55 protein-coding genes and 2 tRNA genes (1 of these 57 cut by a window edge) are annotated in these 57,671 nt (G+C 40.7%); 34 read left to right on the top strand and 23 right to left on the bottom strand.

Features of this window, described 5'->3' with window-relative positions; all coding sequences use genetic code 11:
• Positions 1–82: 82 nt before the first annotated feature.
• Complete coding sequence (locus J4N25_RS06840) at positions 83–1,417, bottom strand: ATP-binding protein (protein ID WP_207421394.1); 1,335 nt, start codon at positions 1,415–1,417, stop codon at positions 83–85.
• A gap of 185 nt (positions 1,418–1,602) precedes the next feature.
• On the opposite strand from J4N25_RS06840, the gene J4N25_RS06835 reads away from it, so the two are divergent.
• The gene (locus J4N25_RS06835; protein ID WP_242695789.1) at positions 1,603–2,175 is read left to right on the top strand and encodes a TMEM175 family protein; all 573 of its coding nucleotides are present in this window, start codon (positions 1,603–1,605) and stop codon (positions 2,173–2,175) included.
• Here J4N25_RS06835 and J4N25_RS06830 read toward each other — a convergent pair.
• Positions 2,172–4,403 (bottom strand): response regulator, encoded by a 2,232-nt coding sequence (locus tag J4N25_RS06830; protein ID WP_207421393.1) that lies wholly within the window; start codon positions 4,401–4,403, stop codon positions 2,172–2,174. The two genes, J4N25_RS06835 and J4N25_RS06830, sit on opposite strands and share 4 nt — an antisense overlap.
• Before the next feature lie 327 nt (positions 4,404–4,730).
• Between J4N25_RS06830 and J4N25_RS06825 the strand changes: the two genes are divergently transcribed.
• On the top strand, positions 4,731–5,312 hold the full coding sequence (locus J4N25_RS06825; protein ID WP_207421392.1) for an HPP family protein: 582 nt from the start codon (positions 4,731–4,733) through the stop codon (positions 5,310–5,312).
• 33 nt (positions 5,313–5,345) lie between these two features.
• A complete protein-coding gene (locus tag J4N25_RS06820) occupies positions 5,346–6,035 on the top strand; it encodes a Crp/Fnr family transcriptional regulator (RefSeq protein ID WP_207421391.1) in 690 nt (229 codons plus the stop codon).
• Positions 6,036–6,141: 106 nt separating this feature from the next.
• Here the strand turns inward: J4N25_RS06820 and J4N25_RS06815 are convergent, their stop codons facing one another.
• The 5 genes from J4N25_RS06815 to J4N25_RS06795 all read right to left on the bottom strand — a co-directional run bounded on the left by J4N25_RS06815 (position 6,142) and on the right by J4N25_RS06795 (position 9,787).
• Positions 6,142–6,381 (bottom strand): hypothetical protein, encoded by a 240-nt coding sequence (locus tag J4N25_RS06815; protein WP_207421390.1) that lies wholly within the window; start codon positions 6,379–6,381, stop codon positions 6,142–6,144.
• Between the two features lie 87 nt (positions 6,382–6,468).
• Positions 6,469–7,299 (bottom strand): NmrA family NAD(P)-binding protein, encoded by an 831-nt coding sequence (locus J4N25_RS06810; RefSeq protein ID WP_207421389.1) that lies wholly within the window; start codon positions 7,297–7,299, stop codon positions 6,469–6,471.
• Between the two features lie 84 nt (positions 7,300–7,383).
• Positions 7,384–8,166: a helix-turn-helix transcriptional regulator gene (locus J4N25_RS06805; protein ID WP_207421388.1), complete on the bottom strand. Its 783-nt coding sequence runs from the start codon at positions 8,164–8,166 to the stop codon at positions 7,384–7,386.
• 64 nt (positions 8,167–8,230) lie between these two features.
• Positions 8,231–8,728 (bottom strand): GNAT family N-acetyltransferase, encoded by a 498-nt coding sequence (locus tag J4N25_RS06800; protein ID WP_207421387.1) that lies wholly within the window; start codon positions 8,726–8,728, stop codon positions 8,231–8,233.
• 60 nt (positions 8,729–8,788) lie between these two features.
• A complete protein-coding gene (locus tag J4N25_RS06795; RefSeq protein ID WP_207421386.1) occupies positions 8,789–9,787 on the bottom strand; it encodes a helix-turn-helix transcriptional regulator in 999 nt (332 codons plus the stop codon).
• Between J4N25_RS06795 and J4N25_RS06790 the strand changes: the two genes are divergently transcribed.
• The 4 genes from J4N25_RS06790 (at position 9,786) to J4N25_RS06775 (ending at position 15,442) form a co-directional block, all read left to right on the top strand.
• A complete protein-coding gene (locus tag J4N25_RS06790) occupies positions 9,786–12,263 on the top strand; it encodes a TonB-dependent receptor (protein ID WP_207421385.1) in 2,478 nt (825 codons plus the stop codon). The two genes, J4N25_RS06795 and J4N25_RS06790, sit on opposite strands and share 2 nt — an antisense overlap.
• A gap of 3 nt (positions 12,264–12,266) precedes the next feature.
• The gene (locus J4N25_RS06785) at positions 12,267–13,676 is read left to right on the top strand and encodes a DUF4374 domain-containing protein (protein ID WP_207421384.1); all 1,410 of its coding nucleotides are present in this window, start codon (positions 12,267–12,269) and stop codon (positions 13,674–13,676) included.
• Positions 13,677–13,847: 171 nt separating this feature from the next.
• Positions 13,848–14,240: an SRPBCC domain-containing protein gene (locus J4N25_RS06780; RefSeq protein ID WP_207421383.1), complete on the top strand. Its 393-nt coding sequence runs from the start codon at positions 13,848–13,850 to the stop codon at positions 14,238–14,240.
• A gap of 419 nt (positions 14,241–14,659) precedes the next feature.
• Positions 14,660–15,442 carry a nucleotidyltransferase domain-containing protein gene (locus J4N25_RS06775; protein WP_207421382.1) on the top strand — a complete coding sequence of 261 codons (783 nt, stop codon included), beginning with the start codon at positions 14,660–14,662 and terminating at the stop codon, positions 15,440–15,442.
• Positions 15,443–15,466: 24 nt separating this feature from the next.
• Here J4N25_RS06775 and J4N25_RS06770 read toward each other — a convergent pair whose 3' ends face one another.
• The 3 genes from J4N25_RS06770 to J4N25_RS06760 are packed head-to-tail and all read right to left on the bottom strand — an operon-like array spanning position 15,467 to position 17,022.
• The gene (locus J4N25_RS06770; RefSeq protein WP_207421381.1) at positions 15,467–16,066 is read right to left on the bottom strand and encodes a sugar O-acetyltransferase; all 600 of its coding nucleotides are present in this window, start codon (positions 16,064–16,066) and stop codon (positions 15,467–15,469) included.
• A 58-nt stretch (positions 16,067–16,124) separates the two neighbouring features.
• The gene (locus tag J4N25_RS06765) at positions 16,125–16,697 is read right to left on the bottom strand and encodes a Crp/Fnr family transcriptional regulator (protein WP_207421380.1); all 573 of its coding nucleotides are present in this window, start codon (positions 16,695–16,697) and stop codon (positions 16,125–16,127) included.
• 1 nt (position 16,698) lies between these two features.
• Positions 16,699–17,022, bottom strand: coding sequence for a winged helix-turn-helix transcriptional regulator (locus J4N25_RS06760; protein ID WP_207421379.1), 324 nt, complete (start codon positions 17,020–17,022; stop codon positions 16,699–16,701).
• Between the two features lie 90 nt (positions 17,023–17,112).
• Here J4N25_RS06760 and J4N25_RS06755 point away from each other — a divergent pair, with 90 nt between their 5' ends.
• Positions 17,113–17,886 (top strand): MBL fold metallo-hydrolase, encoded by a 774-nt coding sequence (locus J4N25_RS06755; RefSeq protein WP_207421378.1) that lies wholly within the window; start codon positions 17,113–17,115, stop codon positions 17,884–17,886.
• On the top strand, positions 17,876–18,574 hold the full coding sequence (gene lipB / locus J4N25_RS06750; protein WP_207421377.1) for a lipoyl(octanoyl) transferase LipB: 699 nt from the start codon (positions 17,876–17,878) through the stop codon (positions 18,572–18,574). Before J4N25_RS06755 ends, lipB begins: the two co-directional genes overlap by 11 nt.
• A 66-nt stretch (positions 18,575–18,640) precedes the next feature.
• Here the strand turns inward: lipB and J4N25_RS27100 are convergent, their stop codons facing one another.
• Positions 18,641–18,757, bottom strand: coding sequence for a chemotaxis protein CheB (locus J4N25_RS27100; RefSeq protein ID WP_369410838.1), 117 nt, complete (start codon positions 18,755–18,757; stop codon positions 18,641–18,643).
• 85 nt (positions 18,758–18,842) lie between these two features.
• Positions 18,843–19,070, bottom strand: a complete 228-nt coding sequence (locus tag J4N25_RS06740; protein ID WP_207421376.1) for a DUF6965 family protein — start codon at positions 19,068–19,070, stop codon at positions 18,843–18,845.
• Between the two features lie 885 nt (positions 19,071–19,955).
• On the opposite strand from J4N25_RS06740, the gene J4N25_RS06735 reads away from it, so the two are divergent.
• Positions 19,956–23,165: a TonB-dependent receptor gene (locus tag J4N25_RS06735; RefSeq protein ID WP_207421375.1), complete on the top strand. Its 3,210-nt coding sequence runs from the start codon at positions 19,956–19,958 to the stop codon at positions 23,163–23,165.
• A 759-nt stretch (positions 23,166–23,924) separates the two neighbouring features.
• On the opposite strand, the gene J4N25_RS06730 is transcribed toward J4N25_RS06735, so the two are convergent.
• Positions 23,925–23,999 (bottom strand) — tRNA-Val (locus tag J4N25_RS06730).
• A 46-nt stretch (positions 24,000–24,045) separates the two neighbouring features.
• Positions 24,046–24,119, bottom strand: a tRNA-Ala gene (locus J4N25_RS06725).
• A gap of 125 nt (positions 24,120–24,244) precedes the next feature.
• Between J4N25_RS06725 and J4N25_RS06720 the strand changes: the two genes are divergently transcribed.
• Positions 24,245–24,712 carry a hypothetical protein gene (locus J4N25_RS06720; protein WP_207421374.1) on the top strand — a complete coding sequence of 156 codons (468 nt, stop codon included), beginning with the start codon at positions 24,245–24,247 and terminating at the stop codon, positions 24,710–24,712.
• A 29-nt stretch (positions 24,713–24,741) separates the two neighbouring features.
• Here J4N25_RS06720 and J4N25_RS06715 read toward each other — a convergent pair whose 3' ends face one another.
• Positions 24,742–25,602 (bottom strand): helix-turn-helix domain-containing protein, encoded by an 861-nt coding sequence (locus tag J4N25_RS06715; RefSeq protein WP_207421373.1) that lies wholly within the window; start codon positions 25,600–25,602, stop codon positions 24,742–24,744.
• 84 nt (positions 25,603–25,686) lie between these two features.
• Between J4N25_RS06715 and J4N25_RS06710 the strand changes: the two genes are divergently transcribed.
• The 15 genes from J4N25_RS06710 (at position 25,687) to J4N25_RS06640 (ending at position 40,739) form a co-directional block, all read left to right on the top strand.
• Positions 25,687–26,622: an NADP-dependent oxidoreductase gene (locus tag J4N25_RS06710; RefSeq protein WP_207421372.1), complete on the top strand. Its 936-nt coding sequence runs from the start codon at positions 25,687–25,689 to the stop codon at positions 26,620–26,622.
• Positions 26,623–26,925: 303 nt separating this feature from the next.
• Positions 26,926–27,237 carry a hypothetical protein gene (locus J4N25_RS06705; RefSeq protein ID WP_207421371.1) on the top strand — a complete coding sequence of 104 codons (312 nt, stop codon included), beginning with the start codon at positions 26,926–26,928 and terminating at the stop codon, positions 27,235–27,237.
• 5 nt (positions 27,238–27,242) lie between these two features.
• The gene (locus tag J4N25_RS06700) at positions 27,243–27,494 is read left to right on the top strand and encodes a hypothetical protein (protein ID WP_207421370.1); all 252 of its coding nucleotides are present in this window, start codon (positions 27,243–27,245) and stop codon (positions 27,492–27,494) included.
• Positions 27,495–27,680: 186 nt separating this feature from the next.
• Positions 27,681–27,899, top strand: a complete 219-nt coding sequence (locus J4N25_RS06695; protein WP_207421369.1) for a DUF4287 domain-containing protein — start codon at positions 27,681–27,683, stop codon at positions 27,897–27,899.
• Between the two features lie 37 nt (positions 27,900–27,936).
• Positions 27,937–28,347, top strand: a complete 411-nt coding sequence (locus tag J4N25_RS06690) for a hypothetical protein (protein ID WP_207421368.1) — start codon at positions 27,937–27,939, stop codon at positions 28,345–28,347.
• Positions 28,348–28,880: 533 nt separating this feature from the next.
• Positions 28,881–29,429: a sigma-70 family RNA polymerase sigma factor gene (locus J4N25_RS06685; RefSeq protein WP_207421367.1), complete on the top strand. Its 549-nt coding sequence runs from the start codon at positions 28,881–28,883 to the stop codon at positions 29,427–29,429.
• A 97-nt stretch (positions 29,430–29,526) separates the two neighbouring features.
• Positions 29,527–30,543 (top strand): FecR family protein, encoded by a 1,017-nt coding sequence (locus J4N25_RS06680; protein ID WP_207421366.1) that lies wholly within the window; start codon positions 29,527–29,529, stop codon positions 30,541–30,543.
• Between the two features lie 106 nt (positions 30,544–30,649).
• Positions 30,650–33,709 carry a TonB-dependent receptor gene (locus tag J4N25_RS06675; RefSeq protein WP_207421365.1) on the top strand — a complete coding sequence of 1,020 codons (3,060 nt, stop codon included), beginning with the start codon at positions 30,650–30,652 and terminating at the stop codon, positions 33,707–33,709.
• 7 nt (positions 33,710–33,716) lie between these two features.
• Complete coding sequence (locus J4N25_RS06670) at positions 33,717–35,000, top strand: purple acid phosphatase family protein (RefSeq protein ID WP_207421364.1); 1,284 nt, start codon at positions 33,717–33,719, stop codon at positions 34,998–35,000.
• A 144-nt stretch (positions 35,001–35,144) separates the two neighbouring features.
• Positions 35,145–35,687 carry a hypothetical protein gene (locus J4N25_RS06665; RefSeq protein WP_207421363.1) on the top strand — a complete coding sequence of 181 codons (543 nt, stop codon included), beginning with the start codon at positions 35,145–35,147 and terminating at the stop codon, positions 35,685–35,687.
• 105 nt (positions 35,688–35,792) lie between these two features.
• On the top strand, positions 35,793–36,335 hold the full coding sequence (locus J4N25_RS06660; RefSeq protein ID WP_207421362.1) for a lysozyme inhibitor LprI family protein: 543 nt from the start codon (positions 35,793–35,795) through the stop codon (positions 36,333–36,335).
• Between the two features lie 320 nt (positions 36,336–36,655).
• Positions 36,656–38,323 carry a polysaccharide lyase gene (locus J4N25_RS06655; protein ID WP_207421361.1) on the top strand — a complete coding sequence of 556 codons (1,668 nt, stop codon included), beginning with the start codon at positions 36,656–36,658 and terminating at the stop codon, positions 38,321–38,323.
• A gap of 376 nt (positions 38,324–38,699) precedes the next feature.
• Positions 38,700–38,852, top strand: a complete 153-nt coding sequence (locus tag J4N25_RS06650; RefSeq protein ID WP_207421360.1) for a hypothetical protein — start codon at positions 38,700–38,702, stop codon at positions 38,850–38,852.
• 167 nt (positions 38,853–39,019) lie between these two features.
• Entirely contained in the window at positions 39,020–39,436 is a 417-nt protein-coding gene (locus J4N25_RS06645; RefSeq protein ID WP_207421359.1) for a VOC family protein, read from the top strand.
• Positions 39,437–39,788: 352 nt separating this feature from the next.
• Complete coding sequence (locus J4N25_RS06640) at positions 39,789–40,739, top strand: hypothetical protein (RefSeq protein WP_207421358.1); 951 nt, start codon at positions 39,789–39,791, stop codon at positions 40,737–40,739.
• A 127-nt stretch (positions 40,740–40,866) separates the two neighbouring features.
• On the opposite strand, the gene J4N25_RS06635 is transcribed toward J4N25_RS06640, so the two are convergent.
• Positions 40,867–41,100, bottom strand: a complete 234-nt coding sequence (locus J4N25_RS06635; RefSeq protein WP_207421357.1) for a putative antibiotic biosynthesis monooxygenase — start codon at positions 41,098–41,100, stop codon at positions 40,867–40,869.
• 321 nt (positions 41,101–41,421) lie between these two features.
• On the opposite strand from J4N25_RS06635, the gene J4N25_RS06630 reads away from it, so the two are divergent.
• Together J4N25_RS06630 and J4N25_RS06625 are read left to right on the top strand one after the other, a co-directional pair.
• Positions 41,422–43,455 (top strand): TonB-dependent receptor plug domain-containing protein, encoded by a 2,034-nt coding sequence (locus tag J4N25_RS06630; protein WP_207421356.1) that lies wholly within the window; start codon positions 41,422–41,424, stop codon positions 43,453–43,455.
• 358 nt (positions 43,456–43,813) lie between these two features.
• Positions 43,814–45,385 (top strand): carboxylesterase/lipase family protein, encoded by a 1,572-nt coding sequence (locus tag J4N25_RS06625; RefSeq protein ID WP_207421355.1) that lies wholly within the window; start codon positions 43,814–43,816, stop codon positions 45,383–45,385.
• On the opposite strand, the gene J4N25_RS06620 is transcribed toward J4N25_RS06625, so the two are convergent.
• Entirely contained in the window at positions 45,367–45,537 is a 171-nt protein-coding gene (locus J4N25_RS06620; RefSeq protein ID WP_207421354.1) for a hypothetical protein, read from the bottom strand. The two genes, J4N25_RS06625 and J4N25_RS06620, sit on opposite strands and share 19 nt — an antisense overlap.
• A gap of 194 nt (positions 45,538–45,731) precedes the next feature.
• Between J4N25_RS06620 and J4N25_RS06615 the strand changes: the two genes are divergently transcribed.
• The 3 genes from J4N25_RS06615 to J4N25_RS06605 all read left to right on the top strand — a co-directional run bounded on the left by J4N25_RS06615 (position 45,732) and on the right by J4N25_RS06605 (position 48,851).
• A complete protein-coding gene (locus tag J4N25_RS06615; protein ID WP_207421353.1) occupies positions 45,732–47,561 on the top strand; it encodes an ABC transporter ATP-binding protein in 1,830 nt (609 codons plus the stop codon).
• Between the two features lie 132 nt (positions 47,562–47,693).
• Complete coding sequence (locus J4N25_RS06610; protein ID WP_207421352.1) at positions 47,694–48,386, top strand: helix-turn-helix transcriptional regulator; 693 nt, start codon at positions 47,694–47,696, stop codon at positions 48,384–48,386.
• Positions 48,387–48,458: 72 nt separating this feature from the next.
• Positions 48,459–48,851 (top strand): RidA family protein, encoded by a 393-nt coding sequence (locus J4N25_RS06605; protein WP_207421351.1) that lies wholly within the window; start codon positions 48,459–48,461, stop codon positions 48,849–48,851.
• 214 nt (positions 48,852–49,065) lie between these two features.
• On the opposite strand, the gene J4N25_RS06600 is transcribed toward J4N25_RS06605, so the two are convergent.
• From J4N25_RS06600 to J4N25_RS06590, 3 genes are all read right to left on the bottom strand, one after another.
• Positions 49,066–49,689 (bottom strand): hypothetical protein, encoded by a 624-nt coding sequence (locus J4N25_RS06600; RefSeq protein ID WP_207421350.1) that lies wholly within the window; start codon positions 49,687–49,689, stop codon positions 49,066–49,068.
• 7 nt (positions 49,690–49,696) lie between these two features.
• Entirely contained in the window at positions 49,697–52,054 is a 2,358-nt protein-coding gene (locus tag J4N25_RS06595; RefSeq protein WP_207421349.1) for a TonB-dependent receptor, read from the bottom strand.
• Between the two features lie 603 nt (positions 52,055–52,657).
• Complete coding sequence (locus J4N25_RS06590; RefSeq protein WP_207421348.1) at positions 52,658–53,056, bottom strand: YybH family protein; 399 nt, start codon at positions 53,054–53,056, stop codon at positions 52,658–52,660.
• A 204-nt stretch (positions 53,057–53,260) separates the two neighbouring features.
• Between J4N25_RS06590 and J4N25_RS06585 the strand changes: the two genes are divergently transcribed.
• Positions 53,261–53,506 carry a hypothetical protein gene (locus J4N25_RS06585; RefSeq protein ID WP_207421347.1) on the top strand — a complete coding sequence of 82 codons (246 nt, stop codon included), beginning with the start codon at positions 53,261–53,263 and terminating at the stop codon, positions 53,504–53,506.
• A 14-nt stretch (positions 53,507–53,520) separates the two neighbouring features.
• Positions 53,521–53,790 (top strand): hypothetical protein, encoded by a 270-nt coding sequence (locus J4N25_RS06580; RefSeq protein ID WP_207421346.1) that lies wholly within the window; start codon positions 53,521–53,523, stop codon positions 53,788–53,790.
• Here the strand turns inward: J4N25_RS06580 and J4N25_RS06575 are convergent.
• Together J4N25_RS06575 and J4N25_RS06570 are read right to left on the bottom strand one after the other, a co-directional pair.
• Positions 53,787–54,614: a PAS domain-containing protein gene (locus J4N25_RS06575; RefSeq protein ID WP_207421345.1), complete on the bottom strand. Its 828-nt coding sequence runs from the start codon at positions 54,612–54,614 to the stop codon at positions 53,787–53,789. The two genes, J4N25_RS06580 and J4N25_RS06575, sit on opposite strands and share 4 nt — an antisense overlap.
• A 119-nt stretch (positions 54,615–54,733) precedes the next feature.
• Positions 54,734–55,969: a hypothetical protein gene (locus tag J4N25_RS06570; protein WP_207421344.1), complete on the bottom strand. Its 1,236-nt coding sequence runs from the start codon at positions 55,967–55,969 to the stop codon at positions 54,734–54,736.
• A 212-nt stretch (positions 55,970–56,181) separates the two neighbouring features.
• On the opposite strand from J4N25_RS06570, the gene J4N25_RS06565 reads away from it, so the two are divergent.
• Positions 56,182–57,225 (top strand): aldo/keto reductase, encoded by a 1,044-nt coding sequence (locus J4N25_RS06565; RefSeq protein ID WP_207421343.1) that lies wholly within the window; start codon positions 56,182–56,184, stop codon positions 57,223–57,225.
• 90 nt (positions 57,226–57,315) lie between these two features.
• Here J4N25_RS06565 and J4N25_RS06560 read toward each other — a convergent pair whose 3' ends face one another.
• On the bottom strand, positions 57,316–57,671 hold the end of the coding sequence (locus tag J4N25_RS06560) for a PepSY-associated TM helix domain-containing protein (RefSeq protein WP_207421342.1). It continues 901 nt past the right edge of the window; only the last 356 of its 1,257 coding nucleotides appear in the window; the start codon falls outside the window, past its right edge; the stop codon is at positions 57,316–57,318.

Below are 57,671 nucleotides of genomic sequence, written 5' to 3'. Positions count from 1 at the left end.
CCATAGACGACAATTATACGTATTTAACGTAAGGATTGGTTTTCAAATGCGTCTAGATTTATCATTTTTTGTTCCTTTTTCGCTAGGCCAGCTCCAACTTAAACCAAAATTCGGATCCTTCATTCGGCTTACTGGAGAAGCCAAATTCGCCATTGTGCATTTTTATAATTTGGGAAGAAAGGAACAAACCAATGCCTGTGCCTTCCACTTTGTCATTTTCCTTCACTCTGTAATATTTTGTGAAGATTTTGTCCTGGTACTTTTCCGGTATCCCAACACCAAAGTCTTTAACTCTGAAATGCGCCTGGCTGTTTGTCACATCAAGGAATACCTCAATTTTATTCGCATTTGGAGAGTATTTAATTGCGTTAGTGATGTAATTTGTAATAACTTGTCCTAGTTTTTCCTGATCGCCCTTCACCCTAATTTCCGGGGCTACAGCAGTATAAAAAATATGGCTGCTATGGACGGTGGAGAGGGACGAAAGAAGTTCAGAGGCAAGGGCGGTTAAATTCAGTTCGGTAAAAACACTTTTATCCTTGGAATTTTCGATCGATGTGAGGTCAAGGTAGTTTTTAACGATGTTAGTGAGCTTATAAACTTGGGCATCTATACTTTGAAGCTCCTTCGTGTTTCGTCCATCCTTTTCTGCTTTTTTTATTAACAATTGGACATAACCACGGATAATGCTTAGAGGACTCTTGAATTCGTGAGCAGCAAAGTTTATAAAATCATTCTTTTGCTGTTCCGCTGCCTTTTTATCATTGATATTTCGAAAGTTGCAGAAAATCGCATTTACAGAAGGTTCGAAAAGGAGATTGGTTAAACTGCCTTCTACCCAAACCCATGAATCGTTCTTATGCTTATGCCGGTAACAAAAGTCAAAGGTTGAGCCGGGCAGTTTTTTAAAATCCTCAACTTCATTTTTCAATAGTTTCAAGTCATCTGGATGGATCAATGTCCATGGGTTGATCTCAAGATACTGCTCAGGGGTAAAACCCAGGATATCATGGACAGAGTTGGACGCAAAAACAAACTTCGAATTTCCGTCACTCATCAGGATACCATCCGACGCCCTCTTTAACGCAAGTTCATACCGTTTCTGGTTAACGGTGTCGGTTTTCTGTCTTAATTTAAAATTGTTAATAATATAGATAATGACACCGCTGGTAATGGCAAAAAGAAGAACTTCGAAGGCGTTTATGGTTTTAATAGCAAAGCTATTATAAGGTTCCTGCAGGAAATACCAGTTTAAAATAATACTGAGTGCGAGAACGGACAATGAATACTGAAAGCTGTAATAGCAGGCTGTGAAAACAATTACCAAAATAAAAGGAGTATTGAAAGAGTTGAAGAGATATTCTTTCATCAGAACTATCTGCAACACCATTGTTAGTGCCAGTAGTAAAAATGGCATCCCTTTTATAAATAAACCCCGAAACGTTTTATAGATTTTCAAACAGCGCAGGAACTTTAAAAATTACCTCGGTAAATTTAAGAAAAATTAATATCCTAAGTTAAGAGCATTTCTTATCCTCTGATAATGCGAAGCTTTCGCCCCGCTCATACTTTTGCTGGTATAGAAAACAAAGAATATTTGCTATGATCACTAAAACACGCCTTGAAGCTTTCAGCGATGGAGTAATTGCAATTATCATTACGATAATGGTACTTGAAATAAAGATTCCCCATATAGATACCATAGATGCCCTGAAGCCTCTTATCCCTGTCTTTATCAGCTACGTGCTCAGCTTCCTTTATGTCGGAATTTACTGGACAAATCATCACCATTTAATCCATACTGCTCAATCGGTAAATGGAAAGATACTTTGGGCAAATTTGAATTTGCTGTTCTGGATCTCACTTATTCCCTTCGTTACCGGATGGATGGGAGAAAACCATTTTTCTAAGTGGCCAGTAGTTTTTTACGGCATTATTCTGGTTCTCAACTCCCTTTCCTACAAGATCCTTGCACAAGTGTTGATCAGGCACCACGGAAATGAATCAGTATTAAGTAAAACTATTGGAAAGGACCTAAAGGGATGGGGATCAATAGCAGCATATGCCCTGGCAATTGGGGTTTCTTTTATAAGTTCATGGTTAGGTTTGGTACTTTACTTTCTGGTAGCCGCAGTTTGGCTAATTCCTGATAGAAGAATTGAAACTGCAGGTTAAGCATTGCGGGAAGCAAGAAGTTTCGATGCTCTATTCTGCAACACTTCAATCAGTTCTGCGGTATTAATTGGTTTGGAGATATAGTTATTCATTCCAGCCTCAAAGCAAGCCTCCTTGTCTCCAGGCATAGCATTAGCTGTCATGGCTACTATTTCAGGCTGAGCAGATGACCCTGAGCGAATGCTCCGGGTTGCCTCCAAGCCATCCATGTCTGGCATTTGAACGTCCATCAACACCAGATCATAAGTTTTTTTCTGTACGGCGGCAACGGCTTCAACTCCATTATTTGCCAGGTCTATTTCATATCCTAATTTGTTCAGAACCCTGGTAGCAAGCTTCTGATTAATCAAGTTATCTTCCGCAAGAAGAATGGTAAGGGGATATAGCTTGGCAAAATCTTCTGATAGTGCATGTGCCGAAACCTTCTTCATTGACACAGGCTTCGGTTCAGCCGAACTTAATTCATCATAGAGAATTTTGAACAGGCTTTTCTCCTTAACAGGTTTCGTTATTTGCTTGGAAAAAAGTTGAGGGTACTTTGAAAATGCTTCATTCCCCATTCTTGCCATCAGAAGAATAGGTATCGAGGGTAATATCTTCTTTATCTCCATTGCCAGTTCAATACCATTCATTTCTGGCATTAATTTATCGGTAATGATCAGACTAATATCTCTACGCTCCAGAAGTATTTCCAGCGCCTGCTTTCCAGATGGAGCATCTAGCACTGCTAATCCCCACCGCTTTAACCAGGTTTTAACAGTATTACGGCTAAGGTCGTTATCATCCACCAACAGCACTTTCTCATTGTACCACTTTAATGGCTCATTTGAAATTTCTCCATCTGGTCTGCTTTCAAACGTGAGAGAGAATGAGAAAGCAGAACCTTTTCCCAGCTTGCTTTTCACCTCAATATTTCCGCCCATTAGGTTAACAAGCTTCTGACAAATAACCAGACCCAAGCCTGTTCCTCCATATTTTCTAGTCGTAGAAGAGTCGATCTGAGAAAAAGGCTTGAAAAGCCTTTCGAGCTTCTCTTCAGGAATTCCGATGCCTGAGTCACTAACTACGAATTCAATTTCTGTCTCTCTTTCAGTGCATCTTCTGCAATTTAGCTTCGCAAATACTTCACCGCTCGAAGTGAACTTAAGTGCATTATTGATCAAATTGATCAAAACCTGGGATAGTCGGTGACTATCTCCAAGAACAACAGTGGGAATCTGCGGGTCAATATCGTATACAAGATCAATTTTTTGGCTTCCCGCTTTCTCAGAAAAAATATCGATTACGTTTTCTACGCATTGTCTGATATCGAATTCCTGTCGTTCCATTTCCAGATTTCCCGACTCGATCTTCGAGTAATCCAAAATGTCATTAATTAAATCAAGTAGCGACTGCCCACTAGTTTTTATGATGTCAAGATATTCTTTTTGTTCTGCATTAATTGGTGTGGATGCCAGAAGTCCCGCCATTCCGATCACTCCGTTCATTGGCGTACGGATTTCATGACTCATGGTAGCAAGAAAGGAACTTTTTGCCTGATTAGCTACCACTGCTTCCTGCTTAGCCTGTTCAGATTCATCCAAAGCCTTCAGTGTAAGTACCTGTTGTCTCTCAATTTCAGCTAACATCAATTGGTTTTTTCTCAAATACTTCTCATTAATCCTCGAGTTAAGAACAACGATCACGAACAACGCAATGATTGCAACGCCGGTAGTCAGAACTCCCCCTATACCTTCTCTTAAAAAGCTATTGTTAACTCCAATGGACAACGATTCAAGAAACGGATAGCTAAACGCAATGCAGCTATTAATCAGGAGCGTTATTATAATCCAGCCTCTCTCTTTAAACCCGAAAACAAGTAGCGGGAAAACCAACATACTTAACTGTAACTGGTAAAGACCAGGAATAAGATCTTCTCCGGGATTCAGGAGCGAAGCATGGTATAAGGTAAGGAAAACCGGCACATTGATCGACAGGATAAACCTCGATAGGTTAATATATTTAAAATAATTTAACGCAAAACTCAAGAACAATGCTATAAATACACCGACGGAATAAATCGTTAAGGAAGGAAAATAGAGACAGTTAACGATAAAGTAAGGAATATTAAGGAATATCGTTATTAATGAAGTTTCATTTGTTAACCTTAACTTCTGCTGCAACCATTCTTCTTGTTCTTTCTCAACTCCAAGCTGACATAATAATTTAAATCCAGAAACAAGCTTCATCCAATTTTCAATTGCTTTAAAGGTAATATACGATTTAACCCTACCTATGTTTCAGTTTATCGAGGGTTAAAGCCCGCAATTCAATAAATGTACCATTAATGCTAAAACAAGTTCTTTAAGTATAAGCTGTTGCTGCCCACCCAATCATAATTCATATCAATTTAAGTTAGCATTTGTCTAGTATTTTTGATTTTTGAACATTGCTTTTTACAGGTATTTTGAGTGGTTTGTTGTGATCTTGGCTGATAAAAGTTGTTTATGCAATCTTTTATTCTTTTTTTTGCAATCCTTTATGCTAACGCTAATTAAGCCTTTATAGAGATATAGATGAAGAAGAAAATAAGACGACACGTGCGAGCTGCTAAATACATCATATATAAAGAAACACTTGTTGACTTAAGAGAGCATTTCTGGACCTTTCTTGGAGCTTTTTCAGGTATCGGCCTAATAGGGCTCATACATCAGCAATATTTAGGCTCGCTGGATAACCTTTTCCTCATTGGTTCTTTTGGAGCCTCCTCTGTGCTCATTTACGGAATAATTAACAGTCCGCTAGCGCAACCAAGAAACCTTCTTGGCGGCCATCTTATTTCTGCTTTTATTGGAGTAACTATTTGTAAAATTTTTCCTTATTCAGGCTGGTTCGCTCCAGCGCTGGCCGTGTCGTTAGCAATCGTTGCTATGCAGATCACTAAAACACTGCACCCACCAGGAGGAGCTACAGCGCTAATCGCAACAATAGGAACGGAAAAGATCAAGTCTCTTGGCTATTTATATGTTCTAAGTCCCGTTTTCACTGGAGCACTTATATTGTTAATGGTAGCCATTTTTGTCAATAACAGAACTAGACACCGGAGCTATCCGCATAATAAAAATTGGTATAAGGTGTGGCGTAGGTATGTAAGATAGCCATGTCATATTGTATATTTGGCTACACAAGCCATGAAGGAATGTAAAAATAAATGCGACTTGAAGAGTTGCTTTCTGTGTCAGCTGGTGCTTCCCGACTGGTTGCCGGCAATCGAAGCTCGTAAGCGGAATATCGAGCTTAAGAAGGGCCAGCAAGTATTTAAAGAAGGTGATCCGGTGATAGGAATCTATTTTGTAAATAAAGGTACGATCAAAGTCCATAAGCGCTGGGATAGCGAGAAAGAGCTTATCATACGCTTTTCTAAGCCTGGCGACGTTATTGGGTACCTGGGATTAGGTCTTGATCCAACATATCCGGTCACCACAACCGCTTTGCAGCCTTCCGTTGTTTGCTTCCTGGATCTTCAGTTCCTTGAAAATACCCTAAATGTCAATTCCAAGTTTACTGTAGCGCTGGTCCGTCTTATGGCAACCGATCTTCAGGAATCCCATAAAAGCATGAGGGATCTTGCTCATATGTCTGTTAAAGCCCGTATCGCCAAAGCCTTTATCAGCATGAAGAACCAATTTGGCCTTCGTACTGACGGTTCAATCAATCTCGATATAAATAAACAGGATATTGCTGCTTATGCTGGAGCTTCTTACGAAACCTTCTTCAAGGTCGTCACCGAACTAAGCAGTAATAAAATAGTAGAGTTTTACGGAAAGAGCTTTACTATTCAGAATGAAGCCTTGCTGTTGGAAATTATTGCCCGGGGATAAAGAATGCCTGCTCAGGAAAACTGAATTAAAGTTTAAACGCTCGTTTCAATAACGTAGGTTATTATGAAGGTGAATTGATCTATGTATTTGAAGAATAATCGAATTCTTAATGTTGATAGTTATCAATTTCGTCTCCCAGGCGCTCCGAATCCTGTAACGTGAAGTTCCCAGTAAGGCATTCCCAAGTATCTTCAAATGTCTTGTGAATTACCCCCAAGGTCTCTGATTCTGTCAGGATCTTAAAAACACGTTCTCCTTCTACCTCAGTTGGTTGTACCAAGTAGTTCTTTCTATCCCTGCCTTCCAGTTCTGCCCAGATGGTAAATGTTTCTTCTCTAGAGATCATTATTAAACAACCTCCAACCAGCTTATTTGTTGTAAAACGTTTTCTGTATTACATGTTCAAAGAAGCCGGCGGGAGGAGGAGTGGGGGTTATGCAGTCACTGTATTAATCCATGTTTCTGAAGCGGCAGTTAGCATCGCAAATTCTCTGAAAGTTCGGGCTTTTCGTCCTAATATTCTTTCAAGATCCGTCGTAAGAGATTCGTTCCGGCCATCCAATACTTCTCTGAATAAGTAGTCTATCAACCATACTAGTTCTTTCGGTAATCCCTGCTGCTCCATGGCAGAGGTATAATGGCTTAGAGGGACTTCCGTAAAAGCGATCTCTCTCCCCAATTGCTCGGAAATAATTGTAGTACATTGTTCAAAAGAAAGCAACTCGGGACCTGTAATTGAATAAATTTTATTTTGATGACTATCGTTTAAAAGACATTCTACTACTACATCAGCAATATCATCAGCATCTATAAAAGGTTCCAGGGCTTTGACTTCCGGGACGATCAACTCACCCTTCAAGATTCCTTCGTTAAAAAAGCTCTCACTGAAATTTTGCATAAACCAGCTGGCACGTACAATGCTATAGTCAATGCCCGACTGGATCACCTCCTGCTCACACAATTCAGCTTCTTTTTCACCTCTTCCCGATAGCAGCACAAGTTTTTGAACTCCTGCCTTCCGTACTTCCGCAGTAAAGTTGGCTAGGATTTGGCGAGCTCCTGGCACCGCCAGATCTGGCTGAAAAGTGACGTATACTTTCTTGACGTTCTCAAGCGCTTTTGCCCATGTTGTTGAATCATCCCAGTCAAAGGGGATTTCAGCTTGTCTTGAACCTGAGCGTACATCCAGATCTAGTTTTTCTAATCTCTCTTTAACTCGCCTTCCGGTCTTACCTGTGGCGCCTAATACCAGTAGTTTGCTCATAAGCTTTTCGTTTTAATTTTAATTCAAAACTAGGCGGAGGAAGGCAGGCCAAATAGAATAAACCCGACAAAGGTTATTTATTTTTCAGATGCTTTTCTTTTTATGCCACGAAGGCTTCGTACCAGCATACCTTTTAAAATCGCGAATGAAGTGCGACTGGTCGGCAAAACCGTTTTCATAAACTAACTCTGTCAGCTTATTTATTCCTGGATCAAACATGTCATTCAAGGAGGCCTGGAATTGGATTATTTTAGCGAATTGTTTAGGACTTACCCCTACATATTCCTTAAAAAGCCTTTGCAAACTTCTTTCACTAAACTTAAGTTGTTCAGCTAAACGCGTTACGGTTATACCACCTTTGCTTGAGATAATAATTTCAGAAGCAAGTTTGATTTTTTGGTGAGGAGTAAAGGAACGATTTGCAACCTGAGTTTCAAGATAAGAGGAAAGGAGAGCTATTTGTTGTTCAGTGCCTTCCGTATCAGCAAGTTGACGCTTTAGAGCTACGTCATCTTGCTTCTCCCCCGCCAGAAAATTGTAGCAATCGTCATTTAGCTCTCGCGGGTTTACATCGAAGATCATTTTTACTGCAAAGGGCAAAAGCTCAACCAGGACTACTTTATAAGGAGCGTGGAATTTGATTATAATTGGTTTAATCGTTTGTCCGTAAAGAAACAATTCGGTTAGAGGCTTAGCACGAGGTAACAGGATCGGAGCAGATTTTGAATTGTGATACAGGATGCCAGGAAAACCATCAGCGTAAAAAGGGATAGAATCTACTCTGTCGGGAACAGAATTTTCTATTACCAGAATATCTTTCACATAAGCCTGTAAAGCATCAGGTACGGTAAAGTGTGTAGTTTCCATTGGTAATGTCTTTCCAGCTGCAAGTTAATTATTCTTTTAATTGCTGGTACCTTCTCAAAAAGCCTTAACCTATTACTTTCGACATTCTAAAGTTAGATATCATTACACCTCTGATAGGGAAGGTTTGTTCGGTATCTATTTTAAAGCCTTTCAGTTCAAAAAACGGTTTGGCTGTTTTACTAATATCAGCAGTCAGTCTTTTTGTTCCCATAGCAAGCGCTTGCTGTTCAATTATTGAATAAAGGAAGGAAGCAACTCCCTGTCTTTGGAAATCCTTGTGGACATAGAACATGTCAATATAAACTCCCTTATCAAGTGAAGCAAAGCCAGCAACCAAGTTGTTGTCCATAGCCAGGATCACAAATTGCTCTTCAAACACTCTGTTCCATCTTTCATTATTTTCTACCCCTTTTGCCCATGCTAATCTTTGCTCTTCGCTATATTCATTCTTGCAAACGTCCTTTATTGTATCGACATATAGCTCTTGTAGCAAAGGCATGTCCTCTATAGTGCCGCGTTTTGTAGAGAATCTGGAACGAGAATTTGGTGAAGTAATCTGCATATTAAAATTTGTGGATATTGTAATTTGGAACTGTGACGTTTGCTAAAGGAGCTGCCCTTGTTACGGCCGGGAGCTTTTTGTGCTATGGCTAGGATTCTTTGTATTCCTTAACATATTAGGCAGATACCCGAAATATCTTTTAAAGGCGCTGCTAAAGTGCGTCGCATACTTGTAGCCCGTTTTTTCGGCAAGGTCAGCGATTGTAATATTCTGCTCCAGAAGTATAGATCTGGCGAGCTCCATTTTATGTTGGGTAAGGTAACCATAAACTGTTACGCCAAACGCTACTTTAAAATTGCGTTTCAAATTAAATTCGTTAGTTCCTACCATATGAGCCAGCTGACGAAGTGTATACTGGGTAGTAATATTTTCAGTAATAATTCTTTTCACCTCCTGCATTTTGATCATTTCTTCATCTTTAAGCTCGTCAAAGTTCTCAGACAGCTGCTCCACTTGTGATGATTGAAGCATAAGTAATTCAAGTACTTTCGATTCTAGGAATAACCGTTCACAATAACCTGTATGAGTGGACGATTTTAAGGTATTAAGTATAGAAATAATCTCGGGACTTATATACAGGTGTTGAGCAGAAAATAAAGCAATTTCTTTCTTTTCAAGGCCATTAATCAAGTTTAGTAATCCTCGATGGTCTTGTGGAAGGTACCCCGACAAAAAATCAAAATTAATGCTCAAACAAATGATATCCCGTTCTCCCTTTTCCGCTTGCCATTGTAGTTCTCGGCTCTTCAGTATAAGGTTATGCTGGTTGTTATTAATTAGCAATACTGCTTTTTTCGAGACAGGAACAAAACCCTTTAAAGTACCTTTTAAAACAAAGATCATCTGTAAGGAACCCCTTTCAGATTCGCCTTCTGGTCCAATTGGGTTGGAAAAACCAGGGGTAATGTTTTTCTGAAAGCTAAATACTTCATTTGAATTTACTCCCTGTTGCGTTAATATTTCTCCCTTTGGCGTCATATCTGAAATATATCTTTGCGCCAAAGTTAATGTTATTAAGACTATTTCTAAAGAAGAAGCAAGGAATTCACTATTTTTCATGAGAAACACTTTACTTACCTTTTTCATTCTCTTTGTTAGCTCTGTTGTTTCGGCGCAAACCGGTAGTCTTTCAGGCCGGGTTAGCGATTCAGAAGGCAAGGTTGTGGTAGGTGCTACAGTACAAATTAAGCCAATAAATATTTCCGTTGCCACAAACGAAGAGGGTGCCTATCATTTTAAGAACGTTCCATTCGGTAATTACACCCTGAAGATAAGCTCAATAGAAACGAAACTTTATACAGTAGATATAAAGGTTAGTAGGCCGTCAACTACGCATAATGCAACGGTTACCAGTGCTTCGGCAAGAAGCCTAAAGGAAGTGAGTATTACCCATAAAACTGAGAAAAGAAAGCTTGAAACATCAGGATTTGCTGTTGGAGTGATCGAAACAAAGGAAGCTTCGCTAAGGAATTTGACAACAAATGAGCTTCTTGACAGGTCAGTAGGAGTTAGGGTAAGGCAAAACGGAGGTGAAGGGTCGCCTATTGAATATAACCTCAATGGAATGTCTGGTAGCACCATCGGTTTATTTATCGATGGTATTGAGATATCGACCTACGGATCTTCCTTCAATCTTAATAATATTCCTCCGTCCATGATAGAGCGCATCGAGGTTTATAAGGGAGTATTACCAGCTCATTTAAGCGGAAATTATATTGGCGGAGCTATTAACGTTATCATGAAGAAGGATGCTTCGGCTAACAACCTTACAGCAGCTGTTTCCTACGGATCGTTCAATACTTATAGAGCCGATCTTGGTGCTCTTTATCGTAACCACAAAAATGGTTTCACAACCCGTGCTTCGGGCTTTTACAGCCATTCTGACAACAATTACGAAATGTGGGGCAAGTTTTCTAAGTACACTTTAAGTGGAAGCCGGGTGATCAGGTATAATAGAACCCGTCGCCCTAATGATCAATTTACAAGTATTGGCGGAAGATTTGAATTTGGTTTTACAGATGTTAAATGGGCCGACCAGTTCTTCGTGGGATACAACATTTCCGATTCCTATAAAGAAATTCCTCATGGGCTTACAATGACGAAGCCATATTATGGAAGGTTCAATGAATATCAGGCGCATGTACTGAGTTTGAATTACAATAAAAAAGATCTGCTTTTGAATGGACTTTCATTAAATGTAAATGCTGTCCATAGCATGCGAAGTACCTATTTAGAAGATACGGTAAGCCAGAAGTACAATTGGAGCAGGGATGCATCCCAAAATTATAGGCTTGAGCTCTTGCTTGCTCCTCCTAATACAGCTGGTGAAATAAAACCTTATCCTCATGCTCCAGGAATGGGACAACAGAATGAATCTGTGATGAGTAATATTGATCGTAGCATCTCCAATATCCGGTCTAACCTTTCCTATGCTATCTTTTCAGGACATCGCCTGTCAGTAAACCACAAGTTTGAAAAGTCTGGAAGGAATGATCAAGATTTACTAATTCCTGAAAGAAACAAATGGATGACCAAAAATGACCTGACCACGAATATCTGGGCAATGAACTACGAGTCGGAAATTTTTAAAGGCAAATTACGCACTAATGTCTTTGGTAAATACGCCATTTATCAGACCGATCAAAGGATACCTGTCAGCGAAACGAATGGTATTCTTGCCTATCAGCAAAACTCTACAAAAAGAGATAACAAAGGTTATGGAGGAACAGTATCGTATGAGCCTATTCGCAATGCATTTATTATTGTATCAGCCGAGAAATCCTTTATCATGCCAACTGACCGTCACATCTATGGCGAACCGGAGAACAACTTGCTACCTAACCCAGGTATTATGCCCGAGATGGCTGTAAATTACAATTTGGGAGCACGTTATAGTATTACTCAAGCGGCAAAGCACAAGATAAGTCTCTATGGAAATGCCTTTTGGAGAAACGGATACGATAAAATCATACAGCAGACGCGGACTGATGTTGTTATGGAAGGACGGGAAAATCAAGTGGAGGATATACAAGTCACCCAATTTGTCAATCTTTCTCAAACTCAGTCAGTAGGTTTCGAAGCAGAGGTTAACTATATCTACAACAATAGGTTGAATGCCATGCTTAACTTCTCGAAATTCAACTCACTATTTAAAGTAGAGCGGGATGAAAGAGGTAATCCACACAGCTTATACAATAGACAGGTCCCCAACGAACCGTTTTTTACAATAAACGGTAACCTGCAATATCGCTTTAATAATGTTTTTCAAAAGCGTTCTGCCTTGAACGTGTATTATAATGCAGGTTATGTAGCTCCCTTTAGTACTATCTGGATGGAATCTGAATGGTTTACCACACCTACTCAATTTGCTAATGACATAGGAGCGAGTTACCGTTTTCCAAAAGGACGAATGGTAGCCAGTCTCGACTGTAAAAATATTTTGAATGCAGAGGTTTATGACAACTTCGGGGTTCAAAAGCCGGGAAGAGCATTCTACATTAAATTAAACTATAATATCAATAATTTCAACAAATAACATATGAAAATCAATTCCGTATCAAGAGTATTATTTGGCTCTGCTCTAACCATTAGTATGCTAGCTTCCTGCAAAAAGGACAGTGGAGAAAATACTTTACAAGCATCAGGACCAGATACATGGAGTAGAAAATATATCACTCTAACAGCTGCCTTCCCTGATGCGGAGGGTGAAGCGGGAAACGGTGGTACAATGGCTTATGCCATCACGCTGGATCAGGCAATTAATCCTAATTATGAAGTTAATGTTTTCAATAGTGGTTATAGCCTGAGATCGCAACGTACTGCTCGTGTACAAGGTTCAACTAATGGGAACTTCCTGTATAATATTCAATATACGGGTACTGACGGTGGAATTTTCAATAAGTACAAAGTTGAAGGGGAAAAGAATTTTGTAGATACGCGCGAGGAAGTGAACACAGAGCCTCTTTTAGGTTCGGCTCCTCGCTGGGTAGTGGCAGCAGATGGTATAGGTATTGGAGTATTTGCTTCAGCAACAATTCAAGGTTCTAAAGAAGGTGCAGGCGCTACATTCGTGGATGTAAAAAGTACTGCAAAAATTGCGGTAATTGACTTGAACGATCCGCAAATCAGCCGCCAGACAGAATTTGTTATTCCATTCACTGCAGAGCAAACCAAAGCTGGTTATCAAATAGGTCGTATTGATGTTCCTGTTATTAATGCGTCAAAAACCAAAGTGTACATTGGTTGTAACCTTACCAGAACAGATCCAACTAAACCTTCAACTGTAAATGCTAACAACGTACAGACATGGAGTTCAGGAACAAGAGAGCTGGGTACTGCAACTTTGGTTGTTGACTATCCGACTTTAGCTAACCCGAAACTGATATTTGCAGATCCAACAATCAGCAAAGTGAACAATCATTCTTATCGTACCATGACGCAATACGTGGGCAACGACGGACATATTTACCAGGCTACAGCAACTTCAGGTTCTCAGATCCTTCGCATCAACGGAACGACAAACGAGTATGATAACTATAACTTTGATTTAAAAACAGCACTTGGTACCAACAATGCAGTTGCTATCAGAGCCTGGAGATATATTAAAGATGGGATTGGAATCGTATTGTATACAGAAACAAACGTAGCAGGTGGTTTCATTGCAATAATAGACCTTAATGCTAAGACGGCTACAAAGCTAACTACTGATAATCAGTCTGACTTAGGTTATTCTGGTCGCACTGCAAACGCTGCAAATGGTGTAACTGCTATTACAGGTACCTTTGGTCAGTTCCAGAACATTGGCCTTGCAGGAGATAATGTTTATATTCCAATGACGCCTAATGGTGTTGATGGTAACCTCTACATCATCAACTGGAAGACTAAACAAGTTACAAAAGGAGCAAAGTTGAAAAACCAGTCCGGTAGTTTTTATCTGGGAGCTTACTAAGTTACTCCATCCTTCCTAAAAAAGGGAGCAGGAACCTGATTTCTGCTCCCTTTTTATTTTCATGAGACTCGTTTAATGGACAGCAACCTCATTTCTCAATTACCGTCTTCTTATTATACTTGTTCTTGTATTCGATAGGGGAAAGCCCCGTTATTGCAATCGCCCGAAGAAGTGTATAAGACTCTTTTAAATGTTAGACAATGGCGGTCAGGTTTATTTGACGAATCATTTGAAGGGAGCTCAGAAAAAATGGGAGATGAGTTTAGTTTTGAGGCAGGAGCAAGAGCTCATTATTCAAAACAGAAACTGGTTGAGGCGGTACCCAATGAAAAGGTAGTATGGGATGTTACAGATAGCAATTTTAGCTTTGTCGAAAAAAAGAATGAGTGGGTAGGCACCAGATTAATTTTTGACATCTCGAAAGACTCCGGCGAAACGAAGTTTAAATTCACGCATGAAGGTTTAGTGCCAGAAATGGAATGCTACGAATCATGCTCTTCTGCGTGGTCGCAATATATTCAGAAAAGGCTACCAGAAGCATTAAGGAAAAGAACTGATGGCTAATATAGCAAGTTGCTGGTAGGTTCTATCTCGCATCTGCAAATAAGTTACACGTGAAATGAAAAACCCACTAGTATTACCAGTTACTAGTGGGCGACTTAAGACCAAAACCAAAGTGTTAAATTATATAGGTATAAATACGTGTTGCTCGCAATTTGTTTTAACAGGATTATAATAAGGAATTAAAAAAATAACCCTTGCTTAGGGAGCAGGGGTTATTTTACGATTTCTAAATAATGAAAATAATTCTTACTCAAATATCTACTTTTATAACTCTTTTGCAAATGATTTGAGTCACAATTAAAAAAATAGTAAGAAAAATTGGTCGGAGGAATAAAGATGTGGGGACACGATAATGAAAAACAATAGTTTTTATATAAGAAATCAATATTTTAGAGGTTCGATTGAAAGCATCGGTCCCTATGATACAACAACAATTTATAGAGAAAGCTAAGGCTATTTTTGAAAAGGACAACAGTGTTACAGGTATGGCTGTTGGCGGTTCTTGGCTTACAAAAGAAATTGATGAATTTTCCGACGTTGATTTGGTTCTTTTTACCGAGCAGAAGGTATCAGGAGATAGGGAACTTATGCTCCAGTATGCACGAAGCATCGGTGATTTTTTGTCGGGATTTACTGGCGAACATGTAGGGGAACCACGAGTACTAATATGTTTGTATGATAACCCTCTTTTACATGTTGATATCAAGTTTTTAACTATTGATGAATTCAGCGACCGTGTTGAAACTCCAGTTATACTTATCGACAAAACTGGCATGCTGGCAGCTCAAATCGCGCAATCCCAGGCGAAGTTTCCGTATCCAGACTATCAGTGGATCGAGGACCGTTTCTGGACCTGGGTGCATTATGCACTTCTTAAAATTGGTCGTGGCGAATACATGGAGGCATTCGACTTCTTTGGATTTTTGCGGATGGTAGTTTTTGGTCCTTTACTTCACATTAAGAATAACAACTTGCCGCGAGGTGTGCGAAAAGTGGAGATGTCATTAAACACCGATGATTTCATCAACCTTCAAAAAACAATACCTCAGTATAGCAGACAATCTTTATTAGAGAGCTTACATAACTCTGTAGTGCTCTATAAAGAGCTCCGGGCAGAGCTGTTTGTAAACAATGTGCAGTTGCAAAAAAATGCAGAGGTTAAGGTACTGGAATATTTTGAGGAAATAAAGAAGAGGAAATAAAAGAAACCCCTATGTTAATAGGGGCTATTTATCCTTGTTAATAGTCCTGATCACACGGCAAGGATTTCCCACAGCCACACTGTTTTCAGGAATAGATTTATTAACAACACTGCCAGCGCCTATAACAGAATTTTTCCCTATGGTCACACCTGGCAAAATAATCACTCCTCCACCAATCCAAACATTGTCTTCAATTTTAACAGGTAGAGCATAGGTACGGAAGTAGGGGATGGGCATTTCCTGATCCCAGCCGGCGACAAGCCGTTCATTCATTTCTACAGGGTGAGTAGCCGTATAGATCTGAACATTAGAAGCAATCATTACATTATTTCCTATCTCAATTCTATTACAGTCGACAAAAGTGCAATTTATATTTATGATCACATTACTACCAATGGAGATGTGCTTCCCGTAATCGCAGTAGAAAGGGATATCTACCTTTACATTGTTGCCCTTAGCGCCGAATAGATCAGATAGGATTTCCTTTCGTTTGTGAAGGTCAGAGCTCGCTGTCTGATTATATTTTTTTGTGAGCTCGCGTGCTTTATATTTAAGCTTTTGAATGTCAGGATCAGAGGTATTATAAATGTCGCCGTTCAGGCATTTCTCAAGTTCAGAATTCATATTCGTGGGATTGAGTACCAAAATTATAGAAAGAAGGCCGCTAAAATTTTCATCTATCTTAAAATCGTACTTCAGCCCGTAACGAACTCAAATGCTGTTGGGTCATTCCTAAATAGGAAGCGATAAAACCCAGGTTAACACGGTTGAACAAGTCGGGATTTTCCGAAAGGAATTTCTCATACCGGTCTTTTGCTGATAAGGACAGTCTGTCAAGTCGTAAGGTTTGCATCTTTAACAACACCTCCTGGTGAATAACTCGCGACCAGTTCACTATTTCAATGTTCTCTTTGTATAAATTATTAAGCGTTTCAATCGATAAGCGGTAGATCTGGGAATCTTCAAGAAGCTGAACATATTCGAAACCTGAAGTTCTATGATATAATGAGTTTGAGGAAAACGTAACATCACCCTCCTTGCTGAACCAGTTCGTAACTTCCCTACCGTCAATATTCAAAAAGGTGCGGGAAAGGCCTTGTTCTATAAAATAAACATAATTGTCGCGAACACCCTCTCGGGTAAGCATGTGATTTTTAGGAAGCCGCAGCTCTGTAAAATGCTGAGCAAGTGTGCTGATAGAAGTATCAGAAACAGGGAAGTATTGCCTTATACCCTTAATTATATTTTCCAACATGCTATCCCTTTGCCTGTATGTATTTATCTCCCCATTCGTCCAGTTGCCTGAGTATAGGTCCCAGGCTTTTGCCTTGTTCAGAAAGCTCGTAGAAGACCTCCGGCGGAAAACCATTTTTCTCAACTCGCACAATTAAGCCGTCTTCTTCCATCTCCTTCAACTGTTCTAGTAGCACTTTCTTCGAAACCCTCGGCATGATCCGCCAAAGTTCAGTGAATCTTGTTGAACTTGTAAACAGGTAGAATAGGATTAGTGGTTTCCATTTACCTGCTAGCAAAGATAGTGTTACCCGAGCACCGCATTTCTGAAATTCCTCGTAATTCATAGGTTACAAATTTGTGTATAGGTAACCAAAAAGTGAACTTCTTCCGGGAAAAAATAATAATGCACAACTTGCCTTAGTAAAATTAAGACCATGAAAATACAATTGTGGAGAAATGCGACAGTTTTGTTGGAACTGAACAATAAACGGCTATTGTTAGATCCGATGTTAGGAGCAAAAGGGTCGATGGGGCTTTTACCAATGATAAAAGAGCAACAGCCAAACCCATTAGTAGACCTGCCTTTCAGCGCCAGGGAATTAGAAGCTCAATTACAACATATAGATGCAGTTTTGCTGACTCATCTCCATCCCGATCATTGGGACTTAGCAGCACAAGAATTGATCAGCAAGGAGCTTCCTATCATCTGCTCATCGCTCATTGCCCCCGACTTAAATCAACAAGGCTTCCAAAATATTCTGGTACCTGACAGAGAGCTTGAATGGGAGGGGATTCAATTTTCCTTAACAGAAGGAAGGCACGGGTCTGGTGAAATAGGTGCGATGATGGGTACAGTAAATGGTTTTGTTATTAAATCAGGTTCTGAAGCGGCGTATTTTGCTGGTGATACCATCTGGTACGAAGAAATCAACTCCATATTACAAAACTTTAAACCCGCCTTTGTGGTGCTAAATGGAGGTGCAGCCCAGTTTGATCAAGGTGAGCCGATCTTGATGACCAGCGAAGAGATTATTCTGGCAGCGCAAGCTTTACCATCTTCCAAGTTCTATATTGTCCATCTCGAAGCATTAAGTCACGCTCGTGAAGATAGGGGCATAATTAAATCCAAGATCAGTCAAAATGGACTACAAAACCAATGCTTTGTTCCTGCAGATGGAGAAGTGATTGATACGTCAGATGGTCACTAAGCCGAGGGTTTTTTGTAGGCAATTAGGACTAATACCTTACCTATATGCCCTAAGGCTACAGCAAGAACTCCGCGAGGAGATCTCGACCCAAAGGACTATGAAAGAAGAAAGCACGCATACCCTCTTTATTTGTGAACATCCTTCTGTGATCACATTTGGAAGTTCGGCTACAGAACATGACTTGCTGGTAGACCACAAAATTCTGCAGGCAAGGGGTTTTGAGCTTTTTGATATTAGAAGAGGAGGTCGAATTACTATGCATAATCCCGGACAGCTTGTTGTGTATCCTATTCTCAATTTGAACGATTTTAAAACGGATATCAGGTGGTTTATTGCAAGCCTGGCAAAAGTGGTTATTTTAACCCTTGAGCAAATAGGTATAGAGGGATTCTATGATGCGTATTTTCCTGGAGTTTGGATTAAAGACGTGGGCAGCGGGGAAGCGAGGAAAGTTTGCGCCATTGGGGTTCATTTATCACGCTGGATAAGTAATCATGGCCTTGCCTTAAACGTGAATAACGACCTGAAACCATATGAGTACTTCATTCCCTGTGGTATAAACCAGGAGGAAAGAGGAGTGACATCTATTGGTAAACAATTAGGTAGGCCGGTCTCCGTAGGTGAAGTAACGCGACTGCTTATCTCTAATTTTGAAACCGTATTTGATTGCACCCTACTTTTCGCTTAGTTGCAACAGATAACGTAAAATATCTTGTAGCGGAAGTACTTTCTCTGCGGCATCAAGTTGAACAGCTTAATTTGGCATTCCGAAAACAACACTTGTTTTTTCGTATTGGGCAATGGTGCGGCCTCCTCCTTGTTTGAATTCCAGCAAACTCTTCGCACCATCATCTCGGCGTGTTTTGTAAATAATTAGGTTGTGAAAGGAATAATTTAAAAGAAGAAGTTTTTGGTAACAAATTGATGGAGCCGCACGTTAAAGGGCGCTTTTGCCTTTAACCCGCCTGCTGCTGATTCTCCTCAATGTAAGCTTTAATTCTGCGAAGCCGCTCCCAGTAACCAGCGAAGGAAGTATTTGAATGATGTATTTCCAATGTAGTGATAGCAGTTCTAATACAAGTTTCAGCATCACTAATATACTCGCCAGGTTTTACACTAAATGTTCCCTTAGGTAATTCAACTGAATTGAAAAAATCTTTTAACTCTTGTAGTTCTGCGCTCATCGAAGACAAAGATAAGAAATAAAAAACCCACCAGCCATATCAACGCCGATGGGTTCGCCAGTCCAAAACAATTTATCAACTAAAACCTATTAAGGGATAGAAACTGCGAAATGTTTTGACAGGTTTACAAAAAGATTTCCATTAGAAGAGTGGTTGCCTATAAGACAGCCGTCCACAAAAAATGACAGTGCTATCTGCATGCTTTTGTTGCCGTTAGCCATTAAGGGAAGTAGTGCTACAGCTAGCAATGAAAGATTTAATAATAAATTCACCCTGCTATAAAATCTTTATGCACTTCATTTTCCGTAACATGAGCAGATATGATTAATTAAGGATCGGGACCGTATAATGCCTATCTGATAGTGTTATCATCGAATGTATATAAACTTATTGTAGTTTTTCCATAGCGAGCCCTTTCCTTACTGCTTATTAGAAAGCTGTTTTCATTGATAAGCTTCCAGTATCATTAGAGTTAAAATGTTCTGTTGTTTTCAAGCTCTTTTGAAAATTGTGAGGGTAGTGGAAGACTTATGAATGTTGATAAATTCTTCATTTCAAATAAACTCAAAAGACCTATTTATAATTGAGTTTATTAATGATTCAGAATGGTTTATACATTAATAATCTCCTAGCTTTAATTCAATGATATAAGGAGGTACAAAGTCAACGGTAATATCGGAGTCAAATCGGTGACCTTTTGGAGCATCATAATTCTAGAATCCGATACCTTTCCAAAAAATCAAAACTCTACTACCCCCCACACGAATCCCTCCCCTGTTTAAGTAATTAATAACTCAATATTAAATCTGTCGCTTTTTTTACAGTTTAAAAATAAATCGGCTAATATTTGTAAATAATCACATTAACTACATGAAAAATCAAATAATGAAGAATTATTTACTTTCTACGCTCTTCCTGTTTATTGGCCTTGCCAACCTGCAGGCTCAGGTTACAACAAGCAGTTTAACAGGTTTGGTAAAAGACTCAAAAGGTGAAGCCCTAGCTGGAGCTTCGATCAGGGTTGTGCATGAGCCCACCGGAACGGTTTACGGCTCATCAGCAAATGCTGCCGGACGTTTCAATATTTCGAATATGCGCGTTGGAGGTCCTTACACCGTAGCTATTACCTTTATAGGGTTCGAAACAAAAACGATTAATGACATTTATCTTCAATTAGGCCAGCCATATAACCTCAATACGATATTAAAAGAGGCGGGTAATCAGCTGGCAGAAGTAGTAGTTACAGGCAATAACGCGCTTAACCAAAGAAAAACCGGTCCTGCTACTGTAATAACCAATCAGCAGATTCAGGCCCTTCCTACCGTGTCCAGAAGAATTAATGATTTTACGCGTTTAACGCCGCAAGCTGATATAAAGGGTACTTCTCTTTCTATCGGTGGGATGAACTACCGCTTCAATCAGCTAACTATTGACGGAGCGGTGAGCAATGACGTTTTCGGATTAAGTGAAGGTGGCACAAACGGTTCAAGTACTGGTACCGGCCCAATATCACTGGATGCCATCGAACAATTAACGGTACAGGTAGCGCCTTTCGACGTAAGACTGGGTGGATTTGCGGGTGGAGGTATTTCAGCTGTTACCCGTTCTGGAACAAATGACGTACAAGGTTCAGTTTATTATTTCACAAGAAATCAGGACCTGACAGGAAAGACTCCTGGTGCCCTTCGTTCTAATACAACCCCGGCTGCCAGGCTTGCCGAATTCAAAGAAGATCAGTATGGCGTTCGTGTTGGCGGACCTATTATTAAAAATAAACTATTCTTTTTCCTGAATGCCGAAAAAACAAAGAACACAACACCTCTGGGCCTCCAGCCAGGACAGCCCGGTTCGTTAATTTCTCCTAACGACCTGCAAAGGATTAATGCCCGCGCTATTGCCTTAGGTTATGATGCGGGGAGTTTCCTTGATCAGGAGACCTATAATGAATCGGATAAGATCTTTGCCCGCTTCGATTATAATATTAATGACAACCATCGCTTAACTGCAAGATATAGCTATGTAGAAGGAAGCGCTACAGACTTGATCCGTAACGGAACTACGTTGACTTTTTCGAATGGTGCAATACTTCGCGAAAGTAAAACCAACTCAGGAGTTGTTGAGCTTAATAGCAGGTTCTCCAATAATCTTTCCAATAACTTTATTTTCGGATACACTAGTGTAAGAGAACCGAGAACTGCTCCTGGTGCAGCTTTCCCACGTGCTACGCTGATCATTGGTGGTAACACAGTGAATCTTGGAACAGAGCCATTTTCTACAGTGAATCAGCTTAACCAGGATGTTATGACCTTAACAGACAACCTGACCTTGCTGAAACAAAACCATACGATTACGTTCGGAACGCATAATGAATTCTATAAGATGTATAATGGTTTTATCGGAAGTGCTTTCGGAAATTATACTTTTCGTGCAACCACTGATATAAATCCTGCCACAGGAGCACCTTATACTGCAGTAGAAAACTTCGAGAGAGGCTTAGCGAGCAATTTTCAGTACAATTACAGCAACACGTCTGATCCTAAACAAGGAGCGAAATTCAATGCAATGCAATTAGGTTTTTATGTTCAGGATGAATTCCAGGTGTATGAAAACTTAAAGATCACAGGAGGTATCAGACTTGACGTTCCTATCTATCAGGACGAACCTCTAGAAAACGCTGACTTTAACAATTCCCGTTTAGCGCTTCAGTACGATGTCCGCACCAACCGCATGCCTAAAGCAGCCTTTATGTGGTCTCCAAGAGTTGGTTTTAACTGGGATGTTAACAATGACAGATCAACTCAGGTACGTGGAGGAATAGGTATCTTTACTTCCAGATTTCCATTTGTATGGTCTGCTGGTGCATATACTCAAAGTGGGACTCTTCTTGGAGGAAACCAGTTAAATTCCCCACAAGGTGCCGCAACAATAGAATTTATACCTGATGTAAATAATCAACCAAAAAGCAATGCAACGTTTGCTCCATCAGGAAACATCACTGTTTTAAATGAAAACTTGAAATTACCTCAGATTGCAAGGACATCTTTAGGAATTGATCAGAAGCTTCCTTGGGGAATTATTGGAACGGCCGAATTCATGTACTCAAAGAATATCAGTTCATTTAGGTTCAGAGATATAAATGCAGCTGCACCAATCGGCCAGTTACAAGGTGCTGATAACAGGGTGTTATATCCATCCGGTAACGCAAGGCGGGTGCTTCCAAACTATACACAGATTGTTTATATCGATAATGTAAATGAAGGTTATGCCTGGTCGGCAACCGCCCAGCTTCAGAAACGTTTTGAAAATGGACTTTTTGGTACGGTAGCGTATACTTTCACTGAATCTAAGGATCTATTTCCTGGAACTTCATCTCAGAACCAGTCAAATTTCTACCGTGTGTCTAACGTAAACGGACCGAATTTCGCCCAGATCGGGTATTCTCCATACAGCACCGGAAGCCGTATTATGGCAGCAGTATCTTACACAAAAGAATACATTAAACATTTATCAACTACTGTATCATTATTCTATAACGGACAGTCGGGACCAAGGTTCTCTTACTTGATCCAGGGCGACCCTAATTTCTCTTCATCAGGAAGTGCAAGTGATCAGTACAGCTTGATGTACATTCCGAGGGATGCCAGCGAAATGACCTTTGTTACCAACGGCACTGTTACTCCGGAAGCTCAATGGCAGCAATTCGATGCCTTCATTGAGTCTCAGCCATATTTAAGAGAGCGCCGGGGTCAGTATGCTGAACGAAACGGTGCCAGAACTCCATTTACACATCAGTTTGACCTAAGGATCCTTCAAAACGTATTCACCAACGTTGCAGGTAAAAGAAACAACATTCAGCTTTCGCTTGATGTTTTAAACGTAGGAAACCTTATTAATAAAGACTGGGGACAACAATATACATTTGGCTCAAGTTTCTGGGACAACAGCTTCAAGCCTGTAACTTTTGATAGTTTTGCTCCTGGAACAACTACTCCTCGTTATAAATTGAATAACCTGAATAATAACGAGCCATATTTTGTAAACGATATTTTCTCACGCTGGACAGCGCAGGTAGGAGTTCGTTATATTTTCAATTAATATTATAAAACGGTTAACTGTTAGAACCGCCCCGGCATAAGCTTGGGCGGTTTTTTGTTGTAATCGTTTGTATCTTACATAAACCATTAATGCTAATTGAAAAAAGTTTTGAGTAAGCGGCCAAGCCTAAAATGAAGACTTATGGTTCAGGGAACAACTGTGGAGCAATGACTAAATGGTCTTCTCATAAAAGGGGTCGGTTAATTATTAATATTTCGGGGCGTTCTCATCTAACTTGTCTCGAACTTCCTCATTAAATGAATTCTTTTTTCTAAGTTAACTGCACCTTCTGGCTTATGAAAACCGTCAGGTGAGAGAGTTTAATTCCTCTAAATGAACTTGGATATAGTCTATCGGGTTTGATTATCAAAAAACCAAAAGCCACGTTCGGTTTGCTGTGCTGTTAAGATCATTAGTACCGAGTTAAAATACCTCCACAGTATGCTATTGGATTTAACTGGTTTATGCCTTTTAATCCCTAGAAACGAAATATAGGGAAGTTGAACTCCTATTGATTATCACTATACTTCTTTAGAATCAGTTTTTGTAGAGGTCTCATTTTGGTGACTTTATGCAGCGTGACAAATTTAATGTCAATACTAAAAGTTCATCTTTTTTATTCAGAGTTGGGTTGTTATAATTAAGAGATAGGCGCTCCAGATTTAGTACCTGGGAATTTTTGAGCTACCTATAGCCATAGGAGATTTTTTAGCGACAACAAGTCTTGTTCAAAAGGTACACGCAAGCCAGAATATATTGTGGGAATTACTGGGTTCGAACCAGTGACCCCTACCTTGTCGAGGTAGTGCTCTAAACCAGCTGAGCTAAACTCCCGGTATTAAAAAAGCCCTTCGGGGTAGTGAAGGGCCGAATTTCAAAGTGGAGAATATCGGAGTCGAACCGATGACCTCTTGCATGCCATGCAAGCGCTCTAGCCAGCTGAGCTAATCCCCCTTTTTTAGAGATTGCAAGTATGAGGAATTGAATGTGTTTTTGCAAGTGCTTTATGAAAATATTTGAAAAATAATCGAGTGTGTTTATTTGCATAAATCTTACCACCTTAGCTAAATCTTATAACAATGATAACATCAGTTCTAAAATTACTAATCATTCTAATCGGGATACCCGGAACAATCTGGTACTTAATAGCAGGCCTGCGAGGTAAAGACAATGGAGGGTATAGGAAGGCTGGTACTTTACTTATATTAACTTTTATGCTCATCAGCGTGATCAGCGTCGTTGAACAAAAGCTTTATCCTCGTGGCCAAAAGAATGCAGATCTACTATTATCGGCAGGGAGGGAAGCACCAATCGGTGAAATATCCTTAAAACTCTACAGGAATAAAACTTACATTATTGATAATAGTCGCAATTCTCCGGTATCAAAAGGCTCGTACCAGGTTAAAGACGATACCCTGACACTGTTTGCTGCGGATACCGTTAGAGCCTACTTTAGAATTAAGAAGAATGAATTGGAGGAAATTAGCAGGACGGGTATTGGTAATTTAGCCATCGCAGAAGACCATCAGCCTGCAAAGTTAAAATAGGCGACCCTGCCTGGGCAATGAAGCTTAGTTCAGCTAGCCATAACAGTAGGTCTAGCAAAATTCTTAACCCGGAAAGCTTTCGGACTAATTCCTTTATTATTCCTGAAAAATTTGTTAAGGTGACTTTCATCAGTAAAGCCAAATTCATCAACAATCTCCCCTAACCTTTTATCACTATGTATTAAACGGTGCTCAATTAGTGTCTGCCGATATTGAACAATATATTTCTGCAAAGTACTTCCGGTATGCTGTTTAAAATACTTGCCCAAATAATTGATGGATACATTAAAATGCTTACATAGGTATTCTGCCCGCAGTCTTTCCGGATAGTAAATGTTAGCCTGTATGAAATTTAAGATATTAGCGGCCCTTTGATCGGTATTGTCCGAAAGCTCCAGGTGCAGAAATTTGGCAATGTTGCGGGCCACTAATACAATGAGAGTGTTTACATACTGTTGGATCAATTCCTGGTTATAAATATCCCGGTTTTCGTACTCTCGTATAATTGCGTCAACTAGGGGTTTGACCACCTGCTTATCCACTATATTCTTCAAAATGCAACCAGGTTTGTGGTTGGCATTCTGCAGAATGAATTCAAGTTTTTTAACATTGCTAGTCAAAATACCGGACTCCCTTATGTAAATATTATTGAAACGTAAATAGAAGAATGTCGTAGCTGTTTCAACTTCAAACGAGTGGCAGTCTTCGGGAGTGATCAGGAACATATGGCCTGGAAGATAGGCAAACCGACTCTTGTTAATACACTGAATACCCGATCCTTCAACAATATAAGCCAACTCGAAGAAGCTATGCTTATGCCCTTCACGCGGGCCTTCATTTACAGTAATATACTCAATGGAAAACGGCTCATGTAAATCTTCACGTTTCATACTTATACCGGTTTATGGCAAAATTATACCAAATAAATTAAATATTACAAGTATAACTTTGCTTTTGTAAAAGTAAATAAAGTTATGAAAGCAATCGTATTAGATATTCCTGGCGACGTAAGCCAGCTACAAATTCAGGAAATAGCAACACCATCAATTCAAACCGGAGAAGTATTGGTACAAGTGAAAGCAATCAGTATAAATCCGGTAGATATTAAAACTCGCACCGGAAAAGGCGTCTATGGTCGCATTAAAGACCAAAGTCCATTGATTCTGGGTTGGGATATATCTGGCATAGTCACCGAATCCAAATCTGAACAATTCAAACCAGGAGATGAAGTATTCGGGATGGTGAACTTCCCTGGCCATGGTAAGGCTTATGCAGAGTATGTGGCAGCACCAGCATCGCATCTTGCCTTGAAGCCAGCCAACATTTCTTATGAGGAAGCAGCAGCTGCAACCCTTGCTGCCTTAACTGCCCTGCAAGCCATTATCCATAATGCGAAGGTACAGCGGGGGCAAAAAGTACTGGTCCACGCCGCTGCAGGGGGGGTAGGGCACTTCGCTGTTCAACTGGCTAAACACCTTGGCGCTGAAGTAACAGGCACTTCCTCTGCCAGGAATAAAGAATTTATTATTCAGCTTGGTGCTGATAAACATATCGATTATACTACTTACGACTGGGCAAATCATCCAGAAGAATTTGATTTTGTTTTGGATGGGGTAGGAGGGGATACAATCGACAAATCACTTCTGGTGACGAAAAAGGGTGGAACTGTCATTAGTATTCCTACAGGTTTGAATGAGGCAGTTACCGAAAAAGCTAAAGAAAAAGGAGTGAATGGCTATTTTATGCTGGTACAATCTAACGGGGCTGACATACAAGAAATTGCCACTTTCCTTGAAAAAGGTATCCTGAAAGCACATATTTCTGGTACTTTTCCTTTTACTGAAATGGCTGCTGCCCACTTACAGGTTGAAAGCGGACGTACCATAGGTAAAGTAGTGGTAACTTTGTAAGGAGAAAATAAATCAAGCCGCCTTTCAGGATTTACGGCCTAAAGCTTTAAAAAATGATATGCCCTGGTCATTCCCTAGCCAGGGCTTTTATTTAAAGCCCATCCTTGAAAATTATCCTGTTTCAAATACTATGGAAATTCCCATATTGCCTCAAACTACCTGCACGGGACCTTTGGTATCTTCTTAAAAAACCTCCTGAAATATAGTTCGTATAAACCCTTTCAGTTGTGCGGAGCGATAGCAAAATGTGATTTCTTTAAAACCTGATAATTTAATTGGGCGTTATCAGTTTTTAAAAATTGGATGCTAAAAGCTAAGATTCTGTTTACATTGAAGGATCTTCGATACGAATATGATCCGACCTCATATTTTTTCATAGGTGGCCAACGGTACCTGGATATGCCTAATTTTTGCCGGTTCAATAGGACAAACAGATACGAAATGGTGCTATTAATTAACGCACTGAGAGAAGTGTGGGGATTAGAAACTAAAGAAGATTGTTTAAAGATAGAACGCCTGATAAAAGAGTATTTGCCGGATAATATCGAGACTCAATTAGAGATCGCAGACTGGCTGGTGTTGAATTGGAATTACAATAAGAGTAAAACTGCTTGACTGAGATGAAGGGATTTACAACGGTAGTAAACATTCAGGGAGAGCAAACTGTGGTAAACGTTCAGGAAATGGACGTGATAAAAAGCGATGGTTCTGAATGCTTTCTGGTGCATTCAGGAGGGGCACTCCTAGCCGTGGTCAGTGTTGATGGAAGTTGCACATTTGAGGTAATTGATGGAAAGTATACATTAGAAGAGCTTGAGCCAGTTTGTATGGAAATAAAACAATTTAAACAAAGCACCCAGGATCTAGATTAAGTTCGTGCAAAACTCCTTCTTCTATTTGACTCTGAAGAAAAGGCTTTTTTATAAATTCATTAGCCCAACAGCTTTTCGCGATTGAATTGCTGCGCAACTATATTTTATTTAAGATTTTAAGATAAATAAATATCTTGTTCCCCAGAATCAGCAATCCTTAGCAGACAATTTTTAGAACCTACTACTATGTCATTTCAAGCTTATATAGACAACATCAAAGCGAAAACAGGCAAGACTCCTGAAGACTTCAAAAAATTAGCGGAAGAAAAAGGTTTTATTGTTGGTGACCAACTTAATGCCAGTATAAAAGCTACAGAAATAACTAATTGGTTAAAAGAAGAGTTTGAATTAGGTCATGGTCACGCTATGGCTATCTATGCTACTTTCAAGGGGAAGACTAAGTAGACAATAAGTCCTCAAATATATCTCTTAACCAATACTAATGTTAGAAACATTTCTCTCTTCAGGCCTCCTGGTAGTAGGAGTATTAGTGAGCCAATATATTTTTGGATTTTATAGCAGGCGACGCGCCGAGAAATATAAATTGCAGCAGGTTGAACCTCAGTTGGAACTTAAAGAGGTGAAAATACCTACTCAGACTTCAATGTCGTTTATTAATAGTTCTGCAGAAGTGAAGAAGTTTTGGATTGAACCTTTTTGTGTAGAGTTCAATGTTGATAAGGATTGGGAGTTTCTGCTAGTTAAAGGAAGCGACGATTACACAGTGGATTTTGAATCAGATGTTACAATAATTTGGCTTTCAGGCGGATTTAAACTGTTTAAAAGGCCTGTATACCAAACCCTTCCCAATCCTAATAAGTGGGAATTGGAGGTGGATTATTCTAAGTCGTAGGAAAATTCCCCTATTGTTATTTTCTGGAAGAGAAAAATGAGCAGCTTTATAGAGAATTGTTGCAGTCTGAAAGGGAGAAGATTGAGTTATTGAAAGGGAAAGGATAATTGATTCTCAGTCTTAAAGACTTACCTTAAACTTTCTAGTTCATGTTCAGTTCATGTTCAGTCATCCTACGCTCAAGGGGCCAAACTGCCGACTGAGAACTTAAGTAAAGCTGAAGTGATCTTCATCGTACCAGATAAAAACAAAAAAAGCCCCCAAATATGGAGCTTCTAATACTAAAACTTAAAGAGTTGCTTAGAATTTCAAAGCTACACGGAAAGCTATTTGACCGAAGTTAACCTCATTAACTGAAAAGCTTTCATAACGTACCCCAGCATCAAAATCGGTTTTGTCAGATACAGGATAGGAAATTACTAGACCTGGAGTCCAGACAGTGTTAAGATAAACTATAGACTCATCCCTTATCTCACAATTCCTTTACATTACCTTAAACCCTCTGTTATTTTCTGCCACTACTTTCGTCCCTAATGGCTCCCGGTCCTTCTGACACAAGAAATTCATCTGAAGATCTAAGATTAAAAGAGTTTGAAAGCTTTTACCGCGACATTTACCCCTCACTATTTCGTTATGCAATCTTTATTCTTAAGGATAGTGATGAAGCCAATATTGCAATAAACGACGTTTTCCTAAGGCTATGGAGAATAGAAGTAGTGCCCACTCATAAAAAGGCTTTTGTATTTCGAGCAGTAAAAAATGCGGCAATTAACCAATTAAAGGCCCGAAAGAACAGACTTCACATTCTGGAACACGAGGATCTACCCGAACAGGAAGATTTTACCTCTAATGCTTTGGCCAAAATGCTCGATCGCGACCGTCAGCAAAGTCTTTATTCGCTTATTGACAAAATGCCAGAAAAGCGACGCCTCGTATTTCACCTTCATCGCTTGCAGGGCTTTAGCTATAAAGAAATTTCCGAATTGATGAACATATCTGTGCGAACCGTTGAAGATCACCTCATAAAAGGGATGGAGCAGCTCCGCCAGCTCGTAGTCTCTCAGGAGTCTGAACTTCGTTAAAATATCACTTTACTATTTCTTAAAGATTCATTGATGAAAACTTAACCCGTTCTAACCCGGGATAACCTTGCTTAATACTGTCTTTTCAGAAAGCAATATGACAGATAACAGCAGGTGGCGATCCATCATTAATTTTTTAGCAGCAGAATCCAGGAAAGAGGAAGTTGAAGAGCTCCAGCGCTGGCTTGATGCCGATCAAGAAAACTACCGGGAGTTTAATAGAATTAAAATGTTATGGGAGGAAACCAGTAAAGCTCCTTCAAGCAATACTTGGGAAGCCCCATTCAATCAGCTCCGGGAACAGATTTCCGTTGATCGATCTGATTTGATTTCTGTTCAACGCCGTTCTCTTAAAACTTATTTGATGCAGGCAGCTGCAGTAATTATTGCCTTGATTGGAATTAGTTTTTGGATCTATAGGAGTCAGCAACACAATACAGATTACGCAATGAGGCGCTGGATTGATAAAACGGCCGGACCAGGGACAGTTAAACGACTGCTATTGCCAGACAGTACCGAGATTTGGTTAAACTCGGGAAGTAAGCTCTCTTACCTTTCAAATTTTGGAACGGCTGAGGTTCGTAAGGTCAAACTTAGCGGTGAAGCTTATTTTAAGGTAAAAAGAGATACATTAAGACCCTTTACCATTGAGAGCGGGCAGTTGAATACACGGGTTTTAGGTACATCCTTTACCATAAGGGCCTTCCCAGGCGAGCAGGCAAGCAAAGTAACAGTGCATACCGGAAAGGTTGCGGTACATAAAGTTACCGACAGCAGTGGTCTTGTCCATTTGCTACCCAATCAATCAGCGAGCTTAAATAGAGAAACGGGGAGGTTTCTGAAGGAAGATGTTGACAACGATGCGGAGGCGAGAGCCTGGGTAGATGGCAATCTGGTATTCAGGCAGGAGCCTATGGCAAACGTCTTTAAGGTGATGGAAAGGAAATATGGCTACGCCTTTCGTTGGAGTGGTGATTTCGAAAATTGTCGCTTCAATGGAAAGTTTGAGAAGCCAGCCCTACTTGACGTCCTTAAAGTTCTCGAGAAAAGTCTCGGTATCGCTTATTCAATCAAAAACAAGGAAGTATTTATCAAAGGAGGTAATTGCATGTAGCGCTCTATAACAGAAAATGCAGGTGTTGACGCACCTGCACTTATAATAACGGTTGTTGACGCAACCATATCATTCTATTAATCGATCAAGACTAACATTCAAAGTTATGAAAAAGCCATTTATGGCCCAAAAATTTATTGTGAGCATCTTCAATCTGGTATTTTTAATACTCACTACATCTTTTATTGTTTCAAGGCCTGCAACCGCTGTTGCAGAAGAGATGCAACCCCTACAAAAGCCGGTAACTGTACAGGGCTTTCAGGGTAACGTCCTTCAGTTTATTCAACTACTCGAAAAAAAGACTGGCGTTTCTTTTGTTTACACCAATCAGCAGCTGGAGCTTAACAAAGCATTTACTGTCGATGCCAGGAATGAGCAATTACAGCACTTGCTGAAGCGTGTATTTACGCCTCTTCAGCTTACGTATACCGTAGAGAACAAGCAAATTATCCTCAAACGCATTCCTGTCGTAATTAAAATTGAGAACAAAAGGGGGAGCGTTTCGGGTCATATCACAGACAGTAGAACAAAAGAATCCCTGGCATTTGCAACTGTGGAAGTTGTGGGAACTAGTCTCCGTGCTGTTTCAGATATATCAGGAGCCTTCTACCTTGCCAACGTACTTGAGGGTTCGGTAATGCTAAGAGTGAGTTATATAGGTTATACGAGACTGGAAAGGCAAGTAGAGGTGATTGGCGGGAAGAACACACAAATATCACTGAGCCTTGAAGCAAATGCCAATCAACTTAGGGGAATTCAGATCACCGGTATCCGCCGGGGAGAGGTTAAGGCGCTAAGCCAGATGCGGACAGCAGAGAATATCAAATATGTATTATCGCAGGAACAAATTGAACGCTATCCGGATGCAACTGTCGCAGAGGCAATGCAAAGAGTTCCCGGCCTTGCTGTAGACTATAGCTATGGACTTCCCCGAAATGTTATCATCCGTGGTCTTGATCAAAGTATGGGCGCTGTTACGATGAATGGAAACCGTTTGCCTTCTACAGAGACAAACTCACGTACTGTCGACCTGAATGGTATTCTTTCTGCTACAGTAGAAGCCATAGAGGTAAACAAAACACTAACTCCCGATATGGATGCTGATGGCACAGCGGGCACGGTTAATATAATCACTAAAACGCCGGTTAAGGGCATGAAGCTTTTGGAGGCAAAAGGTTCTTATAGCCGGAACAATCTATTAAGCGACAATGGGTACGAAGGTGCAATCTCCTATGGAACAAGGGGAAACCGCTGGGGCTACCTTGCAGGTTTGAACTACAATAATTCCATAAGAGGCGAAGATCGGATCCAGCAGGAGTATGACACCTATAAGATCAACGGCGTTGAAAAATTGCTCCTTTCTAATCTTGATCTGGAAGGTACAGAGTTAAAACGCCGTAACCTTGGCCTTCAGGGTGAGCTAAGCTATTTTAATAACAATCAGAGCCGGATTTATCTAAGGGGGAGCTATAACAAGTACTACGAAGTTCAGCGTAGGGGGCAACGCAATTATAGTATTGGCGAATATACCGCTGACAACATGGTTAGTGATGTTTCTGTAGGGACCAGCGGATCACCGCGGGATTATAACCGGGATCTGCTTACCGTTAGTGCCGGCACCAAACAAATCTTTAATAAATGGACCATAGATGGAGACCTTACTTATTCGAAGGGACTGTATGATCAACCTATTTATTACGATGGGTATTTTACAGCCAATGACCTGTCTGGAGCTCTCGGCTTTTCAAACCCGTTAGCGCCTCAGTTCAACTTTACAGATGTTGATCTTAACAACCCCTCAAGCTTTACAGCTACCAGTTATAATAACCGGCACCAGTTCGCCCATGACGAGGATGTTCAGTTTAGTATGAACAACCAATATGCCTTTTCGCTACTTGGTAAACATAAGGGAATTTTTAAGTTCGGAGGAAGGTATCGCTATAAAGAGGACGCTCATACCCGTAATTATTATCAATACAAGTTGATAAATGGCGCAATGAACTTGTCAAACTTCCTGTCTTCCTATGGCCGGAATGACTTTTATGACAATTATTATAACTTGGGCAATTCCATACCCAATGGTTACCTCTTGGAGGATTATTACCAGGCAAACAAAAACTTGTTCTCTGTGAACGAGACTTATAATCGGCAAAATACTGATCCCGACTCCTACGAAGGAAAAGAGCAGTTGGGTGCAGCCTATGTTATGAGCCGTTTGAACCTCTCTAAATTCGAAATCACCGCCGGCGTGAGGTATGAATATACCGGATTCAACTACAAGGGAAATATTGTCAATTTTGATAACAAAGGAAATTACATAAGCACTAATAGGGTAAAGACAAATTCATCTTTTGATGGATTTTTTCCTAGTGTCAATCTAAAATATGCCTTAAGTAATCAAACCAATTTTCGTGCTGCAGCAACCCGCTCTCTATCCCGTCCATCTTATTATGATCTGGTTCCATGGGAAGAGATTGAGCCGCGTAGAACTCGCATGAAAAAGGGAAATCCTGACCTTGACCAGGCTACTTCTCTAAACCTCGATTTTTTATTTGAGCATTACTTCAGATCTGTGGGACTGATTTCCGGAGGCGTGTTCTATAAGGAGATAGACAACTATATCTATGAAGGAGTATATGTGCAGGAGGGAGGGCAATACGATAAATGGCAGATAACGCAGTCTTTAAATGGGGCAGGTGCGAAAGTACATGGATTTGAACTTGCCTGGCAACAGCAATTTACCTTTCTTCCGGGACCGCTAAATGGTTTGGGTATTTATGCAAACTATACGCATATTCAATCCAGGTTCAAAGTGCCGGGAATTGAATCAGTAAGAACTGTAAGATTACCCGATATGCGCCCTAAAGTAGGAAACTTCGCCATCTCCTACGAAAAGTACGGATTCTCGGGCCGCTTATCGCTAAACTTCTACGATACCTTCACAAAAGAACTTGCACAAACTGAAGCAAATGATGAACTCGAACTTGCCCGTAAGCAGTTGGACTTTTCTGCTTCACAACGTATCAACAAACACGTAAAGATTTTTATGGGCATAAGTAACCTGAACAATGCTCAAGTGCGGGTGAATTATGGCGATGGCCGCCCGGGTGATTATAAATACTATTCAACCTGGGGTAATATTGGTATTAAATACAGTCCTTTTTAATTAACGTATGATTCACAAATTAAATAAAATTAAGACTTTCTTCTCCGGCTTGATCCTTTTATGCAGCAGTTTGGCGGCCAACGGTCAGGACTTCAAGCCATCAGTTTTTCCCGATAGGCTGATACTCAACTGGTCTGGTAATCCCGAAACTTCACAAAGTATTACCTGGCGAACTGACACAACGATAAACATTGGGATGGCACAGGTAGTGCAAGAGGATAGTTCGCCTGCCCTTGAGATAAAGGCAAAAGAGTACAAGGGAACTACCCAGAAGTTGAGTGGAGCAAGCTTCGAATCGGGAAATTATCACAGTGTGAATATTGATGGACTTGAGCCGGGCACCCTTTATACCTATAGGGTTGGAGACGGTCAGCATTGGAGTGAATGGTTGCAGTTTAAAACTGCATCAGTAAAACCAGAACCTTATTCTTTTATCTATCTTGGTGATGCTCAAAATGATATCCGCTCAAAGTGGTCAAGGGTAATCCGACGAGCATTTGCAACCCGATCAGATGCTCGTTTTATCATCCACAGCGGCGATCTTATCAACCGTTCTAACAATGATATCGAATGGGGAGAATGGCATTACGGAGCAAGTTTTATTAATGGAATGATCCCTGCAATCCCAACACCTGGTAACCACGAGTACACCAGGAACGAGAAAAAGGAACTCGTCCTTGATCCACACTGGAGGTTTCAGTACACCCTTCCACTAAACGGTCCAGAAGGTTTGGAAGAGTCGGTTTACTATACAGATTATCAGAACATGAGGATAATCTCCCTTAATTCTCAGATGATCGTTCTCGATTCTGTTTCATTGGCTACGCAGGCAAGATGGCTTGAGAATGTGTTGAAAGAAAATAAAAAGCTTTGGACCGTGATCACTTACCATCATCCAATTTATTCAACTGCAAAGGGAAGGGACAATAAAGAGTTCAGGGAAGTATTTCAACCATTGTTCGAAAAGTATCATGTGGACCTTCTGTTGCAGGGCCATGACCATACCTACAGCCGGGGCAGGAACTTGCCGGTAGGCGTTTCGAAAAAAGTGGGAGGGCCAGTATATGTTGTATCAGTTTCAGGCCCTAAGATGTACAAAATAAGTTCTGAACGCTGGATGGATACCTCAGCCGAAGATACTCAGCTGTTCCAGGTGATCCATATAGATGGCAATGATCTGAAATTCGAGGCTTATAAAGCCAGCGGTCAGCTATTTGACAGCTTTTCGCTTAAGAAAAGCAATCAAAACGAACCCGCCAGGTTTACTGACTTTAATCCGAATAAAAAGTAAGACATTTCAAAGAGGTTGCCTTCAAAGAGCGACCTCTTTTCTAGATTTGGGGGATTAATTGCACCTTCTCTTTTTTCTCCACTTTTTTTGCGCTCTCTGTTACACTCCCTATAAATATTTCGTAATGAGAGAAATAGGCTACACATGAAACGTATTTTATTCTTACTAAGCATTGTTACCGCTGTCTTTACTTCCTGTCAAAAGGATGTTTATCAATCACCATTGACGCCGGAGTCCGACTCCTTTATGCCCCTGCAGATAGGAAATTACTGGAGGGTCGATAGTCAAAATTTCAGCGAAATTCAGGATACCGTAAGAATTAAAGGGCAGCTCTATTACAAGATGTTCAGCTTAACTGGCGGCGATGCAATGTCAGAAGATTACCTTCGCATCGATGCAAATAACAATCTAATATCAAGTTCACCTCGCTTTCCGGAAATTCAGTATATCAGAGCCAGGTTTGGAGCAAACGTGGGGGATACTTTTCAAACGCTGGAGGACCAAAGCTACAACGATTATAAAGTTAGTGTAGTAGAGAAAAGCCCTACCAAGATGACATTCAGCTTCGACATGATCTATCATCCAAATTTTAAAGGGCATCCTCATACCGTAACCTACATCAAAGGCCTGGGCTTACAGGGCGGTTGGAAAGAAATCAAGATCAACGGAAAAGTTTACAAGCAATAAGCTGTCGATCATCTTTTACGTTACTTATACCTATCAAGCCATGGGTCTTCAACAGGCTCATGGCTTTTTTCTATTACCTTTAGGGCTATCAATACGAAATTATCAATGAATTTTCCGCTTTTAATACTCTTCCTTCTTTCATTTTCAACAGCATGGGCGCAAACTACAAATGGACCAAGGGAAGTCACCCCTGAAATGGAGAAGTCTATCAAAGTAAAGATCGAACAGGATGTTGCGTCTTTTAAGAAGCGTCAGGATGGTGATCGTGCGGTTGCTACTGAATTCGCAATAGATACTATGCGAATTGAGAGATATATGGATGAATATATGAAGCTTGATTATTCTACAGCCGGAATGCGGTTCGCGATGAACGAAGCTGCAAGTGCATACGATGTCATTCTCAACAAGTATTACAAAAAACTTCTTTTAAAATTAAAACCGTCAGATAAAACAGCCCTCATTCAGGCAGAAAAAGCCTGGATAGTATTCAAGGATAAGGATCTGGCATTCCGGGCAGTACTAAGCAAGGAAGAATACACCGGGGGTGGTACTATCCAACAAGTTAAAGCAACCAGCTTTTATTACAACATGATAAAAGACAGGGCGGTTACTCTTTTCCAGTTCTATCAATCAATTGAAAGTAATTAGATCAGCTTATATAAAAGCGCCCCTGATCCTAAAATTATGGATTAGATTAAATTTTCGCACCCTCTTCCTTTACTCGTCCAGCAAATATCCCATTTCATTTTACTTATTTCCCTCTCTGTAGTCATTGCCTTTCCCGGCAGTTTTAAAAGTTGTTTCTTTAATTGACAGAATTTAACCGGTTATACCAAATTCTCATAGAGATCTTCATCGAACTAAAACTGTGTTGATCCGGGTAGGTAAGAATACCGGAGGGGGCGGGACGCCTAGGAAGCGGGTAAGTAGTACAAAGAGTTAGAAAACGAAAATTATAATCAAATAAAATGAATAAGTACTGGAAAGGGTTCCTATTATTAACTGCGTTGTCGGGAATGACAAGCACAGGCTTCGCACAATATCCTAAAATACCTGAAGACGTTGGGCGTGCAAGTAATGCATTGATGGAGCAGGCGCGTCGCCAATCTGATATTGCATGGCAAAAAGCTCTTCCAATCATTGAGAAAGAGGCTGCTCAAGGTAAACCATACATTCCCTGGGCTTCCAGGGCTATCGATCTTCCTCAAGCTAAAATTCTTGCCTTTCCGGGTGCGGAAGGAGGAGGCGCTTATTCTTTTGGAGGTCGTGGCGGAAAAGTATACGTAGTTACAAGTTTGGCAGACAGCGGCCCAGGTACTTTAAGAGAAGCATGTGAGCAGGGGGGAGCCCGTACCATCGTATTTAACGTGGCTGGAATTATCCGTTTGAAAACCCCTTTAATTATTCGTGCCCCTTATATCACTATTGCTGGTCAGACTGCCCCTGGCGACGGGGTTTGCGTTGCAGGCGAGTCGGTTTGGATCAACACTCACGACGTTGTTATTCGCTTCATGAGGTTTAGAAGAGGTGAGACGAATGTGGGTCGCCGTGACGATGCCATTGGCGGGAATCCCATTGGAAATATTATGATCGATCACGTTTCTGCAAGCTGGGGATTAGACGAAAACATGTCTATGTACAGGCACATGTATAACGACAGTACCGGCACAAAAGAAGCTAAGTTAGGAACAGTTAATATTACTATTCAGAATTCTATTTTTTCTGAAGCTTTGGATACCTGGAACCACGCGTTCGGAAGCACCATTGGGGGCGAAAACGCTACTTACATGCGTAATTTATGGGCAAACAACGCTGCTCGTAACCCTTCGATCGGTTGGGCTGATGTATTCAATTTCGTTAATAACGTGGTGTTTAATTGGGTGCATCGCTCAGTTGATGGCGGCGACTATCGTTCAAACTATAACATTTTCAATAATTACTTCAAACCAGGGCCGCTTACACCGGTAAACGAAGCCGTAGGATATCGTCTTCTAAAACCGGAGTCGGGAAGGAGTAAGCTTCCTTATGTAACCTTCGGGCGGGCGTATGTTAACGGTAATATTGTACACGGAAATGCCACCGTAACTAATGACAACTGGAATGGCGGTGTTCAAGTGGAAGGCAAGAACGGCGAGTTGATGAGCTTTGATCAGGCAAAAGCCTACTTCCCAAGAATGAAGTGGAACGAACCTTTGCCAATGCCACAGATCACTGTGCTTTCTGCTCAGGATGCGTTTGATTACGTGTTGGCAAATACCGGTGCTAATTTACCTAAGAGAGATCCTGTGGATACTCGTATCATTCAACAGGTAAAAACCGGGAATATAAACCCTTTAAAAAATGTAAAACTTCCTGCTACCCAGTTTGAACATAGGAGACTGCCGATCGATTCGTACAAGGGGGGAATTATCACAGACATCAGTCAGGTAGGCGGTTATCCGGAATATAAAGGAACACCATACAAAGACACTGACGGAGATGGCATTCCCGACGAATGGGAAACTAAAAATGGTTTGAACCCTAGGGATGCATCTGATGCAATCAAGGATAAAAACAATGACGGGTATACTAATATTGAGGATTATCTGAACAGTGTAGTAAACCTTGCAAGCGTAAAACCAAACAGCAATAAATAAGACACATTTTTCCGGCTTATTACTACATGATCTTTGTAAGTAGTAAGCCGGTAATTGAAACAAACTCTAACATATCTTACCACAGGGATTTCAGAGCCTGGTATTTTCCCTCATCAATTCAGTCTTTTCTGCAGAATTCTAATTTTATTCCATTCTTCTAGACAATTTATTGGGTTTGCAGCGAAATAGGTCACTAACAATATTATAATGACTAAGCGTCAGTATTAATTAAAAATTTAAAGAATCTTTAACATCCTGGTGAAGGTCCTAACAAATCTAATAGAAGGCTGGAATTTTCTTAAAAGTGTTTTAAAGTATTGATAGAAAGTTGATTAATAGCGTTATTGCATTCATACTAACTAATGAGATTCTAGCTATGTTAATTCTTCTAACGCTCACTATTTTCACTATACTTTTCATTGCCGGGGTGGCCATAACAATGAATGATGCTCAGGTTTTACACGAAGAAGACGTGTATGTTGAAGTAGATTCTAATGGCAGATATAAAAAGCTGCATGATGTAGAATAATTGTTCTGGATGGTGTTAGTGAGGGTAAGTTATTGCGGGGTATAAATAATCCCGCACATGAGACTTTGTCGCAATCTGCCCTTTAAGCGTCGCATCTGTGCCCTACCTGGTAGGTGTCACAAGGCTATCTTTGATATAACTAAAGAAACTTAAAAGGAGAATATGTTATGATCAAAGAAGTATGGCTTAACTTGCCAGTTAAAGACGTGAAAAAAGCCCGGGAATTTTATACCAAAATAGGCTTTGAACAAAATATGCGGTTTCCTGAAACTGCTGAGATGTCTTGCGTAACGATAGGAAGCAAAAATATAGTACTGATGTTATGTGCTGAGCATGTTTTTGAGAGCTTTACGCAGCATCCTGTATCCGACCCTAAAACATCATCAGCAGTACTGTTTTCTATTGATACTGAAACTTTCGAAGAAATAGACGGGCTAGCTGAGAAAGTTAAAAGTGCCGGAGGAACGGTATATGCAGCTCCAAGTGAAAGTCAGGGCTGGATGTACGGTTGTGGGTTTACCGACCTTGATGGTCACAGATGGAATGCTCTCTATATGGACATGAGTAAAATGCCGAAAGGCTAAATAATAATGCTGCGTTTGAAGTAATGCTATGAGGCCATCACCAAACCTCATAGCTTTTTAACCATACCTATCACTAAAGTCCCAGCTAACATATCATTAAGCTCTCCCCAACTTAATACTTGCTTTTATATGTTTCCGCCTAAATTCTGCATTAAATGCGCAATAAGTCCGCCTATTTTCATAAATGGCGGACTTATTGCAGAAATAATTATGTCTTGATTTGCTTTCATGTGAAGTTTGGCTGCCAGCTGGAACGACACAGAAATAGAGTTGTTTTTAATTAATAAAGAAATTTATTTTCTTTTAACAATTATTTTCTATAACTTGTTCCTTATTCTCTAAACCAGTCTTTATGGCAATTCTTGATAAAAAAGGTTTCTTTCACGGGAAAATGGGAAATCTTAATTTCCGTTATTATCGTGGTCGGCAGGTTGTACAAACAAAGTCAGCTAAGGTTAAACAGACCTATGCAAGCAAGGAAAGCAGCCTTGAATTTGGACTCTGCAGTGGTTCTGCTAAGGTAATCAGAAATGCCTTTTCTGCAGTAATCAGTGGTTACGAAGGAGGTATGGTTAACCGGTTTAATTCAGTAGTTCGCAACAGTGTTTCCGCTTGCCGGCATAGGGAACGAGGTGATCGAGATCTTCATGATGCAGATCTCTCTTATCTGAAGGGCTTTCAATTTAATAGTCATTCCCCTGTCGATCAAGTTCTTAAAGTTAGGCCGAAGGCTGAATTCCTGGAAGAGAATAAATTGAAGATCTCTGTGCCTGGCTTTCGGGGAGAAGACATTCGGGGGGGTAATGGGCAGTATTATATTCTGCGGTTCCTGGCTGTTTCCTTTGATTTTAAAGCTGAATGTTACCGCTATCATCGAATAAAAGATATACGGATATCTTCGTTAGAACGCTATGAGGGGGAGGTAATCGAACTAGAGGCAGATTTCCCAAAAGGAAGGGTTCTTTTATTAAGTATGTCTATCCATGCTTATAATCTTACCAAATTGGGGGAGGAAATGCTGCTTAATTCCAAGGAGTGGAGCCCTGCAGAATTGATCGGAGCTTGGCATATTCCTGCTGACGAGGAAATACTTAGGTTAAGAGCAGAGAAAGGAGATGATGCTTTAATTACTCCCAAGGACTATTATTGCGGTTTTGAGAGAGAAGGTATATTAAAACGTTTTCGGGAGCTAAAAGAGAAGAGGCAGCCTGTAACAGCGAAGAAGAAAAGTCGACCGGAGAGGCTAGAGGTAAAAGATATTGCGCTTCCTGAGGGGGATATAGGTTTTAAGAGCAGGAAATAATTTCTCACAAATAATGTTGATTATGCTTTTTTATCATATCGATGTTTACTTCCCGTCTGGAGAAGATTGGGATGAATCCCCTTCTTGAGGCCATAAATTACCAATTGCTGTTTGATTTAAGCTTTGTCTATTTATTTAGAGGCTTTTGGGTATAAGTTCTGGAGGAAATTTTGCCAACAATAAATTCAATGAAAGGAAGACCAACGAACACCATCCAGGGTACCAATGAAACGGTTATGATAAAGGTGCGCTGGTACAATGGCAGACCTGCAAGGTCTGCTCCAAACAGAAATAGAAACAGGGTAATGGAAGGATAAATTACCATCCAAATTTTGATTGAAATTAACAGTCTTGCTTTCATCTATACTATTTTTAAGCGATTATCTGAATAACAGCAAAGGTAGAATGAGCCGAAAAGCGAGGGTAGGACGAATAAATAATTAGATAGGACATATTTGAAATTATGGCGGATCGGCAAATTCAAAAAGCGCTCCTTTCTGATTTTCCGGGTGGTCCTAGTCACGACAGTCCTCAAGCTTAACGTACTCTTTAACTATTCTTAATACTCCCTCACGAACTTCGTCCACTTAATGATCCCTGCTTCATAAAGAAGCGATTTGGAGAAATAGACGTCTATTGGGATGATGACGATGAGGAATATTCAGTTTTACAAAACAACAAGTTGAGATATTTACAAGTTTTGATGGCCGGCTTCATGATGGGCCCGGCTTTGACATTCGCGCAGCAGGCAGAAGTCGCGATTGCTGATACCACCAAAGTTTTACCGGAAGTTACTATTACGGCAAGTCGCCACAAGAGCGATATTGCAACCAGCCCTTATTCCGTCGAAGTGTTAAGCAGGCAGAAAATTGAGGAATTTCTTTATCGCTCCACCCCTGAAGCATTGATGGCTGTCCCGGGGGTTTTCGTTCAAAAAACAAATCATGGAGGTGGTTCTGCCTTTGTAAGGGGCTTAACCGGCAACCAAACCCTCACCCTGATAGATGGCATCCGCTTAAACAACTCAACTTTCAGATATGGCCCAAATCAGTACTTAAATACTGTTGATCCCTTTACTATAAGCCGGATAGAGGTTTTGAAAGGCAGTGGGTCTGTACAGTATGGCTCTGATGCTATGGGAGGAGTAGTTCACATTATTACGCAGGACCCGGACTATACTAGTGTCAGTAAGTTCAGCGGGCTTGCCGGGGGACGATATTGGAGCCGGGATATGGAAAAGACTGGCAGAGGGCAATTAGTATATTCTTCACCCCGCCTTGTTGCCCTTGGTGGATTAAGTGTCAAAGATTATGGGAGCCTTTTTGGCGGAGACACGACCGGCAAGCAGTCGCCTAGCGGCTACGGGGAGCTTGATGCGGATATGAAATTGAAGTGGAAGCTTAAGGAAGGAATGGAGCTAATTGCTGCCCAGCAATTTGTGAAGCAGAATAATGTTCCTGTTTTTCACAAAGTGAAACTAGAGAACTTTGCGCTCAACGAAATGCAGATTCAGCAACGGGCTCTTTCCTATTTGAAATTTAGTATCGCGGGTAAGAATCCTTTTCTGCAATCAATCTCTATAACTCCATCATTTCAACAAACTGCCGAAGTGCGTAGAAGCCAGAAGAATGGTAACCCAAGCATAAGGCGGGAGGAGGATGGAGTGTCTACTGTCGGAGCTCTCCTGGATATCACCTCTAAATTTTCACAAGACTGGACGTCGAGCAGCGGACTTGAATATTATTACGACGACATTTCAAGCAGCAAGTCTGACCTAAATACAAGCAGCGGTGCATCAGTGCAAAGTAGAGGATTGTACCCAGATCACTCTACTTATTCAAATCTTTCTGTTTTCAATATCCATCAGCTAAGACTCAAAAGGTTTAATTTAGAAGCTGGACTTCGCTACAACTGGTTTGAGGCGACTATTAAAGACGAGACGCTTGGTACAGTTAAATTAAGTCCGGCAGCCTTAGTTGTGAATCTTGGAGGGAACTATAAAATAGCAAGCCATAATCTACACGCCTCATTCAGTAGTGGTTATCGAGCGCCTAATATCGATGATATGGGAACTCTTGGAATTGTAGACTTCCGTTATGAGATACCGAGTTACAGTTTGAAGCCTGAGCGAAATTACAATATGGAGTTAGGGTGCCGTCTTAAGTTTAACCAGTGGAACGCTTCGATGACGGTATTTAATAATCAGTTAACTGACCTTATAGCTCGCACTAAAGTTGAGAATGAGGTGATAAGCGGATATAATGTTTACAAAAAAGAGAATATAGAAAAAGCTGTAATAAGAGGAGCTGATCTCCGATTGCAGTGGTTGCCTAGCAAGCACTGGGATCTTACAGCCTTTACAGCATACACCTTTGGGAAAAACCTTAGTAAATCAGAACCATTAAGGCGTATTCCTCCTCTCTATGGGAACACCGCAATAAAATACAAATTAAAAAAGTTTTATGCAGCTGCTGACTTGAGTATTGCAGCAAGGCAGAGCAGGTTAGCACAGGGAGATATAGACGATAATCGTATTCCAGCAGGGGGAACTCCAGCGTGGGAAGTCTTAAATGTTTTTGCAGGGTACCAGTATAATAAGCTTCAAATAAGATTAAGTGCTCAGAACCTGTTTAACGAAGATTATCGCACACATGGAAGTGGCATAAACGGTGTAGGGAGGAGCGGACTTTTATCCTGTACATATAATTTCAATTAAAAGTTGATTTAAGCCTACTTCCTTCATAGCATCCATAAAGCAAATTTTATTTCAAAATTTCGATATCTTTTTTACCTTATCGCTTTGTCTGCCCAAAGCGATAAGGCTTTGTTCAGGGTTCTATCTAGACTAGGAAACCTGCGGCAATATTCTTACCTTGCCTTGGTAGATACAGTAAGGTTTCTATGAAAAACTAACGGCCAATTTTATTCCTGGAAGACCATGTTAAGAAATAACCTAATAATGCTGGCATTCCTAGTTACACTTTATGTATGCTATGCACAGATAATTCTGGCCTATGATCTATCCAAATATCACTGATGGACAATGAAATCAAAGAATTTTAACAATTAACAAAATGAAATTCAAAACTAAATCTATCATCACCCTGCTTACTACCATTTTGTGTGTTACAGTTGCTTGTTCAATAGATCTACTTGCCCAGGTAAAGGTGGATGGAGGTATGGTTCAGGGAACCAAAGAAAATGGATTAGAAGTTTTTAAGGGAATTCCTTTTGCAGCTCCGCCAGTCAATGAGCTTCGCTGGAAAGCCCCACAACCTGTTGTGAAATGGGATGGAGTTAAGCAGGCAACAAAATTTGCTCCTTCTCCTTACCAGGCCGGAAATCCTCCTGCGGGAAAAAGTGAAGACTGCCTTTATCTGAATGTATGGACTCCGGCAAAGTCGCCAAAAGAAAAACTACCGGTTTTAGTGTGGATATATGGTGGGGGTTTTAGTTTCGGGTCAACTGCCGAACCTGTATGTACCGGAGAGCATCTGGCTACAAAAGGTGTGGTTGTTGTTAGCATTGCCTATAGGGTTGGGAAATTGGGATTTCTGGCCCATCCCGAACTTAGTGCTGAAAACCCGGATAAGGTTTCGGGGAACTACGGATTACTTGACCAAATTGCAGGCTTGAAATGGGTAAAGAATAATATCGCTGCTTTTGGCGGGGATCCTCAAAAAGTAACGATTTTTGGTGAATCGGCCGGAGGGATTTCAGTTAGTATGCTGTGTGCTTCGCCTTTGGCGAAAGGATTATTCCAGAGAGCTATTTCTCAAAGCGGTGGCTCATTTGGTCCTACACGCCCAACAACTTATCCCGGCGAAAACATGAAGACCCTGCAGCAGGCGGAACTTAACGGAAAAGAATTTATACAAAAAGCAGGTGTTTCGTCAATTGCCGCTTTACGCAAGCTTAAGGTTGAAGAATTACCGATGGAGCCGGGGATGGGAGGGGCTTGGCCTATTATTGATGGCCACGTGATACCCGACAACCAGTACCAACTTTACAAAGAAGGTAGGTATAATGATGTAGCTGTACTTATTGGGTATAATTCGGATGAAGGCGCTAGTTTCTCAAGGGAAAAAACACCTGAAGAATACATTGCCAATGTAAAACAACGCTACGGTAAGTTCGCGGATACATTATTAAAAGCATATCCTCCAGGCGAAACTAGTGTAGCAAGAACTGCCAGGGACTTAATGCGGGATGCAGCTTTTGGTTGGCATACTTGGACATGGGCAAGGTTGCAATCGCAGACAGGTAAGTCGAATGTCTACTTATACTATTTTGATCAACATCCAGACTTTCCTAAAGATTCACCCCGATATGGTTTTGGCTCTCCACACGGACAAGAAATTCCTTATGTATTCATGACCTTGAATAAGAATAATCCTCAGACAACTGAAGCGGATATTAAATTATCGGAAACCATTAGCAGTTATTGGACTAACTTTGCCAAGTATGGGAATCCTAATGCAAGTGGTTTGCCACAGTGGCCTGTATTTAGAAAAGGAAAACAGGAGCTGATGTATTTGGATGCGGATCCACACCAGGCACTTGTTCCTGATGTAAAATCTCTTCAGGTTTTAGATGCCTATTTCAAGTGGAGATTCACCAAGGAAGGTCAGGTTTGGGCAAAGTAGTTTTCAAATGTAAATGTCGGTGCTGCAGGGAGTACACCTGATGGCCCCTTGCTCTTTCCGGCTTGCTCAAATATAGAGTTCAAAATATCATCAGGGACAAAAACAAATGGATTGATTCCGATGATTTCAATTGTAGCGGTAAATTTAAACATGTAATTGCTTTTGACTGCGCCAAGCACACCTCCGTTTTAAAAATAGTAAAAAGGCTGCGCTTTCTTATTTTTCGATATTCCTCGGGTCTGATTGACTAAATATTATATGGGTAAGTAATCCTGAAGAACACCCGGCGACGCATTAATTAGGGGTCAATAAAACCAAAAGACTTTTGTTTCTATTTGTCATAACAATGGCTAGAACAAGCAGAAATGCGTCTCAACCTACTATTAAAGATCGACTACGTGCATTGCGTAATCTGCCGGCCTTTTTCAAGCTGATATGGAAGTCGGGCTCGAAGATTATGCTAGCTAACATTACTTTACGCTTTATAATAGCGGCAATTCCCTTCCTGTTACTCTACATAGGTAAGTTGATTATAGATCAAGTGATCTATTTAAACCGTAGTCACAACTCATTCGCCGAAGCTTATCTCTGGAAACTGGTAGCTTTTGAACTTGCACTTGCAATTTTATCTGATGGTCTTACTCGTGCCATTACTCTTATGGATAGCTTACTGGGCGAACTCTTTGCAAATCATACCTCTATAAGGATAATGGAGCATGCTGGCACTCTTGATTTGGATCAGTTTGAGGATGCTGTTTTTTATGATAAACTAGAGCGAGCCCGTCAGCAAACAAATGGTAGGACGGTGCTCCTTTCACAGGTAATGAGCCAATTACAAGACTTTATCACGATAGGATTTTTGGGGCTGGGACTATTTGTATTTAATGCCTGGCTGGTCTTATTGTTGATCATTGCAATCCTCCCAGCATTCATAGGTGAATGGTACTTTAATGATCAAACCTATGCCCTAAGTCGCCGCCAAACTCCCCAGCGAAGGGAGCTTGACTATCTGAGGTATATCGGCGCAAGCGATGATACAGCCAAAGAAATCAAAATGTTCGGCCTTGCAAATTTTATCATTGATCGTTTCAGGGTTCTTTCTGATCAGTTCTATGCTGAGAATAAGCGCATTTCTGTTAGACGGTCCATGTGGGGGACTTTCTTCGCTCTATTAGCCAGCCTTGGTTATTATGGTGCTTATGTGCTTATCATCCACCGTACTGTTCAGGGTGAACTCACTATTGGCGAACTTACGTTTCTGGCGGGCTCATTCAGACAATTGCGAAGCTTATTGGAAAGTGTACTTGGTAGGTTTACCAGCGTATCTCAAGGTGCGATCTATCTTAAAGACTTCTTTGATTTCTTCGAGATCCAGCCAAGGATCCTTAATACAAATAACCCCAGACCTTTCCCGAATCCAATTATCGAAGGCTTCAAATTTGAAAACGTCGGATTCCGCTATCATCATAGCGAACGCTGGGCGAACCGGAATCTGAACTTTACCTTGCATCCATCAGAAAAGCTTGCTCTGGTAGGCGAAAATGGGGCGGGGAAAAGTACTTTGGTAAAACTTCTGGTGCGCTTATATGATCCATCAGAAGGCCGTATACTACTGGACGGACATGATCTAAGGGAATATGACCTTAATGACCTTCGTAAGCATATCGGAATTATTTTCCAGGATTTTATACGCTACCAAATGACCTTTTCGCAAAATATTGCAACAGGTAACATAGAGGAGAAATCCAATGAAGAGCTGATCAGAAGATCGGCACAGCAAAGCCTTGCCGATGACCTTGCAAAGAAGTTACCGGGTGGCTATGAACAAGTTCTTGGCAGGCGATTCGCAGAAGGTGTTGAGTTGTCTGGTGGTGAATGGCAGAAAGTGGCGATAGCTCGTGCCTATATGAGGAATGCGAAATTAGTCATATTAGACGAGCCTACCTCGGCACTGGATGCAAGGGCAGAATACCAGGTTTTTGAGCGATTCACAGAACTGACTAAAGGTAGAATGGCTGTGCTTATTTCACACCGCTTTTCAACAGTTCGAATGGCTGATCGCATTTTAGTATTAGATAATGGCGAGGTCGTTGAAATGGGCAGTCATGTTGAATTGCTAGAGCAAAAAGGACGGTACGCAGAATTATTTCAGCTACAGGCAGTGGGATATCAATAATTACTACTGTTGGATTTTTTTATCTTAACTGAACTTCAAAATTTACTATTAGACCCCACGTCAACAATAATAGGGGTGAGGCATATGTGAAAAGTATTAATGTTATGTTTGCTTCGCAAAAACAGAGTACGTGTGAATGAGAATGACACAAAGCGGCTTTCGCGATTGACCGCCATTTTAACTCAGCTCCAGACCAGACGATTGATTACAGCAAGCAATCTTGCTGATAAGTTTAAGGTTAGTATAAGAACAATTTATCGTGATATAAAAGCATTAGAACAAGCAGGTGTTCCGATTTTAACCGAAGAAGGGAAAGGATATGTATTGATGGATGGATATAGAATTCCTCCGATAATGTTTACTGAAAGTCAGGCGAATGCCTTAGTCCTTGCTGAGCAGCTTGTATTGAAAAATAAAGACTCTTCGTTTATCAAAGATTATACTGAAGCCATCGATAAAATAAAAGCTGTATTACGTCAATCAGAAAAAGATAAAGCTAACTTATTGTCTGAGCGAACCCGCTTCGAGCAAAATACTAATAGAGAGCGAAATAGCAATAATATATCCCAGTTACAATATGCCTTAACTAACTTTTATTTAACCAAAATCGACTATGTTAACGAGAGTAACACAACCTCAAGCAGGATCATTGAACCATTTGCTTTAATTAGCGTAACTGAGAATTGGTTATTGGTTGCATGGTGTCGGTTACGAGCGGAATACAGGTATTTTCGATTAGACAGAATAAACAAGATGGAAGTCCTTTCGGAAAAGTTTGAGCGCCATAAGATGACCTTGCAGGAATATTTCGATAAATATTATTAAGCCTCCTCTTACCCCTGACATATGGCTGTCACAAGCTCATTTTACTTTTGATTGTACAATTAAATAAAGTAAATGCAAAAGACATCATTTGACCCATGGAGCTGGGGTAAAAACACAAATTCGGTACAGGCTGTTGAAGTAAAGCAGCCAAATGGAACACTATACTGTTCAGGACAAGTGGCTATTGACGTTAATGGAATACCAAGCGCTGCTGATATGCGAACTCAACTTATTCAGACAATAACAAACTTAGAACAACTTATCAGTGAGTCTGGTTATGAATGCAGTGGAATAGTTAGGCTAAATGGATATACAACTTCCGTTCAGGAGTTTTTCAGTACCTGTATGGATGTATATATACCTTTCATCCACAAGTATGGGATTCAGCAGGCGACAACTCTGCTGGAAGTAAAAGGGCTCTTTGCTACCTTAACCATAGAGTTGGAAGCTACTGTGGTAAAGTAGAAAATTAAAATTCTAAATTCTCATGTAAAAGCTTGCTAGCTGTTGTAGTTATGGATAGATTAGAGAGTAACGTTAACTAAAGAATGGAGGGAAGAAAGGTTGGCAATTTTAGGAGCCTAGCATAGTTAAATGTGGAGATGGGGATTAAAAAACAAATAGGATGAACTCTGCCTCAGTGGCAAAAGTTCATCCTATTAGAAATTAGGGTTTGATATTAATGACCGTGACCATCACCTTCAACAACGTGTAAAGGGAATTTCAGGGTGAAGTCTGCAGAACCACCGAAACGAGCATGGTTTACATCATTCCAGCTGGCGGCGGTAGTTTTAGATTTATCCAATCCGTGACGTAAAACTGCAGTTAAAGTCATAGAACCATTTGAAGGTTTCAGAGTAGACAAACGGCCGGTTACTCCCACTTTGTCATCTTCATATGCATAATCGAGGACTCCTTCCTGTGCTCCGGTAATGAACATTTGATGCTCATTTGCCTCTTCTACAAATTCCTTTTGCATTTCGCGTCCTGCAAAATCATACGCAACTACTTTTAGTCGATAAACTGCGTCTGCGTGCAGATCGTAGTGGCTCTTTGTTGCATTGCCGTCCTGGCCAAACACCACCTGAACAGTGTCGGTTGTTTGATGATAGTGATCCCCGTGTGATTCTAGTTCAATGAAATTAAATACCACGCTTTTGAATTCTTCCTGGGGTACTTCCGGTTCCGGATCATCTTTGCTACAAGCACTGAACGTTAGTACTGCTCCTGCTGCAAGAGCAAGTGCCATTTTTCTGTAGATTTCTGTAATAGACATAGACTTAGTAATTAGTGAATTAAACATTTAAGAATTAAAATTTTAGTATTGCCCTGAGGGTTAAATTTCTGCCCTGATCGTGGGCATAATATCTGAACCGGTTCATATAATCTTTATAAAGAATGTTTGCCAGATTGCTTATAGATGCATTCAGGTTCAGCCTGCTTTTCCCGAATATGAATTGAGTGCCCCCCTGAATTCCTAAAAGATGATAGCCTGAAGGTGGCGCAGCAAAGTCGGTTCCTTCCTGGTATCTGCCCTGCCGCGCAACAAAAAGGTGACTAAGCCTTAAGTAGTTTTCTGTTTCTTTCCGGCTGTTCTGCCAGTGATAGCCCAGGCTGTTTTCATAGCGATCAGAGGGGATCCATGGCAGATAAGTGTTATTCGTAATATCCCTGGCTCGTACCACGGCACCTTTTAGGCCATAGTGAATATTAGTTGTAATCCGGTAGGTAATTCCCACATCTCCGCCAAGAAGCCGGGCATCTGTTTGCCGGTAATAAAACACAGGGAAGGTACCGCTGATGCTTTGATAAAGCTCTCCGGAAGGCCTAAGGTAGATATAGTTGTTTATATGGTTGTAGAAGACACTAAGATTAAGATCAAACTTGTCGCTGTTATGCTCCAAAGAGTTGATCCATTTATAACTCTTCTCACTATTCAGTGTGGCATCGCCTATTTCAACTGCTGCGGAACCACGATGAAGACCACTGCTGAAAAGCTCACTTACAACGGGCGCCCTCCATGCGGAAGCAAGGTTTGAACGAAAAGACCATTGATTAGAAAGGTGGAGAACACCTCCTATATTTGCGGACAGGTTGTTGAACCTTTGTGTTCCTCCATATAAATTTTGGTCCCGGTCATATCCGAGCGCATCCAGGTATTTATAATCGTATCGTAATCCTGTCTCCATCTGGTACTTACCTTTTGTATACCGCCCGATGTAATACAGGCCTGCATTATAAGTATCGTAGTTAGGAATTAATGGAGTACTTAGCGTACCGGGAACATTGTTGTTTACTTGAGATATGCCATTGAGGCCTATTATCTGTTTGAAACCCTTACTGTTGTCGTTCTCCAGGAATAGGTCAAGTGTTTGGGTATTTAGGGTAAGGTCAAGAGCAGGAATCCCACTTCTGCCGCCACGGCGAATGTCGTACTCCTGGCGGTTGTTCTGTTGAAAACCATATATAAGATCAATGTGGCTGTTACTATTTAAGTGGAAATGGCTTTCGAGCTTTAATAGATTATGTGTTACCTTTTGGCTTGGGGCACTGATAGCGTAGGAAAAGCTGCCCTCATCGAAAGGACGTCCATTCACTAGAATAGCCTGAAGATCTTCGATATTACCGATATGGGAGCCGGCAAATATTCCCAATTCTGTCTCGAAGCGGCTGAAATAGAGATCAGTTTCTAATCGCTTTCTTGAATACCCAAGAGCTCCTGAGAAGTTTATTTCACGGACACCAGTATTAGTTAGATAATAGTCAGCTGTTTTTATATTTCCAGAGGTTTTTCCCGTTCCCTGAATTCGCCATGCTAGTCCAGGCACTTTCCGTAAACCACCCTCCAGGCGGCCCGAGAGGGCGCCTGCTGATCCATTGGTTGAACCCGTTAAATTAAGTTCGCCTTTAATACCAGGAACCTTCGAAAGAGGAGCTGGCTTTACAAGGATCACACCACCGATCGCTTCAGGTCCGAATCTTACACTCTCAGCTCCTTTTATTACTGTTATTGACTGAGCAGCGAAAGGGTCTATCTCCGGAGCGTGTTCCATGCCCCATTGCTGTCCTTCCTGACGTACGCCATTGTTTAAGATGAGAAGACGATTACTATGAAGGCCCTGGAGTACCGGCTTAGCAATAGATGAACCTGTTTGAAGGGTAGTAACTCCCGGGACAGTTTTTAATACATCCCCAAGAGTGCCCCCTTTGGTTTGATCCAGCTGCTGTTCAGTGATCATTTGTGATGCACTGGCGCCTTGAGCAACCGGTTTTCTTGCCCGTACCTTAACTTCCTTTAGTCTTAGTTTGGCGGGTTGCAGCAGAATTGTTAACTCTGAAGTGGAGCTAATTGCTATCTCTCTCCGGTATTCTTTATAGCCTATAACACTAACAGTTAAGGAGAATGTTCCGCTGCATAACTTAGCCAAGCTAAAATGACCATGCTCATCACTTATTGATGCCCGGCTAACGGGAACGATCTTTATGGAGGCTCCTTGAATAGCTTCCTTAGACAGCGAATCCAAAATAACTCCTTCAATTTTAAAACTACACTCGGGCGCCTGGGCAAATAGCTCTATGGCGAAACAAACGAGAGTGACAACGAGATAGACCCGGTACTTCATAGAAAATACAATAAATAGAACAGGGGAAATGCGTAAAAAACGCATAAGGGTGTCGTAAGAAAAGTTCTAACAACAGATCTTACCGGCAGAAATAAAGCCGGAAGAAATTAAACTTGAGGGGGACCTTTGTTTGTCCAGATATGGACGCAGCGCTCGAACAGGCTTTCGGAGAAATCAACCGAAAAAGTAAGAGGCTTAATATTTAAGACGACTAATGGGGAAGGAAAATCCTGGCATAACTGTCTGGATTGCTGGTTTTGGACATAATCACAGACTTTACATTTTATATCTGCATTATGGATCTCCTTATCGGAAGTATTATGAGTGTCTTTTACTATCGAAGATGAGTACGTCTCCTCGCCATGACTGTGCACACATTGTATAACCTGCACGGCTGAAAAAATCAGCAGCAGGAAAAACGCAACACCCTTATTTAAGCTTCTGAAATACGTCATCACTGATTAACTCGACAAAAATGCCATTTTTACTTTAGATATTGGTAATAAAAATCGAGTTCTGATAAAGTTTTTACAAAATAAGGTTTTTAGGCTATACGGCCGACGCCGAACTGTAACATTTGCCTGCCTTAAATAATAATCGAAGTCCTGGGCAAAATTAACCACGGATTTATTGGTAAAACAGATTTTACTAAAGAGTTAGATCATTAGAGGCGAAGGGATTGTCAACTAGCCAGAGCCATAAACCTTCGGCATTTCGTTTAAGCATACAGGCAGTTGTTCCCTCCATTTCCATTGGATCTCCATTTGCTGTCCTTGCTTTAACTGTGTAATTGTCAATCCAAAGTGCAAGGTCCTCTACGATTGTAATCCGGTGTTTGACTCCCTCAATTTTGGGCTTCCACAAACAGATAGCTGTTAATGCCTTCTCAATATTCTCTAATCCTCTAATTTCTTGACCATCTCTTTCAATATAGGTTGCTTCCGGATGGAAACAGCCTAATGCTCCGGGTAGGTCACCATTAAAAATGCAATTACGAAAATACTTAACAGCCCCAAGGGGACTAGTTCTATCAAATTCCTCTTTCAATATTTACTATTTTTAATGTTGTTTCAACTAAGGTATATTATTAGGATTACAGAGGTGAAGATATGAATTGCTAATATAACCTTAAAATTTCTGTAAGCCGTTTAATTTAGTGAGGTGCGAGAAATTGAAACCTCCTGAACTTCAATAAATAAAAAAGCCAATCAAGACGAATTGAATACTGGTATAAACAAAATGAGCTAAAAGGTGGTTTATTCGATCGTGACCAAAGAGGAAATTACTGCTCGTATTGCCAAAGTGAATGTGCAATCTGCCGACTTTAAAAAAGAATTAAAGGCCTTCAAGGAAGGGATGTACTTATTAAAACATAAATTATTAAATCTTGAGAATAACCTGGAGGAGAGTGAAGCAGAGTTTCTGAGGCTTACGAGCCCTGCCTCTAAAACAATAATGAAGGTTATGAATTTTAGAAGGCTTGATCGTACCGGATAGGAGCATAATAAAATATGGAAATAATTCCTACTCATTTTCGCTTATCAAATAAAGAAATCATTTCAGGAGCAATAAGGATCCCCGATAATCCCGCTATCGAAGATTTTGAATACTATTCTTCCAGCCGGAAAATTAAGCTTGTGTTTTTACAACCGGAAGGCAGCACTCTTAAAATAAAACCCCATTCATATATTTCTTCTGATCTGTCACCTTTTGAGTCCGAATTACAAAAGAATTTATTAACTAAACTTTCGGAGATAGGTTATATTATTGAACGAGTTTAGGCTTTATAAAATTTGTTCGACTTATCAGCTATTCTTTTTAGTGCTGTGTCTAACTCATGAGTACTTTGGTGTAATAACCTGAATACTTCTGAGTCCTCTTCTGTTTGTTGATCAGGGCATAGGGCAAGCAGACCAAGCATATTAGCGACAGACTTTCGTATTTCATGGGAATTTAACCATGCCATCTCACGTAAAACTTCGTTTTGCTGTTGAATCTGTTCGTCCTTTATTTTTCTGTCTGTAATAACAGATTGGATGGTGACATAGCCTTTAAACTCATTAGCGGGACAAAACATTGGGCTGAAGGATAGCTCCACCCAGTAGTGCTCGCCATTTTTCTTATAATTGATCAGCTCCTCTTTGAAGAACTCATGTCTTGCGCAGCGTTCTTTTATTCTACTTACAGTAATTGAATCAGTCTTTTCTTTATGCAAAATGAAAGGCATTTGACCTATTATCTCTTCTGAGGTAAATCCAGTAAACTCGTAGAACGCTCTATTCACCCAGCAAATTTTGGAGTCTTTATCGGTAAGAATCGCCATATTACTTACACAGTTTAGAATATTTACAAGCTTTTCATTCTCTTCAACCGACTTCTTAATTTCTTTAATGTATTTATGTTGTCTATCACGATATTTTCTCAACGCCAGATATAATAGTAAAGCTGTAAATGAGATGAAAAATATTCCCTTTCCACTTTGAAGTAACAGAAGATCATCCTTGCTCCATTTGGTGGACAGAAAAAATATAAGCCTGTCGCTCAATATAATCCAGATAACACTAATGGTTAAGTAAGCCAAAGTAGCCCTTGATGCAAAAGTCATTAAAGAGCTTTTACGTAAAAGCAGGATAAATAGTTATGCAGAAATAGAGAAGCCGTTAGTGAACTTATGCTAACGGCTGTTGGAGTGTTTTTATTGAATTAAGGATGGCCTACCTTATATTATTGAAAGCCCTTTCTCGCTCTGAACCTGCCTGTCGCAGTTACGCTTGGGCGAGGAAAGGGTTTTCCAGATCCTGTTGGCGAGACGGTGAAGGTTCCTTCCACCCAGCCGTTCTCTTCGCCCATGCTGGTAATATTGATAGAGCCACCACTAACGGTAACTTTGTCCTGTTCCAAATAGTAATTTACGTAGTCCACACCATCAAGCCAATGGAAATGCCCACCTGTGTTTTCCATTGTGTAGCCATGCGAACCTTTACCCCCTGGCCATCTTAGGAGGAAGTAGCCTCCGCCTTCATTGTCTGGGTTAGCAAGAAGGTAATCGCCCCCAAATTTTACTACAGGAGAAGCTGGGATTTTTATCATAGGGGAATTTCCTAATTGAAACTCGATAAAAGAGCCCGCAATAGTAACGTGACCTACTACTAGGAATTTTCCCAGCTGGTTCATATCAATCTCGGCTGATATGGCAACTGTGTTTGGATCGGGCGTAGTGCCAGGAGCTTTGTATTTCGCTTTAGATCCATCGGCCTGTAAGGTGCCGGCCCCGCTAAGTGTCCATTTTTTCACCCTTGACGCCGGTATAGGTTCAGCTTCATTGATCCCATACTCTTTACCAGGAACGAGGGGAGCCAGCAAATCAGGATCACAAACCACCTTCATGTCAACAGACCCTCCTGGCTCGACAGTTGTATGCACGGGTATCATGTAAAGGAGTTCAAAGAAGCTCCAGTCGCTGAAATGTGTAGTATTAACAGAGATTTTTTTATTCGTTTTATCTAATTGAGTACCGCCAATTGCGCGCCACACACCTTTCTTATCCTGGTACGCTATACCCAGGAATTCCGGAAGTGTGCTTTCGATATCCTCATCAGTATAAGAGAAGGTTACTTTTACCGGCTTTTTAAATTCCACCCCATGAGGTTCCAGGCGATAACCTTTTTTAATCCCTAAGGGGTTGGTATTGGTGATGGGGACAATTGAAACTTCCTGGTTTGCTTCAAGGGCTCCATTAGGGATTTCTACTATAATAGTTCCATCCGTACTGCTCAAAGTGCCGCCCTGTGCTCCAATGTTTTTTGAGGTTTTCGCTGTAAGGTCAGCTTCCCCGACAGGAAAAACCGCGCCCGTAGTTTCTTCTTCGCCCGGTTTATCTATTGTTTCGCCATCTTTTTTGCAGGAGAAAAATTGCGTAGCCAAAAGGGCTATAAGGAGATAGTGGAAAATTGTTTTCATGGTATCCAATGTAATTGTCTTTATCAAACGAGCTTGTTTCTGAAAACGCTACAGCGAAAGGGGAAAGTTTTTTGCTTCATTCTTATTATTTGCAGATAACAGCCAGCGTTTTGTACATTTATATCTTAAACATTTGCCGTTTAATTATTCTTTCATAGTAGCTGCACGACTTTGGCAGGCAGTAGGTTAAAGTGAAGAACATATTCAATAGTATGGAATACAGACAATTAGGAAACTCAGGGCTAAGGGTCCCAGTATTAAGTTTAGGAACTGCCACTTTCGGTGGTGGGAATGATTTTTTTAAAGCCTGGGGAAGCACACAAGTCCAGGAGGCGACAAGGATGATTGATCTATGCCTGGATGCAGGTGTAAATCTTTTTGATACCGCTAATGTTTATTCTGGCGGAATGGCGGAGGAAATTCTTGGAAAAGCCAGCAAAGGCAAGCGAAACCGAATTTTAATTTCAACAAAAGCAACTTTCCCAATGGGGGAGGATCCTAATGACTTTGGTTCTTCCAGATTGCATTTGATTAAAGCCTGTGAAGAAAGTTTGAAAAGGCTTGGTACAGACTATATCGATATCTATCATATGCACGGCTTTGATGCCAACACTCCTGTAGAAGAAACATTAAAGGCCCTTGAGCATTTGATAGAAAGCGGAAAGGTCAGGTACATCGCATGTTCCAATTTTTCCGGCTGGCATCTGATGAAATCCTTATCTGTCTCTGAACGATATGGCTGGTCGAAGTATGTAGCTCATCAGGTATATTATTCCTTACTTAACCGGGATTTTGAGTGGGAATTGATGCCCTTAGGTATAAAGGAGGAAGTCGGTACGATCGTGTGGAGTCCCTTAGCTGCGGGTAAATTAACGGGGAAGTACCGCAGGAATGAGCCAATTCCTGAGAATAGCAGAGTAGCGCAAGGTGGTAGTCCGGTAGTTAATACAGAAGCTGATGAGGTTCGGTTATATGATATTGTCGATGTTTTAGCGCAAGTTGCAGAGGAAACTGGTAAAAGTATTTCCCAGGTAGCCCTCAATTGGGTACTTCAAAGACCAACAGTGTCAAATGTGATCATTGGTGCCCGTAATGAGGAACAGCTAAAGCAGAATTTGGATGCCGTGGGATGGAAGCTCTCTTTAGAACAAATAAGAAGACTTGACGAGGTGAGTGAGATTACACCATCCTACCCATACTGGCATCAGCGACAGTTTCCAATGCTAAATGCTGCGCCTGAACTATATAGGTGCTAATCATAGTGCTATGCAGACTTCATTATTTTATAGTTGATGAAGTTTGCATGCCGCTTTGCAGCCTCCTGCTTATAATGTCTTTTTCCGGTTTCATTTCGCAATTGCACTACTTTGCAGAACTGGTTTTGGTCGAGGTATTTTTACTTTATTTAATTTTTTGACTCTGCTCTCTTTCAATGTATCTGACAGTGATTCATTTGAGCTCTTTTGTTTTTTGTTCTTACCGAACTTTCTTCCCCACCATACGAGAAACCCGGTTACAGGTAAACTAGCACCGATTAGAGCTGCAAGAAATGCGAGTACTTTTCCCGGAAAACCTAGGATACTTCCAACATGAATATCATAATTCATTTTCCGTAGTTTCTGCCCCATTGATGCTTCATCGAAGGCGATGTCATAAACGTCAGCGGTGGTGAGCTCTTTAAGCGTATGCTGGTCAAATTTAT

The sequence above is a fragment of the Desertivirga brevis genome (assembly GCF_017355835.1).
The sequence above is the reverse complement of the archived record's forward strand: the minus strand, read 5'-3'. Positions and strand labels throughout refer to the sequence as shown.

What these genes read in the sequence shown, in the direction of transcription:
- lipB (WP_207421377.1), top strand. Translation starts at nt 17,876, where the DNA reads ATGGTCACTAAGCCGAGGGTTTTTTGTAGGCAATTAGGACTAATACCT.
- J4N25_RS06695 (WP_207421369.1), top strand. Translation starts at nt 27,681, where the DNA reads ATGTCATTTCAAGCTTATATAGACAACATCAAAGCGAAAACAGGCAAG.
- J4N25_RS06775 (WP_207421382.1), top strand. Translation starts at nt 14,660, where the DNA reads ATGATACAACAACAATTTATAGAGAAAGCTAAGGCTATTTTTGAAAAG.
- J4N25_RS06680 (WP_207421366.1), top strand. Translation starts at nt 29,527, where the DNA reads ATGACAGATAACAGCAGGTGGCGATCCATCATTAATTTTTTAGCAGCA.
- J4N25_RS06840 (WP_207421394.1), bottom strand. Translation starts at nt 1,417, where the DNA reads ATGCCATTTTTACTACTGGCACTAACAATGGTGTTGCAGATAGTTCTG.
- J4N25_RS06655 (WP_207421361.1), top strand. Translation starts at nt 36,656, where the DNA reads ATGAATAAGTACTGGAAAGGGTTCCTATTATTAACTGCGTTGTCGGGA.
- J4N25_RS06650 (WP_207421360.1), top strand. Translation starts at nt 38,700, where the DNA reads ATGTTAATTCTTCTAACGCTCACTATTTTCACTATACTTTTCATTGCC.
- J4N25_RS06805 (WP_207421388.1), bottom strand. Translation starts at nt 8,166, where the DNA reads ATGGAAACTACACACTTTACCGTACCTGATGCTTTACAGGCTTATGTG.
- J4N25_RS06670 (WP_207421364.1), top strand. Translation starts at nt 33,717, where the DNA reads ATGATTCACAAATTAAATAAAATTAAGACTTTCTTCTCCGGCTTGATC.
- J4N25_RS06820 (WP_207421391.1), top strand. Translation starts at nt 5,346, where the DNA reads ATGAAGGAATGTAAAAATAAATGCGACTTGAAGAGTTGCTTTCTGTGT.
- J4N25_RS06735 (WP_207421375.1), top strand. Translation starts at nt 19,956, where the DNA reads ATGAAGAATTATTTACTTTCTACGCTCTTCCTGTTTATTGGCCTTGCC.
- J4N25_RS06565 (WP_207421343.1), top strand. Translation starts at nt 56,182, where the DNA reads ATGGAATACAGACAATTAGGAAACTCAGGGCTAAGGGTCCCAGTATTA.
- J4N25_RS06580 (WP_207421346.1), top strand. Translation starts at nt 53,521, where the DNA reads ATGGAAATAATTCCTACTCATTTTCGCTTATCAAATAAAGAAATCATT.
- J4N25_RS06635 (WP_207421357.1), bottom strand. Translation starts at nt 41,100, where the DNA reads ATGAAAGCAAGACTGTTAATTTCAATCAAAATTTGGATGGTAATTTAT.
- J4N25_RS06600 (WP_207421350.1), bottom strand. Translation starts at nt 49,689, where the DNA reads ATGTTTAATTCACTAATTACTAAGTCTATGTCTATTACAGAAATCTAC.
- J4N25_RS06645 (WP_207421359.1), top strand. Translation starts at nt 39,020, where the DNA reads ATGATCAAAGAAGTATGGCTTAACTTGCCAGTTAAAGACGTGAAAAAA.
- J4N25_RS06685 (WP_207421367.1), top strand. Translation starts at nt 28,881, where the DNA reads ATGGCTCCCGGTCCTTCTGACACAAGAAATTCATCTGAAGATCTAAGA.
- J4N25_RS06625 (WP_207421355.1), top strand. Translation starts at nt 43,814, where the DNA reads ATGAAATTCAAAACTAAATCTATCATCACCCTGCTTACTACCATTTTG.
- J4N25_RS06700 (WP_207421370.1), top strand. Translation starts at nt 27,243, where the DNA reads ATGAAGGGATTTACAACGGTAGTAAACATTCAGGGAGAGCAAACTGTG.
- J4N25_RS06640 (WP_207421358.1), top strand. Translation starts at nt 39,789, where the DNA reads ATGGCAATTCTTGATAAAAAAGGTTTCTTTCACGGGAAAATGGGAAAT.
- J4N25_RS06575 (WP_207421345.1), bottom strand. Translation starts at nt 54,614, where the DNA reads ATGACTTTTGCATCAAGGGCTACTTTGGCTTACTTAACCATTAGTGTT.
- J4N25_RS06835 (WP_242695789.1), top strand. Translation starts at nt 1,603, where the DNA reads ATGATCACTAAAACACGCCTTGAAGCTTTCAGCGATGGAGTAATTGCA.
- J4N25_RS06755 (WP_207421378.1), top strand. Translation starts at nt 17,113, where the DNA reads ATGAAAATACAATTGTGGAGAAATGCGACAGTTTTGTTGGAACTGAAC.
- J4N25_RS06800 (WP_207421387.1), bottom strand. Translation starts at nt 8,728, where the DNA reads ATGCAGATTACTTCACCAAATTCTCGTTCCAGATTCTCTACAAAACGC.
- J4N25_RS06815 (WP_207421390.1), bottom strand. Translation starts at nt 6,381, where the DNA reads ATGATCTCTAGAGAAGAAACATTTACCATCTGGGCAGAACTGGAAGGC.
- J4N25_RS06710 (WP_207421372.1), top strand. Translation starts at nt 25,687, where the DNA reads ATGAAAGCAATCGTATTAGATATTCCTGGCGACGTAAGCCAGCTACAA.
- J4N25_RS06570 (WP_207421344.1), bottom strand. Translation starts at nt 55,969, where the DNA reads ATGAAAACAATTTTCCACTATCTCCTTATAGCCCTTTTGGCTACGCAA.
- J4N25_RS06690 (WP_207421368.1), top strand. Translation starts at nt 27,937, where the DNA reads ATGTTAGAAACATTTCTCTCTTCAGGCCTCCTGGTAGTAGGAGTATTA.
- J4N25_RS06675 (WP_207421365.1), top strand. Translation starts at nt 30,650, where the DNA reads ATGAAAAAGCCATTTATGGCCCAAAAATTTATTGTGAGCATCTTCAAT.
- J4N25_RS06665 (WP_207421363.1), top strand. Translation starts at nt 35,145, where the DNA reads ATGAAACGTATTTTATTCTTACTAAGCATTGTTACCGCTGTCTTTACT.
- J4N25_RS06715 (WP_207421373.1), bottom strand. Translation starts at nt 25,602, where the DNA reads ATGAAACGTGAAGATTTACATGAGCCGTTTTCCATTGAGTATATTACT.
- J4N25_RS06660 (WP_207421362.1), top strand. Translation starts at nt 35,793, where the DNA reads ATGAATTTTCCGCTTTTAATACTCTTCCTTCTTTCATTTTCAACAGCA.
- J4N25_RS06720 (WP_207421374.1), top strand. Translation starts at nt 24,245, where the DNA reads ATGATAACATCAGTTCTAAAATTACTAATCATTCTAATCGGGATACCC.
- J4N25_RS06830 (WP_207421393.1), bottom strand. Translation starts at nt 4,403, where the DNA reads ATGAAGCTTGTTTCTGGATTTAAATTATTATGTCAGCTTGGAGTTGAG.
- J4N25_RS06765 (WP_207421380.1), bottom strand. Translation starts at nt 16,697, where the DNA reads ATGTTGGAAAATATAATTAAGGGTATAAGGCAATACTTCCCTGTTTCT.
- J4N25_RS06770 (WP_207421381.1), bottom strand. Translation starts at nt 16,066, where the DNA reads ATGAATTCTGAACTTGAGAAATGCCTGAACGGCGACATTTATAATACC.
- J4N25_RS06595 (WP_207421349.1), bottom strand. Translation starts at nt 52,054, where the DNA reads ATGCGTTTTTTACGCATTTCCCCTGTTCTATTTATTGTATTTTCTATG.
- J4N25_RS06810 (WP_207421389.1), bottom strand. Translation starts at nt 7,299, where the DNA reads ATGAGCAAACTACTGGTATTAGGCGCCACAGGTAAGACCGGAAGGCGA.
- J4N25_RS06790 (WP_207421385.1), top strand. Translation starts at nt 9,786, where the DNA reads ATGAGAAACACTTTACTTACCTTTTTCATTCTCTTTGTTAGCTCTGTT.
- J4N25_RS06740 (WP_207421376.1), bottom strand. Translation starts at nt 19,070, where the DNA reads ATGAGCGCAGAACTACAAGAGTTAAAAGATTTTTTCAATTCAGTTGAA.
- J4N25_RS06825 (WP_207421392.1), top strand. Translation starts at nt 4,731, where the DNA reads ATGAAGAAGAAAATAAGACGACACGTGCGAGCTGCTAAATACATCATA.
- J4N25_RS06795 (WP_207421386.1), bottom strand. Translation starts at nt 9,787, where the DNA reads ATGAAAAATAGTGAATTCCTTGCTTCTTCTTTAGAAATAGTCTTAATA.
- J4N25_RS06620 (WP_207421354.1), bottom strand. Translation starts at nt 45,537, where the DNA reads ATGTTTAAATTTACCGCTACAATTGAAATCATCGGAATCAATCCATTT.
- J4N25_RS06615 (WP_207421353.1), top strand. Translation starts at nt 45,732, where the DNA reads ATGGCTAGAACAAGCAGAAATGCGTCTCAACCTACTATTAAAGATCGA.
- J4N25_RS06605 (WP_207421351.1), top strand. Translation starts at nt 48,459, where the DNA reads ATGCAAAAGACATCATTTGACCCATGGAGCTGGGGTAAAAACACAAAT.
- J4N25_RS06705 (WP_207421371.1), top strand. Translation starts at nt 26,926, where the DNA reads ATGCTAAAAGCTAAGATTCTGTTTACATTGAAGGATCTTCGATACGAA.
- J4N25_RS06785 (WP_207421384.1), top strand. Translation starts at nt 12,267, where the DNA reads ATGAAAATCAATTCCGTATCAAGAGTATTATTTGGCTCTGCTCTAACC.
- J4N25_RS06760 (WP_207421379.1), bottom strand. Translation starts at nt 17,022, where the DNA reads ATGAATTACGAGGAATTTCAGAAATGCGGTGCTCGGGTAACACTATCT.